Annotated in this window: 51 protein-coding genes and 4 pseudogenes (2 of these 55 cut by a window edge); 32 read left to right on the top strand and 23 right to left on the bottom strand. The window is 47.5% G+C overall.

Annotated elements, in window-relative coordinates; all coding sequences use genetic code 11:
* Positions 1-757, bottom strand: partial view of a YdiU family protein gene (locus MJO57_RS29200; RefSeq protein WP_252020797.1) — the 5' portion only. Its footprint begins 737 nt before the window's first position; only the first 757 of its 1,494 coding nucleotides appear in the window; its start codon is at positions 755-757; its stop codon lies beyond the left edge, outside the window.
* On the opposite strand from MJO57_RS29200, the gene MJO57_RS29195 reads away from it, so the two are divergent.
* On the top strand, positions 726-2,555 hold the full coding sequence (locus MJO57_RS29195) for a hypothetical protein (RefSeq protein ID WP_252020795.1): 1,830 nt from the start codon (positions 726-728) through the stop codon (positions 2,553-2,555). The genes MJO57_RS29200 and MJO57_RS29195 overlap by 32 nt on opposite strands.
* Here MJO57_RS29195 and MJO57_RS29190 read toward each other — a convergent pair.
* A complete protein-coding gene (locus MJO57_RS29190) occupies positions 2,552-3,568 on the bottom strand; it encodes an autotransporter outer membrane beta-barrel domain-containing protein (protein WP_252020793.1) in 1,017 nt (338 codons plus the stop codon). The genes MJO57_RS29195 and MJO57_RS29190 overlap by 4 nt on opposite strands.
* 149 nt (positions 3,569-3,717) lie before the next feature.
* On the opposite strand from MJO57_RS29190, the pseudogene MJO57_RS29185 reads away from it, so the two are divergent.
* From MJO57_RS29185 to MJO57_RS29175, 3 genes and pseudogenes are all read left to right on the top strand, one after another.
* Positions 3,718-4,756, top strand: a pseudogene (locus MJO57_RS29185) (IS1595 family transposase).
* A gap of 13 nt (positions 4,757-4,769) precedes the next feature.
* Positions 4,770-5,876 carry an IS66 family transposase gene (locus MJO57_RS29180; protein ID WP_252020791.1) on the top strand — a complete coding sequence of 369 codons (1,107 nt, stop codon included), beginning with the start codon at positions 4,770-4,772 and terminating at the stop codon, positions 5,874-5,876.
* A gap of 51 nt (positions 5,877-5,927) precedes the next feature.
* A complete protein-coding gene (locus tag MJO57_RS29175; protein WP_252020789.1) occupies positions 5,928-6,428 on the top strand; it encodes a hypothetical protein in 501 nt (166 codons plus the stop codon).
* 56 nt (positions 6,429-6,484) lie between these two features.
* On the opposite strand, the pseudogene MJO57_RS29170 reads toward MJO57_RS29175, so the two are convergent.
* The 3 genes and pseudogenes from MJO57_RS29170 to MJO57_RS29160 form a co-directional block, all read right to left on the bottom strand.
* Positions 6,485-6,850, bottom strand: a pseudogene (locus MJO57_RS29170) (transposase); the annotation flags it as partial.
* Between the two features lie 90 nt (positions 6,851-6,940).
* Positions 6,941-7,423, bottom strand: a complete 483-nt coding sequence (locus tag MJO57_RS29165) for an IS1595 family transposase (RefSeq protein ID WP_252026893.1) — start codon at positions 7,421-7,423, stop codon at positions 6,941-6,943.
* The gene (locus MJO57_RS29160) at positions 7,392-7,880 is read right to left on the bottom strand and encodes a transposase (protein ID WP_252018524.1); all 489 of its coding nucleotides are present in this window, start codon (positions 7,878-7,880) and stop codon (positions 7,392-7,394) included. Before MJO57_RS29160 ends, MJO57_RS29165 begins: the two co-directional genes overlap by 32 nt.
* Positions 7,881-7,917: 37 nt before the next feature.
* Here MJO57_RS29160 and MJO57_RS29155 point away from each other — a divergent pair, with 37 nt between their 5' ends.
* The 4 genes from MJO57_RS29155 (at position 7,918) to MJO57_RS29140 (ending at position 10,199) form a co-directional block, all read left to right on the top strand.
* Positions 7,918-8,694 carry an ISL3 family transposase gene (locus MJO57_RS29155; RefSeq protein WP_371924927.1) on the top strand — a complete coding sequence of 259 codons (777 nt, stop codon included), beginning with the start codon at positions 7,918-7,920 and terminating at the stop codon, positions 8,692-8,694.
* A gap of 22 nt (positions 8,695-8,716) precedes the next feature.
* Positions 8,717-9,205, top strand: coding sequence for a transposase (locus MJO57_RS29150; protein WP_252018121.1), 489 nt, complete (start codon positions 8,717-8,719; stop codon positions 9,203-9,205).
* Positions 9,174-9,656, top strand: a complete 483-nt coding sequence (locus MJO57_RS29145; RefSeq protein ID WP_252026893.1) for an IS1595 family transposase — start codon at positions 9,174-9,176, stop codon at positions 9,654-9,656. The genes MJO57_RS29150 and MJO57_RS29145 overlap by 32 nt, the downstream gene beginning before the upstream one ends.
* Positions 9,657-9,782: 126 nt before the next feature.
* A complete protein-coding gene (locus MJO57_RS29140; RefSeq protein ID WP_252017803.1) occupies positions 9,783-10,199 on the top strand; it encodes a transposase in 417 nt (138 codons plus the stop codon).
* On the opposite strand, the gene MJO57_RS29135 is transcribed toward MJO57_RS29140, so the two are convergent.
* The 4 genes from MJO57_RS29135 to MJO57_RS29120 form a co-directional block, all read right to left on the bottom strand.
* Positions 10,200-12,776 (bottom strand): hypothetical protein, encoded by a 2,577-nt coding sequence (locus MJO57_RS29135; protein ID WP_252020785.1) that lies wholly within the window; start codon positions 12,774-12,776, stop codon positions 10,200-10,202.
* A gap of 368 nt (positions 12,777-13,144) precedes the next feature.
* Positions 13,145-13,909 (bottom strand): transposase, encoded by a 765-nt coding sequence (locus MJO57_RS29130; RefSeq protein ID WP_252020783.1) that lies wholly within the window; start codon positions 13,907-13,909, stop codon positions 13,145-13,147.
* Positions 13,870-14,505, bottom strand: a complete 636-nt coding sequence (locus MJO57_RS29125; protein WP_252020781.1) for a hypothetical protein — start codon at positions 14,503-14,505, stop codon at positions 13,870-13,872. Before MJO57_RS29125 ends, MJO57_RS29130 begins: the two co-directional genes overlap by 40 nt.
* Before the next feature lie 136 nt (positions 14,506-14,641).
* Positions 14,642-15,178 (bottom strand): hypothetical protein, encoded by a 537-nt coding sequence (locus MJO57_RS29120; RefSeq protein ID WP_252020779.1) that lies wholly within the window; start codon positions 15,176-15,178, stop codon positions 14,642-14,644.
* Positions 15,179-15,222: 44 nt separating this feature from the next.
* On the opposite strand from MJO57_RS29120, the gene MJO57_RS29115 reads away from it, so the two are divergent.
* Positions 15,223-15,873 carry an IS4 family transposase gene (locus MJO57_RS29115; protein ID WP_252020777.1) on the top strand — a complete coding sequence of 217 codons (651 nt, stop codon included), beginning with the start codon at positions 15,223-15,225 and terminating at the stop codon, positions 15,871-15,873.
* Between the two features lie 126 nt (positions 15,874-15,999).
* Positions 16,000-16,818 carry an IS4 family transposase gene (locus MJO57_RS29110; RefSeq protein WP_252020775.1) on the top strand — a complete coding sequence of 273 codons (819 nt, stop codon included), beginning with the start codon at positions 16,000-16,002 and terminating at the stop codon, positions 16,816-16,818.
* A 1,491-nt stretch (positions 16,819-18,309) separates the two neighbouring features.
* Here MJO57_RS29110 and MJO57_RS32955 read toward each other — a convergent pair.
* Positions 18,310-18,435 carry a hypothetical protein gene (locus MJO57_RS32955; protein WP_256492740.1) on the bottom strand — a complete coding sequence of 42 codons (126 nt, stop codon included), beginning with the start codon at positions 18,433-18,435 and terminating at the stop codon, positions 18,310-18,312.
* Between MJO57_RS32955 and MJO57_RS29105 the strand changes: the two genes are divergently transcribed.
* Positions 18,434-19,948 carry an IS66 family transposase gene (locus MJO57_RS29105; RefSeq protein WP_252017330.1) on the top strand — a complete coding sequence of 505 codons (1,515 nt, stop codon included), beginning with the start codon at positions 18,434-18,436 and terminating at the stop codon, positions 19,946-19,948. The genes MJO57_RS32955 and MJO57_RS29105 overlap by 2 nt on opposite strands.
* 288 nt (positions 19,949-20,236) lie before the next feature.
* Here MJO57_RS29105 and MJO57_RS29100 read toward each other — a convergent pair whose 3' ends face one another.
* The 4 genes from MJO57_RS29100 to MJO57_RS29085 form a co-directional block, all read right to left on the bottom strand.
* On the bottom strand, positions 20,237-21,574 hold the full coding sequence (locus MJO57_RS29100; protein WP_252017304.1) for a transposase: 1,338 nt from the start codon (positions 21,572-21,574) through the stop codon (positions 20,237-20,239).
* Positions 21,575-21,690: 116 nt separating this feature from the next.
* Entirely contained in the window at positions 21,691-22,860 is a 1,170-nt protein-coding gene (gene mutY, locus MJO57_RS29095; protein WP_371924709.1) for an A/G-specific adenine glycosylase, read from the bottom strand.
* Positions 22,861-22,883: 23 nt separating this feature from the next.
* Complete coding sequence (locus MJO57_RS29090) at positions 22,884-24,917, bottom strand: AsmA family protein (protein ID WP_252020773.1); 2,034 nt, start codon at positions 24,915-24,917, stop codon at positions 22,884-22,886.
* Positions 24,918-25,073: 156 nt separating this feature from the next.
* Positions 25,074-27,095 carry an SPOR domain-containing protein gene (locus tag MJO57_RS29085; RefSeq protein WP_252020771.1) on the bottom strand — a complete coding sequence of 674 codons (2,022 nt, stop codon included), beginning with the start codon at positions 27,093-27,095 and terminating at the stop codon, positions 25,074-25,076.
* A gap of 275 nt (positions 27,096-27,370) precedes the next feature.
* On the opposite strand from MJO57_RS29085, the gene MJO57_RS29080 reads away from it, so the two are divergent.
* The 8 genes from MJO57_RS29080 to hisF all read left to right on the top strand — a co-directional run bounded on the left by MJO57_RS29080 (position 27,371) and on the right by hisF (position 33,160).
* Positions 27,371-28,165 carry a hypothetical protein gene (locus tag MJO57_RS29080; protein ID WP_252020769.1) on the top strand — a complete coding sequence of 265 codons (795 nt, stop codon included), beginning with the start codon at positions 27,371-27,373 and terminating at the stop codon, positions 28,163-28,165.
* 92 nt (positions 28,166-28,257) lie between these two features.
* A complete protein-coding gene (locus MJO57_RS29075; RefSeq protein WP_252017335.1) occupies positions 28,258-29,298 on the top strand; it encodes an IS1595 family transposase in 1,041 nt (346 codons plus the stop codon).
* A 121-nt stretch (positions 29,299-29,419) separates the two neighbouring features.
* A complete protein-coding gene (locus MJO57_RS29070; RefSeq protein ID WP_252020766.1) occupies positions 29,420-29,869 on the top strand; it encodes a hypothetical protein in 450 nt (149 codons plus the stop codon).
* A gap of 89 nt (positions 29,870-29,958) precedes the next feature.
* Positions 29,959-30,552: an imidazoleglycerol-phosphate dehydratase HisB gene (gene hisB / locus MJO57_RS29065; protein ID WP_252020764.1), complete on the top strand. Its 594-nt coding sequence runs from the start codon at positions 29,959-29,961 to the stop codon at positions 30,550-30,552.
* A 2-nt stretch (positions 30,553-30,554) separates the two neighbouring features.
* A complete protein-coding gene (gene hisH / locus MJO57_RS29060) occupies positions 30,555-31,199 on the top strand; it encodes an imidazole glycerol phosphate synthase subunit HisH (RefSeq protein WP_252020762.1) in 645 nt (214 codons plus the stop codon).
* A 16-nt stretch (positions 31,200-31,215) separates the two neighbouring features.
* Positions 31,216-31,950: a 1-(5-phosphoribosyl)-5-[(5-phosphoribosylamino)methylideneamino]imidazole-4-carboxamide isomerase gene (hisA, locus tag MJO57_RS29055; RefSeq protein ID WP_252020760.1), complete on the top strand. Its 735-nt coding sequence runs from the start codon at positions 31,216-31,218 to the stop codon at positions 31,948-31,950.
* Between the two features lie 49 nt (positions 31,951-31,999).
* Complete coding sequence (locus MJO57_RS29050; RefSeq protein WP_252020758.1) at positions 32,000-32,362, top strand: DUF4870 domain-containing protein; 363 nt, start codon at positions 32,000-32,002, stop codon at positions 32,360-32,362.
* A 24-nt stretch (positions 32,363-32,386) separates the two neighbouring features.
* A complete protein-coding gene (hisF, locus tag MJO57_RS29045) occupies positions 32,387-33,160 on the top strand; it encodes an imidazole glycerol phosphate synthase subunit HisF (protein WP_252020756.1) in 774 nt (257 codons plus the stop codon).
* 395 nt (positions 33,161-33,555) lie between these two features.
* Here the strand turns inward: hisF and MJO57_RS29040 are convergent, their stop codons facing one another.
* Complete coding sequence (locus tag MJO57_RS29040; protein WP_252020754.1) at positions 33,556-34,797, bottom strand: AhpA/YtjB family protein; 1,242 nt, start codon at positions 34,795-34,797, stop codon at positions 33,556-33,558.
* A 219-nt stretch (positions 34,798-35,016) separates the two neighbouring features.
* Between MJO57_RS29040 and serB the strand changes: the two genes are divergently transcribed.
* Genes serB through MJO57_RS29025 form a run of 3 tightly spaced genes read left to right on the top strand, consistent with a single transcriptional unit; the run spans position 35,017 to position 37,640 of the window.
* On the top strand, positions 35,017-36,285 hold the full coding sequence (gene serB, locus MJO57_RS29035; protein WP_252020752.1) for a phosphoserine phosphatase SerB: 1,269 nt from the start codon (positions 35,017-35,019) through the stop codon (positions 36,283-36,285).
* A gap of 52 nt (positions 36,286-36,337) precedes the next feature.
* On the top strand, positions 36,338-36,544 hold the full coding sequence (locus MJO57_RS29030) for a CPXCG motif-containing cysteine-rich protein (RefSeq protein ID WP_252020749.1): 207 nt from the start codon (positions 36,338-36,340) through the stop codon (positions 36,542-36,544).
* 1 nt (position 36,545) lies between these two features.
* Positions 36,546-37,640, top strand: a complete 1,095-nt coding sequence (locus tag MJO57_RS29025) for an ABC transporter substrate-binding protein (RefSeq protein ID WP_252020747.1) — start codon at positions 36,546-36,548, stop codon at positions 37,638-37,640.
* Positions 37,641-37,923: 283 nt separating this feature from the next.
* Here MJO57_RS29025 and MJO57_RS29020 read toward each other — a convergent pair whose 3' ends face one another.
* Entirely contained in the window at positions 37,924-39,285 is a 1,362-nt protein-coding gene (locus MJO57_RS29020; protein ID WP_252017318.1) for an ISNCY family transposase, read from the bottom strand.
* A gap of 352 nt (positions 39,286-39,637) precedes the next feature.
* Between MJO57_RS29020 and MJO57_RS29015 the strand changes: the two genes are divergently transcribed.
* From MJO57_RS29015 to MJO57_RS32950, 4 genes are all read left to right on the top strand, one after another.
* Complete coding sequence (locus MJO57_RS29015) at positions 39,638-41,092, top strand: hypothetical protein (protein WP_252020745.1); 1,455 nt, start codon at positions 39,638-39,640, stop codon at positions 41,090-41,092.
* A 406-nt stretch (positions 41,093-41,498) separates the two neighbouring features.
* Complete coding sequence (locus MJO57_RS29010; protein ID WP_252020739.1) at positions 41,499-42,836, top strand: ABC transporter permease; 1,338 nt, start codon at positions 41,499-41,501, stop codon at positions 42,834-42,836.
* Between the two features lie 88 nt (positions 42,837-42,924).
* Positions 42,925-44,439 carry an IS66 family transposase gene (locus MJO57_RS29005; RefSeq protein ID WP_252017330.1) on the top strand — a complete coding sequence of 505 codons (1,515 nt, stop codon included), beginning with the start codon at positions 42,925-42,927 and terminating at the stop codon, positions 44,437-44,439.
* A gap of 36 nt (positions 44,440-44,475) precedes the next feature.
* A complete protein-coding gene (locus tag MJO57_RS32950; protein WP_371924708.1) occupies positions 44,476-44,742 on the top strand; it encodes an ATP-binding cassette domain-containing protein in 267 nt (88 codons plus the stop codon).
* A 137-nt stretch (positions 44,743-44,879) separates the two neighbouring features.
* On the opposite strand, the gene MJO57_RS28995 is transcribed toward MJO57_RS32950, so the two are convergent.
* On the bottom strand, positions 44,880-46,241 hold the full coding sequence (locus MJO57_RS28995; protein WP_252017318.1) for an ISNCY family transposase: 1,362 nt from the start codon (positions 46,239-46,241) through the stop codon (positions 44,880-44,882).
* A 166-nt stretch (positions 46,242-46,407) separates the two neighbouring features.
* On the opposite strand from MJO57_RS28995, the gene MJO57_RS28990 reads away from it, so the two are divergent.
* Positions 46,408-46,848, top strand: coding sequence for an ATP-binding cassette domain-containing protein (locus tag MJO57_RS28990; RefSeq protein ID WP_252020737.1), 441 nt, complete (start codon positions 46,408-46,410; stop codon positions 46,846-46,848).
* 250 nt (positions 46,849-47,098) lie between these two features.
* Here the strand turns inward: MJO57_RS28990 and MJO57_RS28985 are convergent, their stop codons facing one another.
* Positions 47,099-48,292 carry an EAL domain-containing protein gene (locus MJO57_RS28985; RefSeq protein WP_252020735.1) on the bottom strand — a complete coding sequence of 398 codons (1,194 nt, stop codon included), beginning with the start codon at positions 48,290-48,292 and terminating at the stop codon, positions 47,099-47,101.
* Between the two features lie 117 nt (positions 48,293-48,409).
* Here MJO57_RS28985 and MJO57_RS28980 point away from each other — a divergent pair.
* The 3 genes and pseudogenes from MJO57_RS28980 to MJO57_RS28970 form a co-directional block, all read left to right on the top strand.
* A pseudogene (locus MJO57_RS28980) lies at positions 48,410-48,658 on the top strand (transposase); the annotation flags it as partial.
* A gap of 171 nt (positions 48,659-48,829) precedes the next feature.
* The gene (locus MJO57_RS28975) at positions 48,830-50,161 is read left to right on the top strand and encodes an ISNCY family transposase (RefSeq protein WP_252020733.1); all 1,332 of its coding nucleotides are present in this window, start codon (positions 48,830-48,832) and stop codon (positions 50,159-50,161) included.
* A gap of 210 nt (positions 50,162-50,371) precedes the next feature.
* A pseudogene (locus MJO57_RS28970) lies at positions 50,372-51,073 on the top strand (IS1595 family transposase); the annotation flags it as partial.
* A gap of 179 nt (positions 51,074-51,252) precedes the next feature.
* Here the strand turns inward: MJO57_RS28970 and MJO57_RS28965 are convergent.
* From MJO57_RS28965 to epmB, 5 genes are all read right to left on the bottom strand, one after another.
* Positions 51,253-52,767 carry an IS66 family transposase gene (locus tag MJO57_RS28965; protein ID WP_252017330.1) on the bottom strand — a complete coding sequence of 505 codons (1,515 nt, stop codon included), beginning with the start codon at positions 52,765-52,767 and terminating at the stop codon, positions 51,253-51,255.
* A 173-nt stretch (positions 52,768-52,940) separates the two neighbouring features.
* Positions 52,941-53,591 (bottom strand): hypothetical protein, encoded by a 651-nt coding sequence (locus tag MJO57_RS28960; RefSeq protein ID WP_252020731.1) that lies wholly within the window; start codon positions 53,589-53,591, stop codon positions 52,941-52,943.
* On the bottom strand, positions 53,584-53,814 hold the full coding sequence (locus MJO57_RS28955) for a hypothetical protein (protein WP_252020729.1): 231 nt from the start codon (positions 53,812-53,814) through the stop codon (positions 53,584-53,586). The genes MJO57_RS28960 and MJO57_RS28955 overlap by 8 nt, the downstream gene beginning before the upstream one ends.
* Positions 53,815-53,951: 137 nt before the next feature.
* Positions 53,952-54,794 (bottom strand): hypothetical protein, encoded by an 843-nt coding sequence (locus MJO57_RS28950; RefSeq protein WP_252020728.1) that lies wholly within the window; start codon positions 54,792-54,794, stop codon positions 53,952-53,954.
* A 692-nt stretch (positions 54,795-55,486) separates the two neighbouring features.
* Positions 55,487-56,506 carry an EF-P beta-lysylation protein EpmB gene (epmB, locus tag MJO57_RS28945; protein ID WP_252020726.1) on the bottom strand — a complete coding sequence of 340 codons (1,020 nt, stop codon included), beginning with the start codon at positions 56,504-56,506 and terminating at the stop codon, positions 55,487-55,489.
* An 89-nt stretch (positions 56,507-56,595) separates the two neighbouring features.
* Here epmB and efp point away from each other — a divergent pair, with 89 nt between their 5' ends.
* Positions 56,596-57,165: an elongation factor P gene (gene efp / locus MJO57_RS28940; RefSeq protein WP_252020724.1), complete on the top strand. Its 570-nt coding sequence runs from the start codon at positions 56,596-56,598 to the stop codon at positions 57,163-57,165.
* A gap of 6 nt (positions 57,166-57,171) precedes the next feature.
* Positions 57,172-57,671, top strand: partial view of an EF-P lysine aminoacylase EpmA gene (gene epmA, locus MJO57_RS28935; protein ID WP_252020722.1) — the 5' portion only. 490 nt of this gene lie beyond the right edge of the window; the window shows 500 of its 990 coding nt (coding positions 1-500); its start codon is at positions 57,172-57,174; its stop codon lies off the right edge, out of view.

Here is a 57,671-nt window from a genome sequence, read left to right as displayed (position 1 = left end):
CAGCCTGCCACTGGGCAATTAACGTTGCTGTACGACGAACGACTTCTGAATAAAACCGTTGGTATCCCCTGTCACTGCCAGCGATTGCTGCCATCCCTTCCAGATCATGAAAGTGCTGTTCAATGGTGTAATCAGCCAGCTCTTTCAGGGCCTTATATCGCTTCTTTCCGCTTGGGGCTGAGTAATAGAAGTATTCAAAGTGACCAAAGCGGATATGGCTTCTGGCCAGTCTCAGCAATGTTGAGCCAGCTTCCGTGGTTTCCCGATAAACCGGCGTGTCACTGGTCACTACGAACAAGGCACGGGTCGTGGGAATACCCAGATGGTGGAGCGCTTCTGAGGCGAGATATTCCCGGATACAGGAGCGCAGAACGGCCCTGCCATCACCAAACCGGGAGTAGGGGGTCTGTCCGGCACCTTTCAGATGCAGGTCCCACTTTTCTCCCCGGGTATTGACCAGCTCGCCCAGCAACAACCCCCTGCCATCACCCAATTGAGGGTTATAGGCACCAAACTGATGGCCGGAATACACCATGGCGAGTGGTTCTGAGCCAGGCCATGCACGGTTTCCGGAACCGATCAGTGTCAGCTCTTCCCGGGTTTTCCATGAGTCTTCAAGGTCAAGCAGCTGGCCGGCTGATGCGCTAAAGGCTACGAGTCGCGGGTTTTCCAGAGGAGTTGGGTCCAGCTTTGTATAAAAGTAGTCTGGCAAACATGAGTAGGTATTGTTGAAGTGTCCGCCATCAAGGTTATTCATCCCTGTGGTGCTCCCGAATGATTTACCGTTGTACAGTTTACCCGGTCTTTGTGCGTTATACATGTATTCTCACAAAAGGCTTATTGTTGAACTTATAGCCAGTTTTTCTGTCAGAAATATTGAGCTGTTCAAAAAATTATGGCTCTTTTCGGGTTACAGACTGCTCTGCAATGAAAATTGGCCAAAGGCCTTGATATACAATGCCTTCAGGAAACTGCTGGCTAAATATTGCCAAGCCCTGCCACAGGAGGATTCCAGCCTGATTTATGAAATCAGCAGTCTGCAATACGAAAAGAGCCAAAATTATAAAGGAGGTTTTGCGATGAGTTCAGTGGAACTGGGCGTTTTGGACGCCATGTCTTACTGTTGGAACAAGCATGAGGACAGCTTCATCCTTGCTCGTTCGGTAAGAGCCATTGCCGGGGCGGTGAAAGCAACTTTTACCACATACACCGTCTCCTTGAGTGATGCTGTGGCGGTGTTGAGGCTTAACCCCGAGGCCCGGTTTGCTGAACCCGTCAGACGGGCATTGGCTGCGTACAGAGTATCCCACGCAGCTGACACTTCCAGTCAACTTCGCTCCCCCTTAATAGCCCAACCAGCCCGGGTGCCGGTGAATTCGCCATTCTCATTTTCGTTAGCAGCAACGGATACAACCCGGGTTCAATTGATAAGCGGAAACCTGACATTATCAGCAGTAAATGACGCTTATAAAAAGATGAGATCTGCCGCAGGGGAAGTGTGGATTGCAAACGCCGGGGTTAAAAGTCGCGCAGTGGCAGTGGATGCTGTAGACAGCATGGTATTTGGTAATAAAAACCATGATGTTCTATCGAAATATCTGTTAACTATTACCCACCCAACCCATGGAGGGTGCTCGATTGAAGAAATGCTTCAGGTGAGAGACAGGGTGACTGGCCAGCTGAAGCTGGTGCGTATTGGCTCATTCAGCGAAGCGGTTGACGGATCAACAACCGGAGGGGGCGGTTTCCCCGGATATTCAGCGGTAAGCGCTACCAAGGCTGGTTATTATTTGAAAAATCTCGTGGTTAAGGACAAATATGGCAATGATTACCAGCCCTACAGGCAGACCAGGTTTGGTTTAGGCCACCATGACAGGAACAATGTAGGCACTATGTGGAGCTGCGGTTTTGATGTACTGAGATTGGAGCTTTTCCATGCCACCGGCTATAAATTTTCATTTCAGGTCCTGGTCGCTTTTTTAGAAGAAATGATCAGCGCCAGTGAGTATGCAGACGATTTGAGAAGGTCTATGGCCAGAGACCATTATCCTATGACCAGGACGGTCATGAAGTTGTTTCTTTCCAACATCGGGGCATCACCAGAGTACCCGGATTTACTGGTGGAAGAGGGGGCTGTTGATGAGCGAAGAGTCTCGGCAGAGGACAGAAACGGTGATGGCCGTGTCAGGGTTTGCAAGCGTCGGGAGATATTGGACAGCACAAACTGGGACTACTCATCAACAGCCATGCTTTGCCAGCCAGCCCACGCTTTTGGCCTCTGCCGAAACAAGAAAACGGATGGCACTTACGAATATATGGTCTATGACCCTCACAACTTCAGCAGAAGTCCCGACTTTTACGCCTCACCTAATGGTATGGGGCGAAAGATTTTTACCTCCGCCGAGCAGGCCATTCACTATGTAACGACAGAGAAAGGGGGTCACAATGGCAAGCTTGACGGCTTCTATCGACTCCCGGATGCCGCACTTTGCTTCCTGCGGGACAAGATGATGAAAACCAAAGGCCGACTGGAAGCTGAAGGCATCGGTTTCTAGAAGTCATGGCGAACCCTGGCAATAAATCCATCTACTGTAAAATTATCTGCCCAATGGTGTGAGTAATTGAAGGTAATGGTGGTATTGCTCTGAATTTCCATAGTCATGCTGGCATCAAATTGGTAGCGGTTGGCATCTCTGTCAGCACCATTGATCAGGAAGTTTTCACCCCCAGCTGCAAAGTGCGCAGTGATGGCAATCGGATCTTTCTTGAAATCGTGAAAGCCCATCAGCCGGACCTCTGGCTTGATGACCATAGCGTCGGTAGTGATCTCTCCTGCCAACTTCAGACCGGCACCCAGTTCCATGATGTCATATTTTCCATTATTGACCTGATCATAAGATAAGTAAGCCTGGGCAGGGTCTCTGGCTGACTCGGAATAATCGTCGGTTTTGATGGTGTAATAATCAAAGGCTACCTGAGGCTGCCAGCTCCACTCATCACCCAGGGGATAGGTGTAGCCTGCTATCATGCCTACCCCCCAGCTCCGGGTATGGTATTTTGCATCATGCAGGCTGTCACCAACGAAGCGATGCCCGGTATTTTTGCCAAAGGAGTAGCTCATTCGCCCGTCAAAGAAAAAATCATCTTCTATGTAGGATGAGTAAAGACTGAAGATATTCGTATCAGTATCAATTTTGTTTCTTGAGCCATCGCTTCCTTCTACTTTGCCATTGGCATAGGTGTAAGCAATACCGACTTCAATATCCTGATCCTCTTTCAGAGGGTTATCCGTGCCAATTGAAAAACCATTGGTTTTGGCATGATAACCCGGAACATTATCCTTAATATCTTGCGTTGCCTTACTGTAGGAGTATTGAACCCATGCGCTGCCAGTAGAGAAAATATCCCCGGTGTTGATACCGGTTCGTTTGCCGGACATTCGGTCATCAAGGGTTTTACCTGCAGCTTTCAGTGCCAGGTTGGCATTGTGGATAGCATGGGGAGAGATGGCCGGGGCAAGCTCTGCCGTTTTCGTATTGTCTTTACCGACATTGTAACTGTTCAGCACCCCCACATAAATCTGGAATTTTCTGATTTTTATACCATCCTCTTAAGCACCATTTTTCCACAATATTCGCCAGCATGATTCCAGGCTAAGTTACCGTTAATGGTTGAATCAGCTAAACTCCCATAAAATCTACGTTGTAGGGGAGTGATATGCAATCTGAACTCTTCCAGAATTTTATTGATTCCATTTCAACATTAACCAGTGAACAGCGAGACATTCTTAACAACTCGCTCCTTAGTACTCAAATAGAGGTTACCGAGGTAGTAGAAACCACTGACTCTGAACCTGTTTACAGTGAATCTATACCCAATAACGATAATGCAACACCTGACGTAGAAAAGAGCATACTTGCCCAATTTGCCGAAAACCCCAGGTGCCCCAAATGCAAAAGCCATAGCGTTGGTCGCTGGGGCATACGAAATGGCCGACAGCGCTACCACTGCAAGACTTGCGACTCAACGTTTAACGCCTTTAGTGGAACGCCTTTGGCAAGGCTCAGGCACCCTGAAAAATGGAACAAGTACCTCGCAGGTATGACTCACTCTATGGTCTTGCGACCAGCTGCTGCTGAGAATGCCATTGACTTGAAAACTGCGTTCCGCTGGCGTCACCGCTTTCTTGAAGTGATTAATAATGATCAAGCAGAAGAGCTTTGTGGCATTACTGAGCTTGATGAAACATTTTTCCGTGAATCCTTCAAAGGGCAAAGAGAAGGCCTTCCACGGCCAACCCGAAAGCGGGGTAATGATCCCAACAAAGCCCGAAAAGTCCCGGTAATGGTGGCTCGGGACCGTAATCGAAATACCGTTGACGGTGTATTAGAAAACGAAAGTGCTAATGAATTGTGCAGGCATTTAAATGGCCGCATATCGATACAGGCCACGGTCTGTGCGGATGCACACCTCGCTCACGAAAAACTTGCTGACAAAGCTTGGATTTGTCTTCAAGGAGCTGGTGACATCAGCAGGTCAACATGTTGTTGAAGGCATCTACCACATCCAGACTGTAAATTCTTATCACAGTCATTTAAAACGCTGGATTGGCGGCGTATTCCAAGGGGTTGCAACTCGTTACCTTCCCCATTATCTGGCCTGGAGGCGAGAACTGACGGCAGCAAAAAAATTAACTGTTGGCCGGTTGATCAGCAGAATTACTGAACATTGGTGCTTCGGTGCTTCCAACCATTAACGGTAACTTAGCCATGATTCCAGAACTACCCGCAACTATGTCGGCTGAGATTCTCTTGAAAGAGAATGCAGAGCTGCGGATGAGAGTTGCCTGTCTGGAAGAGCGATGTCGAGAATTGGAAGAAAAGGTTGGCAAGAACAGTCAAAACAGCAGCAAGCCGCCATCGTCTGATGGTTATCAAAAACCTTGTAAAAACAGTAATTCTCCAGATCATTCTGACGACCTTTCCGCAGATAAAGGTACCGATCCATCGGATGAAAAACCCAATCCTAAAAGTCTGAGACAGTCTTCTGGTAATAAAGCCGGTGGAAAGAAAGGGCATCAGGGCACTTGTCTTAAACAGGTCGATATCCCTGACTATATTGAGTACCTTCCGGTTAAAGAATGCAATAAATGTCAGGCGTCTCTTCTTGATAGTGAGCCGGTCAAATATATTGAACGACAGGTGTTTGAACCAGGGAGACCGGGTGAATTTGAAGTAACGGCCCATAGAGCTGAAGTAAAAATCTGCACTTGTGGTTGTCGGAATCAGGCTGAATTCCCGGAAGGTGTTACCGCTGCCGCACAATATGGCTCAGCCACACAGGCTATGGCCGTCTATCTTAACCAATACCATTTCCTGCCTTTTAAGCGCGTGTCAGAGTATTTTAATACTCTCTATAAAATGAGTGTAAGTGCAGGCACTGTCGCCAATTTTGTGGCCAGAACCTATGAAAATCTGGCTTCTACTGAAGAGGTTATTCGTGACGCCTTGCGGGAATCGTCTGTTGCCGGAGCCGATGAAACGGGTATGCGGGCCGAGGGCTCTTTGCACTGGCTACACGTTATGCGGGATGAACAATGGACGCTCTACTACTTGTCTGAAAAGCGAGGTCGTGAGGCCATGGACACGATGGGCATACTGCTAACATTTGCAGGCGTTCTGGTTCATGATCATTGGAAATCCTATTTTGCATATGCGGCAACTCACGTACTTTGCAATGCCCATCACCTGAGGGAGCTTTTGGGTGTTGTTGATAGGGACAGCAATCAACTGGCGTTGCGATTGATGAAGCTACTGAGGCTTTCCGGGGCTTTTACAGGTTGGCGGATGAAAAGTGAGGGGTTGCAACAGAAATAGCCTTCAGAGGAAGATTGATTTGTAAGGATCAAAACTTCTGAAGGATCAGACATGTCTGCAACCCCATCACTTCGTCCTATGTTCGCATTTCCTGGCTGGGTAATCGAGCGAATTGATATTGACTGGAATATCAAACATGCCTTTGTCCATCTCCGTCGGGATGGCCGTATACAACACGTCAGATGTAGTAAGTGCGAAACACCTATGGGGCAGATGAAGACAAACGATCGAAGCGTTCAGGATCTGCCACTGGGGACTCTTCAGGTAAATCTTCTCTTCACTGCATTTCAAGGGCGTTGCTCTCGTTGCGGTAATATAGAAACAGTCACGCCTCCGGGGCTTGCACCTAAAGCTCAAGCAACAGAGCGACTTAAAAGGCATGTCAGCCATCTATGCCGCTATATGCCATGTGACAAGGTTCCTGAATTCATTGCTATCTCTGGCGGCACCGCTCGTCGCTGGGATAAAGAGATGCTCATGAAGATGCTGCCTGCACCCAAGCGGGATGGTATTCGCGCTCTTCTTATCGATGAAAAATCCAGGCTCTTGTAGGATTTCAGACTGCTACTGGGTTGAACATTGCTGAAGCCCTTTATCTACAAAGGTTGTCAGCATATTGTCCGGTAATGTTGCTCAATCCTTGTTTTTCGTGACCTACAGTCAGTTTTCACTGTAGAGCAGTTCGTAATCAAAATAGAGCCTTTCGCCTTATGGGCAGAGTGCCCGTCAGCCACAACCAATACCGGCCGGTCATGAGTGCGCACCAGCTGTTTCAGGAAACGAATAAACTGATCAGCATTGAAGCGACCATTGATGGTCATGTAGCGCATGGTGCCTTCGCCACTGACAGCAGAAATCAGATTGATACCGAACCGCGCCCCTGTTGCTTCTACGACAGGTGTTCGGCCTTTCTTTCCCCAGGTTGTGCCGCTGTGGTAGTCAGAACGTGCGCTGCTCTCATCAGCAAAGTAGATAGTTCTCGTCCAAAAACGCATCAGGCAATCATAATTAGATTGTACGTTCGTTTTGATATTTCCTGAAGGCTCTTTTCCAATTCCAGACTGCTATGTAACCAGCAAGTTGACTAAGGGCTGAAGAAGACTTTTGCCTCTTCGGCCAATATTATGCAAAAACTCAAAAAAGCCAAGGTAAAGGGGTAAAGCCTCTTGGGATATTCCCCTGTGAGGCCTTAGCCACGAGCGTAGAAGTGACCAAAACCCCTCCATAGTATTAACATGCACCTCGTAAATACCGTCTTTGTCATCATCACGAGCATACTCACCTTTGCCGTGACAGACCGTTTTATGTCTGAAGCCCCAGCTTTCAAGGTCATCATAGATGTTGTATTCATCGGTATAAATCTGGCTCTGTGGGGCTACGTGTTTCTTGATAAATGGTTCGATTGTCGCCTTCTTAACGTTCGACAGCATGTTGATAATGACCTGACCTCCCCTTTGAATCATTCCCAATACCGGCGGTTTGTCTTTTTCAAGAGTCCCACGGCCCGGAGCGCCTTTAAGCCTTCTTTTTCTCGGTGGACGATCCAGATTTTTTTAATGCTTCAGGGTGTCCCTTGTGACCAGCTACAATGTAGACCTCGTCGAATTCAACTTCGCCATCAAGAATCACTTCAGGCTTTCGGTCAACAACACCATTTCGTAAGACTGTGGTCATATGGTGTGCATCACTGACACACAGATCAAGTTCCTGAGCTATCTGGCTGTTGGAGACGTTCAGCCCCATTAAATAGAGACAGGCAATCCAGACTTTGAGTGGTCGGTGGTGTCCTGCGAAAACCGTATTTGTCAGGTCATCGAAGTAGCGCTTACAGGACTTACAGTAATAGTGCTGGCACTCTACCTGCACATTGTCGTGTCCATTCTTTTTGACATTCTCAGAATCACAGTGCGGACAGAGAACAGTGCCATCTGGCCAGCGGTTCTCACGGATCATCTCAAAGCAGGTGTCATTACTGATGATATCTGAGATTCGGCCTATATTCATGGTCAATGCTGGCGATGGCTAATTATATCCACCAAGGATAGTTCAGCAGTTCGGAATTCGAAAAGAGCCAAAATCCATTGGTAAGGGGCATCATTTTTTAACCGTTGCTCTGAATGCTGATACCGGTGAAACGCTGTTCCTTGGTGAAGGAAAAAAGAAAGAAGTTCTGGATCGGTTCCTTTCCAGTCTGACAGAAGAACAAAAAGCAAGCATTGAATGCGTTGGTATTGACCGTGGTGGAAGCTATCAGGCTTCAGTGAGAGAGCATCTGCCAAACGCCGATATTGTATACGACAAGTTTCATATTATTGCCAATTACAACGATGTGATTGACCAAATCAGGCGCAGGGAGTGGCGACAGGCAGAAGAAGAGGACAAGCCGTTTATCAAAGGGCAACGCTTTAACCTGTTCAGAAATCCTGAGAATTTAACACCAAAAGGGCAAAGTAATCTGAAGGAGTTGTTAGCCATGAATGAGGATCTCAATCAGGCATATATCCTGAAAGATATGCTAAAACAGCTATGGACGTACAAATATAAAGCCTGTGCCAGAAAGTGCCTGGACAACTGGATAGCACTTGCCAAAGAAACAGGGATATCCGAGTTAAAGAAGTTCGCCAAGGGGTTAGACAGAGCTAGAGAAGGGTTACTGTCATACTGCCAGCATCGTATAACCAGCGCGAAAATCGAAGCCTTCAATGGGGTTATCAAACGGATCATCTATAAAGCATGCGGTTACAATGACCTTGATTACCTATATTTGAAAAGGCTCTTTTCGAATTCCGAACTGCTGAACTATCCTTGGTGGATATAATTAGCCATCGCCAGCATTGACCATGAATATAGGCCGAATCTCAGATCTCATCAGTAATGACACCTGCTTTGAGATGATCCGTGAGAACCGCTGGCCAGATGGCACTGTTCTCTGTCCGCACTGTGATTCTGAGAATGTCAAAAAGAATGGACACGACAATGTGCAGGTAGAGTGCCAGCACTATTACTGTAAGTCCTGTAAGCGCTACTTCGATGACCTGACAAATACGGTTTTCGCAGGACACCACCGACCACTCAAAGTCTGGATTGCCTGTCTCTATTTAATGGGGCTGAACGTCTCCAACAGCCAGATAGCTCAGGAACTTGATCTGTGTGTCAGTGATGCACACCATATGACCACAGTCTTACGAAATGGTGTTGTTGACCGAAAGCCTGAAGTGATTCTTGATGGCGAAGTTGAATTCGACGAGGTCTACATTGTAGCTGGTCACAAGGGACACCCTGAAGCATTAAAAAAATCTGGATCGTCCACCGAGAAAAAGAAGGCTTAAAGGCGCTCCGGGCCGTGGGACTCTTGAAAAAGACAAACCGCCGGTATTGGGAATGATTCAAAGGGGAGGTCAGGTCATTATCAACATGCTGTCGAACGTTAAGAAGGCGACAATCGAACCATTTATCAAGAAACACGTAGCCCCACAGAGCCAGATTTATACCGATGAATACAACATCTATGATGACCTTGAAAGCTGGGGCTTCAGACATAAAACGGTCTGTCACGGCAAAGGTGAGTATGCTCGTGATGATGACAAAGACGGTATTTACGAGGTGCATGTTAATACTATGGAGGGGTTTTGGTCACTTCTACGCTCGTGGCTAAGGCCTCACAGGGGAATATCCCAAGAGGCTTTACCCCTTTACCTTGGCTTTTTTGAGTTTTTGCATAATATTGGCCGAAGAGGCAAAAGTCTTCTTCAGCCCTTAGTCAACTTGCTGGTTACATAGCAGTCTGGAATTGGAAAAGAGCCTTTGAAAATTAGACAGGAGGCTCTGAAATGATCAGCCAACCTGTAAAAGCCCCGGCTTTCCTGGCATTACTGCAAGGGCTTTAAGACCATAGGTATGCTACAGATGCCAAGTGTTGTCTGTGAACGAATCGAGAAGATTTATGACCGGTTGCTTCAGCGGGCTCTAATGAAAGAAGTCGTCTATATGGAGAAGCAACGAGAGGAGCTTAAGCGCAAGAAAGTCAAGAATACTAAAGCTTACAATCTCTTCAAACGACTCACTGAGTTCAAGGCTGAGACACTGCGCTTCATGTCAGATTTTACCATTCCCTTCGATAACAATGGCAGTGAGCGGGATGTTCGAATGGCCAAGTTAAAGCAGAAAATCTCAGGCTGCTTCAGGAGTGCAGACGGTGGTTCTATGTTTGCACGGATTCGCAGCTATTTGTCGTCTGCCAGAAAACAGGGAATGGACATATATCAATCACTTCATAGAGCTGTTCGGAATTACTGTAATATGCCTTTGCTCAGTGCTGAATAGTTACCCGACATTTATGTTTTTTACTACATATCGGGTTAATTGTGCGCTGTTACTATTGGCTTTGGGGTGTGTAGCTTCTTCTTTATCGGAAGGCTTTGTGGCAGCCAGCATCATGGATCGATATCGACCGGGAACCCTGCTGGCCCGGTATTCAGCCTGATTGGTGCTTGTCAGTAGCATTCTCTTTGCGTTATCCGGATCAATAATCGCGTCATAGTGAACATACAGCTCATTGTCTGCAGCCACATTAACGGGCCGGTTGATATTGGCATCCCCTGCTTCCATCAACAGATAGTGTTTGCCAATTGCCGGATCCTGAATGATTGTACTGTCAAAGATAAAGTCGGCGGCAGTGCCAATGTTGATATTATTGGCACTGACCACGGGTGCTTGCTGTGTTGTTCCGTCAGCTAATGGTTGGAGTCTTGCCGAGTCCGGGTCCTGTTCTGTCAGCATCAGGCGACCATCCTGCTGATAGTTGCCGTGAATCATAAGTTCAGATGGTATGGTAACGGCTGCTCCCTGACGAATATGGAATACCGGTGATGATTCAGACGACTCTGTATGACTACTGTCTGACGAGCCCGGAACGATTGCCATACGGTCTGCTGAAAAATGAAGATGACCATTAACCCCAATCAGCCCGTTGGACTGAAGCAGGTTGTCTTCATAGCTGTTGGTGCCGTTAAAGGTAACGGTATCAATATCGGATAACTGGCCTGTCACTGTGGTATTGGTGGCAATGAAATGATCATCTTTACCTCTGGCTCCTGTTATTGAACCAATCGCGCCACTGGTCTGCTCGATGGTAAATGATGGACGACCTTGTCCGGGTAACAGGTTGACCTCACCCAGTGTTCCTCTGGAGTTGACGTACACTCTTTCATGGTCATCAGTAAAGTGGGTAGCCAGCTCGCCTTTGCCTTCTGGTGCCACGTCAGACACAAGGATCTTGGCGGCACTGGCAGCTTCATGGATGTTGATGTTTTCAGGATTAGTCGCCTGAATGCTGCTCCAGTCAGAACCCAAAATATCGATAGTAGCGAATCCCGAAGCATCTTTTAGGCGACCATTCACCAGGGCCAGAGTGTCCTGTTTGTCCTGTCGGCCTTTTACCTGATCGGTATTTCCACCATATTGAACAAAGTACAGCGAGGGGCGCTGGGTATTTGCCGAGAAATCCAGTAATTTCAGGTTGCCCCGTTGATCAGGAAATTCATCAGAGCCCCTCTCTCCAAGGTTGGTGACGACAAATGTCTTATTTTTGTCATCCTGCGGATCATGTGAAAAATCAAGATGAAGCGACTGTCTTTCAGCGGCGCTCTGTTCACTGGGCAGCGTTCCATCAGCAGCAATGAGGTCCGCAGCGCCGCCGGGTGCAATAGTCAGTGTTTCCGGGTTGTTAACCAGCCCCTGGTTGCTCCAGCCTGCACCGTGAATCCAGATGTGTTTTACAGAATCAATATTACCAATATTGGCTCCATCATTAATGTTGACCCGTTGTACCTGATGAGCAGGCTGGTTGCTTTTAATAGTCAAAGGACGATCTGGTGATGTCTGTATGTTCAGCCTGGCAGGGGTATCCTGGACATTTGATATGGGTATGCTTTGGGAGTGGCCAGAAACATTGACTTCTGTAACAGGCGCATCAGCAACTAAATCAACAGCACTGATCCAGCCTTCAGATACAAAGTCAGAGGTAGGTACAAACAGTCGCTCTACTGCCGGTGTTTCACCTGTAAGCCTGGCGCCTTCCGTTAGTTGCAGATTATCAATTTTTTTGCTGAATACCCTGGTTGGCCGACTTTCCGACGTGTTGATAACCAGGTTGTTACCCACAGGGCAGAGCTGCGGGTCGCTACCAACCAGTACATTGTCAAACCCGGTTTCCGGAGCGTAGACACCATCAGCATTACTAATTCTGCCCAGCTCCAGAGTGTTGGTTTCACTGGGCATAATGAGCACCACACCACCGTGCAACGATAGATCGCCAAGGCTGGCCTGATCATGTATTTCCAGCAGACCAAGGTTTCCACCTTCTGTTACCTCGATTGGCATTCTCTGTCCGGAAGCGGTTTTTACCTGAAGGGTCAGATCATCCTCTGTCGTATGATAAGGCTCCTGTGGCCCATAAACCTTCAGAGACTTCAGAGTACCATGCTCATCAATAAGCACTTCTCCGGTGTTATTCAGCATTCCATGAGAGCCCCAGTCATCACCGGCAACGGTAACAGAATGGAGGTTGTCAATATCACCCTTAATGTGACCTCCGTGAATCACCAGCTGGTCAGCTTTTTCAGGGTTACCTGTCAGCACACCGATTTCACCATTAACAATCTCAAAGCGCATGTCGGGACGTTCTTTAATGTTGAAATGTAGCCCCGGAGTAATCAGGTCAGTTGTTAATGTTGCACTTTCAGGCTTCCTGACTGAATACGGCATAAAAGTCGGGTTCGGTATCTCCCCGGCTTTGTCTGTGCCCTCTGTCTCCGGGTGATCAACACTGACAGCATAAATATGCCCAATGGGCAGAGTGCTGGTTAGTTTCAAAGACTCAATATCGGCAGGAAGCTCCACCGGAGCTGCCACACCATGAAGATTCAGGCAGGAAAATCCATTGCGCAGCGCTGAGCTTGAGACTGTCTGTACGGTTTCTGGTGAACCTGCTTTGATGGTCTATTCGTCATTTCTGGCTTTGCTTCCCCTGAGATTTACCGGCGTGTCACTGTGGTGGACATAGTTAGTTCTCGTCCAAAAACGCATCAGGCAATCATAATTAGATTGTACGTTCGTTTTGATATTTCCTGAAATTCCAGAGAGCCGCAAAAACTCTTCCCTTTTTTTCTCTAATCTGGGACGGATATTGGAGAAAAACGCGAAAAGCAGGCAGAAAACATCCTCCCACCATGCTGGAAAGGTACTTTCATGTAGCGTGGAGGTGGCTATCAGGATGGTGCCGGGTGTCTGGCCAGAATCACCAGGTTGTAACAGACCACCGATAACCAGCAATGAGAATCAAAACGCTCAGAACCCTTGCAGTGGCAACGTGATAGCCCAAAACATCTCTTTAGCCACGAAATTCCCGCTTCAATACCTGCCCGGAAGCGAAAGAGCGTTTTATACACATACTGACTTTTAGTCATCTCTTCGACTTCAAGTCCGCGCTTCTTATTAAAAGCTACATCGCTGATTCCCATGGCCTTGGCTTTTTCCAAATTAGCGCGACACGCGTATCCGCCGTCACCGCTTGTCTGGCGAGGTACACGACCATAAATTTCTTTTTGTCTTTCCATCATCGGAATGAATTGGTCCGAATCCGCTGGGTTACCTTCCTCAATAACCAGGTCCAGGATCAATCGACTTTTTCCCTGAACCAGGTTCAGTTTATGGCCATACTGTACTTGCCGCCTGTCTTTTACGATGATATCCGTATGGGGTTCATACAGGCTAACCACTTTTTCCTGGGCTGGCACCTTTTCACCCTTAAAGACCCTGCGCTCTGTCTGGGAGACTATTGCATCCACCAGGGGTAACAGGTGATCCACATCGGCCTGCCACTTGTCGGCATCATCAGCCAGGAGACACTGCCCCTGCTGACGGGCGTTTGCTAGCGTGACAGTAGCTTCGATAAGTACCTTCCGGGATTTTCGGGTCAACTGCAGCAGTTTTTTTAATGCTGATGCCGCTCTTCTTTGCCAGCGTAGATGCATTTTCTGGCCGCATCTTTTACGGCTCGGTTGTGATGGGTATATTCATAAAGCGGTGTCGCTGTCAGTGTTTGTCCCCGTTCCAGCAGCCGACAAATTTCTTTAACGGAACTGGCTAAAAGATCACTGTCGCAAGGAGGTTTGATATCCGATTCGGTGACTGTGCTGTCAATAGCCACAGTGCGCCCTTTTTCAATACCCTGATCTTTAGCGGTCATTAGCTGACAGTTATTAATCCGTTCCCATGTAGATGCAGTAAGAAGGCTGATGAGCCCATGCAAACTGGAGCGACTGGGGCGCTGGTTTGGTTCGAGGCGACAAAAGTCTCGAAAGAGCATGGAGTCCATCAAAACAAACGACAAGTAGTCATAATCACAATTCAAATACTGTTTCAGGAGTGCCGCACGAAGAACGGATTCTGCTGATAGTCCGTTCCGCCCAGTGTTCTGTTTATCACCAGAACTTAAGTCCTCATAAATCCAGTCATTGAACTGTGGATGGGCGTCAAGCCATTGCGAGATACCGGAAAGCTGGGAGCAGATTTCATGAGGTACGTAATGGAGTTCCATACTACACTGCGGGTTGCGTTTTTTGCGCATTTGGAGTCCTCTGTTTTTGGCAATCCCTTATGTTTCTTGCTCTTGGGAAGTTTAGTCGCCAGATAGCAGTAGGGCTCCACTTAATTTTTCAGGATAAAATCTACAGTTTTCAATTGGTTGTGTTTTTGGACGAGAACTAGTTAAGGTCAGGGCGCTGGTGGTCATTGGTAGCATCAATCTCATCAATATTGCCGTAATTGGTGATTCTGATAGGGGCGCCGGATTCAGTATCACTAAAAAGAAATCCCAGGTTTCCATCGGTAGCTGTTGGCGGGGCTCCCAGTGTAATCCCCTGCACATGTGCCGATGGTGAAACCTCAAGATGCCTGGCATCACGAACGGGTCCGTAAGCATGAAAAGGCTGGTCAGCGGAGGCCGTTACCATAAGTTTCTGTGGTGCGATCAGTTGGCCAAAACGTGCCCCATTGGCAATGGTGACTTCTGCTTTACCCTCTGACCCATCGAACTCCGGAACCGGTTGCCCCGTGCTGAGGTGAAACTCTGAAGGCGTAGCAACCACCAGGGTATTGACTTTTTCTGTCGGGGAGTTGTCTTGTGAGGAGAATGCCGAGTCCCTGAGGATAATTGATGTTTGTTCAAAAGCAGGAGTGTCTCTATCACCAGTGTATTCAGTGACCAGGTGTTTTACCCCACGGACCTGTCTCTTGATCACAAATAGCTACCTTGTTCTATCATTTCTCACTGATAAAACAGGTCATGCTTCCACTTTCTCCTAAACCATGGTCAGAACTAACTTTTGGATGTGCTGATTTGGGTGATACTCGACGTACAAAACGACTTGTCAAAGTTGCTGCCGAGCTTTCAGCTCATACCGGTAATTCTTTGTCATCTTCATGCGAAGGTTATACCGCACTGGTAACTGGAGCTTACCGGCTGATTGAGAATGAGGCCGTAAAGCCTGAAGCAATAGCTGAGGCAGGCTTTCAGGCAACTGCCAAAATAGCGAGACAGTCTCGCCTACTTCTGGCTCTCGAAGATACAACAACCCTGGGTTATAAACATGCTGTCAGATCCGAGCTTGGTGATCTTGGAGGTCCTGAAGGCTCTAAAACCAGAGGATTCCACGTCCACTCTGTCTTCTTGGTTGATGCGGATACAGAGCGAAGCATTGGGCTTATTGATCAAGAACGATGGGTTAGAGAGGACGTTCAGCGGGGGAAAAAGAACCAACGTCGTCAGCTACCTTACGAGGGAAAGGAAAGCTTTAAGTGGCAAAGAGCCTCTGAAAACACAGAACAAAGGATGGGGGGTAAAATGCCTGACATCATCAGTGTTTGCGACCGGGAGGCGGATATATACGAAGGCTCTTATTGGATTACAGACTGTTCCCAGATTGAACCTGGCTGAAGCACTTATCATTAAAGGCTCTCAGAGCTTTGCTCGGCAATTTGCCCTCAAGCCTTACATTGCGTGGTCCACATCCAATTTTCACTGCAGAGCAGTTCGGAAATCAAATAGAGCCTATACGAATATATGCACTACAAACTGGATAACCGACAGCGGTTTGTTGTAAGAGCTACACAAAACAGAATCCTGGTGGATGGCGAACTCTTATTATTTGATTCCTTAGCTCAGACTGAAGTGTTGGGGAAATATACGATAGTGGTTCCTCAAAAAGGAGGTAGAAAGAAGCGAAAGGCAACGCTGCAGGTCAAAAGAAAGAAGATGACAATACAGGCGCCGCAAAGGCCAGGCGGCAGGCCGGAACCGGTAACTATGAATATTGTGTCGGCTGAAGAGATTGGCAATGACTCCGAAGACCGTTTGCACTGGGTACTATTGACAACTGAAGATATTGAAACATTCGAAGACTGTCGCTCTATCATTCGATTTTACGAGCTCCGATGGCGAATAGAAGAGTTCCATAAGGCTTGGAAATCGGGAGCAGGAGTAGAAAGGCTTCGTCTGCAATCTCCGGATAACATTGAACGACTTGCGGTCATATTAATGTTTGTCGCTGTCAGACTAATGCAAATCCGTGAAGCATTAATGTTACCGAATGACAGGCAGCACAAAGACAGAAAGCTTTGGAGTGAAAAAACACTCGCGAATGAGGTGGTCAGTGATGATGAATGGCAGGTTCTCTGGCTAACCTATGAAAAAAAAGCGTTGCCCGATAAGCCGCCAACAGTCACTTGGCTGCTTCAAACGATTGCTCGGCTTGGTGGTTGGGGTGATTCAAAGCATACAGGGCAGCCCGGCTGGTTAGTGGTATGGGAAGGCTGGGCGAAATTGCAGGATCGGGTAAAAACCTGGCAGATAGCCCGGCAGTTCAGCGCTGGAGAGATGTGATCAAGAGTCAGCCCACGGACCGGGGCTTTTACCTGCCAGTCGCCATCGGTTTGAGCCCTGATTCGATGGACATCTTCAATGATGTTGATGGTTCCGCTGTCCAGAAATAACTCATCACTGCCGTTCAGATGGCCTGTCATCCGGCTCATGCTACCACCCTCCAGCGATATTCTGGCAGCAGGACGGTTATCGGTAGCGGATAAATCAATGTTGGCTATTCCCGATTCATTGACCCTGATATCAAAACCGTTTGCTGATGGAAACTGATCGGTAAAACTGAGCTGCAGAGTTTGCTCCTGATCCTCACCGATATCACTCAAGGTAAAATTTACCGTGCCGCCGGCAATCAGTGATTGTGGATTGATAACTGGCCGGGATACTGCCCACTGGTCACCGGCAATATAAATGAACTCAAAATCCCTGACTTCACCATTGACTATGATCTTTTGGTTAATGTCTTCAGTCATGCCTTTTGCCGGATTGATGTGCAGGATATCCATCGGGCTGTTACCGATCAGGTTTCCCTGTACTGTTCCGCCACGAAGTTCAATCAGATTGATGTCATTACCCGATCCTTCAAGAAGAACGGCGGCATGTTTTCCGTTTATGTGGCTACCGGGAGTGAGGATGGCGATATTAAAAGGACCTGTTCCCCGGATAGCGGCATGATCACTGATGACGGTTCCTGAATTCTTAAGTCCACCTTTATGCAGGTGAATGCCAGTGGCACCATCAATAGCGGTTATTGTGCCAGTGTTAGCGATAAGTCCGGCATAGACACCCGGATTGTCCGGGTCATTGGATTGTGCCATGGCTCCGGTTGAGTGCGAACCCGATATCTCTATACTGCCGTGGTTTTTGATTAGACCGCTGTCGTATGACAGTAGCCCTGTTCCCTGACCTTTAATGGCGCCATGGGTATCATTTATAGCGCCTGCTTTGTAGTCATTACTGTATTCATTCCAGTCTTTGGTTCCGAACCACTCAATGTTCAGTCCATTGCTGACCATTCCTGTACTTTCAGGGTGATTTAGATAGATGGTACCGTGATTGGTAACCGTCGTTTGACTGTCGGTACCGTCAGAGCTGGCTGTTGCCCTGATACCGGTACCTTGCACATTGACTTCAATATTGCCGTTGTTCAGGATGGTTCCACCTTCAGCCTCCATTCCCGTCATCCCTTTTGTCGAGATATAGATAGTGCCGGGATCTATATTGATCGCTGAGGTATTCGACTCCGTTCGTATGTCTGTGGCATGATTGTCTAACCCTTGAGATAGACCATTTAAGTGAATGGAACCCTCATTAAGAAGGTGATTATTTTCATCTGCTATGGATGCCGCCGTTTCAGGGTTTTCAGTGTTAATTCCAGCATAACCACTTTGAATTACTGAAGAAATTGCAATTACCAGTATTTTTTTATGGAATGTCTCAAAGTCGAAACCAATCATTATTCAGGTTCCTCAACCAATGGGATATGCTATCAGTGGGTTAAACTTTCGGGCTGAAATTTCCATACATTAATGGTAACTGTTCAGCACCCCCACATAAATCTGGAATTTTCTGATTTTTATACCATCCTCTTAAGCACCATTTTTCCACAATATTCGCCAGCATGATTCCAGAACTACCCGCAACTATGTCGGCTGAGATTCTCTTGAAAGAGAATGCAGAGCTGCGGATGAGAGTTGCCTGTCTGGAAGAGCGATGTCGAGAATTGGAAGAAAAGGTTGGCAAGAACAGTCAAAACAGCAGCAAGCCGCCATCGTCTGATGGTTATCAAAAACCTTGTAAAAACAGTAATTCTCCAGATCATTCTGACGACCTTTCCGCAGATAAAGGTACCGATCCATCGGATGAAAAACCCAATCCTAAAAGTCTGAGACAGTCTTCTGGTAATAAAGCCGGTGGAAAGAAAGGGCATCAGGGCACTTGTCTTAAACAGGTCGATATCCCTGACTATATTGAGTACCTTCCGGTTAAAGAATGCAATAAATGTCAGGCGTCTCTTCTTGATAGTGAGCCGGTCAAATATATTGAACGACAGGTGTTTGAACCAGGGAGACCGGGTGAATTTGAAGTAACGGCCCATAGAGCTGAAGTAAAAATCTGCACTTGTGGTTGTCGGAATCAGGCTGAATTCCCGGAAGGTGTTACCGCTGCCGCACAATATGGCTCAGCCACACAGGCTATGGCCGTCTATCTTAACCAATACCATTTCCTGCCTTTTAAGCGCGTGTCAGAGTATTTTAATACTCTCTATAAAATGAGTGTAAGTGCAGGCACTGTCGCCAATTTTGTGGCCAGAACCTATGAAAATCTGGCTTCTACTGAAGAGGTTATTCGTGACGCCTTGCGGGAATCGTCTGTTGCCGGAGCCGATGAAACGGGTATGCGGGCCGAGGGCTCTTTGCACTGGCTACACGTTATGCGGGATGAACAATGGACGCTCTACTACTTGTCTGAAAAGCGAGGTCGTGAGGCCATGGACACGATGGGCATACTGCTAACATTTGCAGGCGTTCTGGTTCATGATCATTGGAAATCCTATTTTGCATATGCGGCAACTCACGTACTTTGCAATGCCCATCACCTGAGGGAGCTTTTGGGTGTTGTTGATAGGGACAGCAATCAACTGGCGTTGCGATTGATGAAGCTACTGAGGCTTTCCTGGCATTACTGCAAGGGCTTTAAGACCATAGGTATGCTACAGATGCCAAGTGTTGTCTGTGAACGAATCGAGAAGATTTATGACCGGTTGCTTCAGCGGGCTCTAATGAAAGAAGTCGTCTATATGGAGAAGCAACGAGAGGAGCTTAAGCGCAAGAAAGTCAAGAATACTAAAGCTTACAATCTCTTCAAACGACTCACTGAGTTCAAGGCTGAGACACTGCGCTTCATGTCAGATTTTACCATTCCCTTCGATAACAATGGCAGTGAGCGGGATGTTCGAATGGCCAAGTTAAAGCAGAAAATCTCAGGCTGCTTCAGGAGTGCAGACGGTGGTTCTATGTTTGCACGGATTCGCAGCTATTTGTCGTCTGCCAGAAAACAGGGAATGGACATATATCAATCACTTCATAGAGCTGTTCGGAATTACTGTAATATGCCTTTGCTCAGTGCTGAATAGTTACCATTAATGTATAAAAATAACCTCAGAGCTATTGTGAACTCTGAGGTTATTTGCCCGGATAAGATTGGACGGTGTATGGCAATCAGGCCAATGGTTATTTGAAATAAAGATGGTATGGAAAAGGATTTTTCATACAAATTATCATTCTAGTTTTAAAATAATCTCGACTTTAGAGTCTGTATAAAACGATAATTCGGTCAGCTTTTTATAGTGAAGCAAGCCGAAATCAGTGAACTGTTTTTCCAAGTTCGTTATTACTTCCGTTTTTTGCCTAAAAGCCTTTAGTTATGCTGCTTCTGAATTATCCGGTATTAACTGGTCGATCAGATCGCGAAAATTGAACTCATATTTTTGCTTATATCTGTTCCAGCCCTTGCGAATAGAGAACCTCGGAATAATTCCTGAAAGAGCAATTTTCATCATGCCTGCAGTGGTTGTATCCGGGCTTCTCCAGGGTATCCGAGAAATATTCAGACATGCCTGATTTTTACAAACGGTTAATAACTGCAATAATGCATAGCCTGCCATTTTCAAATGCATCCATCGAAGCAGTGTTCGCAATTTCTGCTGCCATAAATGGCAACAGCCAAAAGCATGTTTGAGTTGGTGAAACATTGGCTCTACCGGCCATCTCCGGGAATAGGCACGAAGCACCTCCAGTCCCTCAAGTTCCGGATTGGTCGAGATGAATATTCTGCTTTCGGTCAGACCTTTGTCATTTTCAAAGCGACTCCAGACGACGCGTACTTCACGACCTTTAAGGAATCTGGCGCGACAGATCAGGGTACGATAACGTATTTTGCGAAATTTGCCGTACATCCATACTGTTGCTTTTTCTTCCGGCAGTTTCTTAACCTGTTCTGTCGTCATCTTGATGCCGTACTTTTTTGGGCGCCCTCGCTTCTTTACGGTGGGTGCTGGCGGCAAAGCATAGAGGGCCCGATTTGAAGGTATCTGACCAACAACTTCTATGTTCATTTCCAGAGCTGGCTTTATCAGTGTCCAGTTCATATACCAGCAATCGGTTAGCAGGCGTAGCACTCGATCCTTCACTTCATTGCGTACCACCCTGAGCATGGCCACGGCAATTTTCAGTTTGCTGGTGTTACCTGAAGCTGGTGTCGGAAATGAGATCACCGGTATGGCGGTAAATACTTCATCTGCAGCCCGCTCAAATATGATGGCCAGGGAAACCCAACACTGCCCCCAGATGTACGTCGGCCGATTGCGTTTCTTGCTGTGTTGATGATGTGTACGACAAGCAGGGGCTTTGTCGGAAAACCGTTCGATTACCCAGTCATCAAGCCCCAGGACCACAGGTTGATTCTCAGGAGCTTTGGAGCAGACCAGACGGATCAAGTGGCGTGCCAAGTTCTTCCATTGCCACTTGCCCTGAGATAGCCAGTGGTGGTAGCTGCTCCACACACAATGAAAATCAATTGTTAACAACGCCTGTGTAACAAAGCCGTCGGCTGAAAGCATGCAACCGAACAGCAGTTCGCAGAACGTTGGTACTGCAGTTGATGATAGCGCTCCAGCAAGAAAGGTTGTATATGAAGCGAGCTCCCTGAGGATTACTTGATGATCTGAAGTGAGCATGGCAACCATCTCGAATTTCGTCATTGGGGATGGTTGCTTTTAGCAGATTATGCGCCGGAACTATTGTGCTCTTAAAACTCTAAAGTCGAGAAAATAATATTTTTTGCCTTATTTTTTATAAAACTGAATAGCTGAGAGGCTCATAATGTACTCTCAACTTTTTGTAAAAGTTTCTTTACCGGTGCCGCCAACCCCAACTCAGGTGATTGATTCAGGGCAAACCAGTAATAGTTGTCGTGATCTTTTATTACCATATTGGTCGTTTGTCCCGGGTACTCAACAAAACCCAGTGCTGGAGTAATGTCCAGATGGTAGTGGCTGAAGGTATGCCGAAAAGACGGCCATGTGTCGAATTTTTTTAGTAACAGGCCTGTTTTCTCCAGAGCCTGCTCAATAATCTGGTCAGGATCTGAAATTTCAGGAAAGCTCCAGAGTCCTCCCCAAATGCCAGACGGTGGACGTCTTTCCAGTAGAACCTCACCGTACTGATTTACTGCCATAAGCATAACTACCGACTTTTCCGGTTTTTTCTGTTTTGGCTTTGATTCCGGATACAGGCTCTGCTGGCCTGTTTTGCCAGCTAGACAGCCAACTTCCAGAGGACAAATCTGACAGGCGGGTTTGCTTCTTTTGCAAACCGTTGCCCCCAGATCCATCATTACCTGGGTGTAATCACCTGCTCGATGCTCAGGTGTCAGCTTTTCAGCAATCTCCCATAGCTTACTGGCGACCCGTGCCTGTCCGGGCCAGCCGGGAATAGCAAAGTAGCGGGTAAGCACCCTTTTTACATTGCCATCCATGATCGGAGCCCTGATCCCCATGCTTATGGAGGCAATGGCTCCGGCTGTGGATCGACCAATACCCGGAAGTTCCATAAGCTGTTCAACAGAGTGGGGAAATGCTCCTGAGAACTCACTCATCACTTTTTTTGCAGCTTTATGCAGGTTTCTTGCGCGACTGTAATAACCAAGGCCACTCCAGAAATGGAGTACTTCGTCTTCACTCGCTGCAGCAAGTTCAGAGACGTCCGGAAATCGCTCCATAAACTTCTGGTAGTAAGGAATGACAGTTGTTACCTGAGTCTGCTGCAGCATGATCTCGCTGATCCAGACGCGATAAGGCGTTTTATTTTGTTGCCATGGCAGGTGTTTACGTCCATGGGTATCGAACCAGTCCAGAAGCCTTTGGCTGAACGTAGTGTCTGTATAGGGGGCTTTTTGAGTCATTAAATTACAAAAATCGGGTTTGCGATCAGCCTGCTGGCCGATCGCGGTAAAGCACTGCCGTGAGCAGAATAAATAGCCGAGCAAAATAATAGCCGTGAGCAGAAAGACTAGTTAAAGAAGCCCTTGAGCAGATCTTTTACAGGTCCCTGCACCTTGTCTTCTATCTTCTGCTTAAGGCGATTTTCTGCAAGCTCTGCCATGGTTTCAGTCAGTCGTTTGACATCAATGCCACATTTCAGGTCATCAAGATCGCCATAGCAACGGACAGGCCAGGTGACATTGACATACTCCTTGTTGATCTGACAGGCCGGATCGCTGCCGGGCGTTTCTTCTCCACGGATGTTGAGGCCAATATGATAGTCCATCTGGCGATCAACAAGGTTTACGTATCCATAACCTTTCAGGTTCATATAGGCGAGTGCTGCGATCAGATTGTCGTTGGTAGCAACGCCGTTTTTGATGACGAAGGAACCGCTGAGGTCAGTAAAGTCGGTGGAAGAGCCCCAATCAGTTGTCCTTAACTCTTTCTTGCGGATGAAGGCTATACCTTCGCACAGCATTTTGTCGAAATTGGCCTTGGTGAATACGCCCTTATCGATATTGAACTCCATATTGCCATTCAGGTTTCTGGTGAGAACACTGGCGTATTGACCATGGGTATCCACCGTCATACTGGCATTTACCTCGCCTTGCAGTGATGCAAGATCAGGAATGGGGGTTGATAGCGCTGCAAGACTAATATTTTCCAGTTCAGCGGATGCTGCCATTTCCGGGTTACCGGCCTGGCGTACATCCAGGCTGGAAGTCATATTAATAGTGCCCTGATAAAAGCGGGAACCGATTTTTGCTTCCAGATTACCCCGGGCTGATTTTATATCCACCGATGGCTGTTCAAAAACGAATTTGGCAACGGTGAGAGAGGCCAGCTTCATTGAGCCGTCAAGATTCAGGTCGCGAAGCATTGTTTCGGGAATCAGAGGGTGTTCTTTGCCTGGTGTCGGGTGTGATTGAGCGGGTTGCTCTTCGTCAGAAGCTGCTGGTTTATCAGTAGCAGGAGGGAGATAATTATCCAGATTAAGGTCGTTACCGGTAAAGCTGAATTGCATATCGCCCTGGTCAATACTGCTCATCCTGAAATTGCCATCCAGGGTAAAGCTATCCAGCTGGAGCTGCAGCTTATCGGTGGTCAGGCTTTCACCATTGGTACTGAAATGACCGTCAAAAGATAGTTTGTTCAACGCGGTTGGGTCAGCCATGGGAGGAAGCTGGATCTTGATCTGGCTCAGCAGATTGGCAAGGTTGAACTCTGCCACGCCCAGGTTGCCTTTAACCAGCATGGGCGTCTGCTGATATTGAACATTGCCGATGATACTCAGGCTCTCCCCTTTTTCTACATCAGGAGTAGCACTGATTTTCAGGTTTTGAATGTCATAACGACCCGCTTCCAGATTAAACGTCATCTTGCCACTGATCAGTGCTTTCAGGACGAGATCGGGAATGGTGATGTGAGCTTTCAATTGAAAATCAAAAGGCTGCTGATTGCGGATGGCTCCAGTGGTTAAACTGGCCTGATCAATAACGTACTTCTGCCCGGAAACCTGGTCATCGTAACTGATCATCAGTCCACTGACATTGACGCTGGCAATGTCCAGTTTGAGTGAAGACGAGCCAGATTCAGCCTCGGGAGTGGAGGCCGGGGATGGCGCTTGCCCTTTGGGTGTCTGTTGTTCAGAAGGCTTTGGCGCACTGACCTGCCAGTTTCCCTTGCCTTTGGTATTCTTCACCAGCGTTAATTCAAGCCCTTTCAGCTCAAGGGTCTGCATTTCAATCCGTTTACTTAACAACGGAATTAACTTTACGCTGACATCAGCGGAGCCCAGTTGAGCCAGTTGGGAGCTGTTTGCCCCTTTGACATAGATATCCTCAAGAGAAAGGCCAACCCATGGGAATATTGACCAGCCAATGGGCCCGTTAATGCGGACTTTCAGTCCCGAATGATCATAGACAAGCCGGGTGATTTCATCGCGATACTGGTTGGGATCGATAACACGTGGCAGGAGTGTTGCAGCGATAATACCCAGTAAAACCACCGCCGCCAGCAGAACGGCAATGAACTTGAGAATGCGGTTCATGGGAAGCATCAGCCTCTGAAGTGTGGAAGAGTGATAATAACAGGAACCTATCTTACCCTGATAGTTAACGCCATCAAGGGTAAAACAGGTTTATTGTTGCAATGGGAAGTTGCAATGGGAAGTTGCAATGGGAAGTTGCAATGGGAAGTTGCAATGGGAACAGAGTCAGAGGCTGGCGATTTGCAGTTTTTTCAGTGATTTCACCGGACGGGTCCATGGATGAAGGATCAGGGCAACGTTTTTCATTGCCGGGGACTTCAGAGCCCTTATGGCTTCCTGACTGTTGCTGTATTGTCCCTGAACCAGAACATACCAGTCCTTCTGGTTGCGCTGAACATGCACAGTAACTGCTGAAGCGAGTTCAGGGAAACGCTGTTTCAGTTTTTCAATGGTTTCCGGGTTACTGGCTGCGAACCACTGGATTGTATAACTGTCTTCAGGGCTGTTCAGCAGTGCATTTACATACTGGTGATTGTCAGGCTGCTCATAGTTGTTGTCCGGCTGATAGCTCGGGTTAACCCTGAGAGGCTGAGCTCTGTTGGACGTCTTATGAACAACCGGTTGTTGATGTGTTGCCGGTGTATCGACTTCGGTTGAGCGCCTTAAGCTTGCTTCTGCTGGCAGTTGGTTAAATTCTTCACGGTGGACGAAATAGGTCTTTTCAACGGAGGAATCCTGACCGATCCACTGACGTTTATTGATAGAGGGTTCTATCCCGGGTTTGGCCCATGCATGAGTGGCTTGTGGGGTGGTTTTGACCAGGGATTGCAAATAAGCAATCTGTCTGACTTTTGGCGAGAAGCGTGCCGACACTCTTGATAGCGAGGGAGTGAGCAAAGCGTCCAGAGCCGCTGAGCGATTCACAAAAAGCATACTCACCAGGGCATAGCGGTTCCTGTTGTTGCTCTGGTAATGGATGATTTGAGTATTTTTTAATTCGCTGTAACGAAGTTTTGCTCTTTCAAGCGATGCTTTTCTACTGGCATTCATCCATTCAATGGTGTAGCTCTCTGGATTGGCTGCCAGAACATTGATTGAAGGCAGGATTGGTTCCGGCTTTTCATAACCCCGCTGTTCTCTGTATTCAGGAACAGGTGAAGCAGGCTTATTCGCAATGTTATAGTCAACACTCCCCGGGCTATGTTGCTGAGAAATTTTAGTGCTATAGGCCGGAGTGATGCTGACGTACATTTCTTGTGGGTTGGCCTGCTCTGGCAGAATCCGATATTTTTGATCGCTGGACAAGCCAGAGTATGCTTTGCCGTCGAATTCGCTGCCATAAGGCACGGTATTCATATCAGCAGATTGGCTTTGGTTATATGCTGCCTGAGCAGTTGCATAGCTGTTATTACCACGATTTAACGACATTTCCACTTGCGGTTGCTGAGAATACGGTTGCTGAGCAAAATAGGGTTGCTGTTGATATTGTGAAAGTTGATTGTTTTGTTCCGTACTATAGGAAATGTCATAGTTAATAGGATTATTATTGCTGTCGCGCATGGACAGCTCTGGAGGATAATCTGGCTGGTTGTTTTCAACCAGCCTTTCAACCGGATATTTCGGTCTGGTAATATCCAGCTTATGGATACTGGCCAGCGATCTTGTCCAGGGATAAAGTTCCTTGGCCATATGGGATCTGGGAGGTGAATCCAATGCGGCCATTGCCGCAATATGGCTTGGGTATGGGCCATCAAGAAGCACATACCAGACTTTGCCTGATCTTTTGTATTCAGCAATGGTTGCGTCGTTTAATACCGGGTGGCGCTGTTTAAGCAATTCCAGCTGTTCACGCTCTTTTGCTGCCATCCATTGAAGCACGTAATGATCTCTCGGAGCATCCAGAATGGTTACTAAAGACTCTGTATTGCGTGCTTCAATGGATAATGAATGATAGGACTCAGCATAAAGCTGTTTTTCATCAGGCTTATTTTGCTTGGAGTTTCCGGCATGTTGTGGTGCAGATACGGATTTATAAAGCTGCCCGCGTATGCCGTTGCATAGCCAGTCATTATTAATGCCTGACTGACAGTTCCAGGAAATATTCGAAGCCAGAGGTTTTGGCGGCAATACAAGACTTTCTGCTACAGGAGCAGCAATTGACGTCAGAACGGCCACGACACAAAGCCTGAGTTGTTTTTCCTTAAACAACAATTGACCGGACATGGTATCAGATCCTTCTTTATTCAATTCAACATTACCTGACTTGTAAACAAAATCAACCCTGATTAAAAAATATTTTTTTATTAAATATTTATTGTGAGTATTTCGGTTCTTATAAAGAGAGCTATTATGTTATCGGCAGAAGCGCTTTTTTCGGAAATCAAAGAATACAGGTTTATTGGTTTTTTTAATCCGAAAAAACGGGCTATTGATTGTTATTTTATCTATAAAGTCAGCCTTTAATAGTGTAAACAAAGGTTGGTTGCCCCCTCAGGTTTGATTTTAAGTGGTTGCGGGAAGTTGTGAAAAGTCGCGAAAAGGTGCGGAAAGTTGAGGAAAAAATAATGTCGAGAGTGAATTACCCTGCATCCAAATTACATGCCAATGTAATTTGGATCGCAGGGCTGCTTAACATTTTATGCTTAACGCCGGTCACCAGCATGGCAAATGAGTGCTTCCCGGCGTTGGATAAGGCAAAGTCTCAGTATATCGTCGGTTATGGGAACCTGCTTTATGAACAGTCCGGGAAATCTACAGAGGTTGGGTTTCAGTCCGAAGTTCCGGTATGGGTTGATGGATTCAGAAGAGGGTGGCAGACCAGAACCCGTCAGGAAAACAATGTAAAGGTAACTGAACTGGGGGTTATTCCGTTGGTTGGTGGGCGGTTTAATGGGGTGTTGATCTCCCTGCCCGTCAACAAGATAAAGTCGATAGATCGCCAGCAGAAACTGACCTGTCGTGTCCCGGTAAACCCGGCGCAATTAACGTCTATGAATAACGAGAAGATTCCAGGCAATAGTCAGTTCTGGCTTTATCAGACGCAGAATAAATACTGCAATAAACCCGCAGGTAGCTATCCGATTCTAATGTCGGACGTGGATGAATTTCTCACGGGGTGTATTGAGCAGGCTGATCGGTTTGGCCTTAAGTCCTTTGCCCGGGAATGTGTGGCTACCACTTGGGACTGGTCATCCCATTGGGTAAATGATCGTCAGCACCCGTTAAAAACAAAGCCGGCGCAAATTCGGAGGCAGCAAGTTGATCAGCTTCTGGAGACCCTCGAAGGCAATCTTTATGAGCAGGTTCAGTCTGAATAGCTGACCTGCTGACAAGCACAATGTTCGGCTAAGTTACCGTTAATGGTTGAATCAGCTAAACTCCCATAAAATCTACGTTGTAGGGGAGTGATATGCAATCTGAACTCTTCCAGAATTTTATTGATTCCATTTCAACATTAACCAGTGAACAGCGAGACATTCTTAACAACTCGCTCCTTAGTACTCAAATAGAGGTTACCGAGGTAGTAGAAACCACTGACTCTGAACCTGTTTACAGTGAATCTATACCCAATAACGATAATGCAACACCTGACGTAGAAAAGAGCATACTTGCCCAATTTGCCGAAAACCCCAGGTGCCCCAAATGCAAAAGCCATAGCGTTGGTCGCTGGGGCATACGAAATGGCCGACAGCGCTACCACTGCAAGACTTGCGACTCAACGTTTAACGCCTTTAGTGGAACGCCTTTGGCAAGGCTCAGGCACCCTGAAAAATGGAACAAGTACCTCGCAGGTATGACTCACTCTATGGTCTTGCGACCAGCTGCTGCTGAGAATGCCATTGACTTGAAAACTGCGTTCCGCTGGCGTCACCGCTTTCTTGAAGTGATTAATAATGATCAAGCAGAAGAGCTTTGTGGCATTACTGAGCTTGATGAAACATTTTTCCGTGAATCCTTCAAAGGGCAAAGAGAAGGCCTTCCACGGCCAACCCGAAAGCGGGGTAATGATCCCAACAAAGCCCGAAAAGTCCCGGTAATGGTGGCTCGGGACCGTAATCGAAATACCGTTGACGGTGTATTAGAAAACGAAAGTGCTAATGAATTGTGCAGGCATTTAAATGGCCGCATATCGATACAGGCCACGGTCTGTGCGGATGCACACCTCGCTCACGAAAAACTTGCTGACAAGCTTGGATTTGTCTTCAAGGAGCTGGTGACATCAGCAGGTCAACATGTTGTTGAAGGCATCTACCACATCCAGACTGTAAATTCTTATCACAGTCATTTAAAACGCTGGATTGGCGGCGTATTCCAAGGGGTTGCAACTCGTTACCTTCCCCATTATCTGGCCTGGAGGCGAGAACTGACGGCAGCAAAAAAATTAACTGTTGGCCGGTTGATCAGCAGAATTACTGAACATTGGTGCTTCCAACCATTAACGGTAACTTAGCCACAATGTTCTGTCAGGCATAGATTAACACCCGTGATTGGGTTGAAGCGCGGCAGACAGCAGCCCTTCTTTACTATTAAAAAAGTGCAGAATGACAAAAACAGGCAAGAAAGAGGTTTAAATGATGTTTGCAAACACGAGTACCTTTTCAAACACACTGGCTGAATCATACCGCGATGAAGTGTGTTTAGCTGCTATCCAGTGCAAGGATGCTCCTACCCATGCAGTGCAGGGAACGGTATACTTTTCTACGATTGTGAACAGCGAAAAATTTGAATGGGCACTTGTACCACTTGAGAGCAGGGATGTGAAACTGTATGCGTCCCCTCCTGGTGTTACCCACGCAGTCTGTGCAGAAAATCGTGATGTTCTCTGCGCCGGGGAAGGTAGCTATAAAGGTGGAAAGCTGACAATTAACAATCGATCAGGGCATTATAAACCTTCCTGTGATAGCCTCGAGCCGGCTAAAAAGTACTGGATTGCTGCAGGTTTTCTACCCGAAAATATAATAGTGAAAAAGCACAGCCACGAACTGGTCCACGAATTGGTTTATGATGGTTTTTTTGGATAAATGGTTCTTTTGGCTAAATAGTTACTTCACTAATGGTTTCCTGCTAACCCCGGCAAACAGAATAGATGACAACCCAACCGGAGAAGTTCATGGCTGAGCGCAAGGCCAGTGTTGAAAGAAACACCCTGGAAACCCAAATTTGTGTGGCCATCAATCTGGATGGAACTGGTAAGGCATCTTTTGATACAGGAGTACCTTTTCTTGATCACATGATGGATCAAATTGCCCGCCATGGCCTCATTGATCTCGACATCAAGGCTGTTGGCGATCATGAAATTGATGATCACCATACGGTTGAGGATATTGGTATCACGTTGGGACAGGCCGTTGCCCGGGCTATTGGTGATAAAAAAGGGTTATATCGTTATGGGCATGCTTATGTGCCACTGGATGAGGCACTTTCCAGAGTCGTTATCGATTTTTCCGGCCGACCCGGTCTGGAGTTTAACGTTGAATTTACCCGCGCAATGATCGGTCGCTTTGACGTTGACCTGTTCCATGAATTCTTCCAGGGTTTTGTTAATCACGCCGGAGTTACCCTGCATATTGACAACCTGCGGGGACGCAACGCTCACCACCAAATTGAAACCGTCTTTAAAGCCTTTGGCCGTGCCTTGCGTATGGCGGTTGCCCCGGATCCGCGAATGGCGGGACAGATGCCGTCCACGAAAGGGTCGTTGTAATCATGAAAACGGTTGCTGTAATTGATTATGGGATGGGCAACCTTCACTCCGTCAGTAAAGCGCTGGAACAGGTTGCTGATGAGAATACCCGAATCATCGTTACCTCCGATCCTGACCAGATACTGGCTGCTGATAAAACGGTACTTCCCGGAGTGGGTGCAATCCGTGACTGCATGATGGAAATACAACGTCATGGCATTGATGAAGTGGTTCGGGAAGTGGTCGCTACCCGCCCATTGCTTGGTATTTGTGTCGGTATGCAAATACTGCTAGATCATAGCGAAGAGAATGGTGGTGTTGAGTGCCTTGGCTTGCTGTCAGGTGATGTGAAGTTCTTTGGCAAAGATCTTCGGGATAATGAAGGTTCTCGATTGAAAGTCCCCCATATGGGCTGGAGCCCGGTTAGTCAGGTTGAGCCATCCCATCATCTTTGGCAGGGCATTGAGGACAATGCCCGGTTCTATTTCGTGCACAGTTACTACGCCCATGTTGCCAGTGAAGCTGTAGTGGTGGGTAGAAGTGAATATGGCCCTGGTTTTGATGTTGCCCTTGGCCATGAAAATATTGTTGCTGTGCAGTTTCACCCTGAAAAAAGTGCCGCCAATGGACTGCAGTTGCTTGAAAACTTTTTAAAATGGAAGTCCTGAACTGGAAGTCACAACCATGTTAATAATTCCCGCAATCGATTTGAAAGATGGTGCCTGTGTCCGGCTGCGCCAGGGGGAAATGAGTGATGCCACGGTCTTTGGTGAGGATCCGGTTGCCATGGCCAGCCGCTGGGTTGATGCCGGTTGTCGCAGGCTTCACCTGGTTGACCTGAATGGAGCGTTTGCCGGCAAGCCGCTGAATGCTGATGCGGTTCGGGGGATTACCGCAGAGTACCCTGATTTGCCCGTGCAGATTGGCGGGGGAATTCGTGATCTGGCCACAATAGAAGCCTACCTGGACTCGGGTGTTTCCTGGGTGATTGTTGGTACCAAGGCGGTAACTGACCCTGACTTTGTTAGAGTAGCCTGCCAGAAGTTTCCTGGTCATGTGATCGTCGGTATTGATGCACGCGGGGGGCTGGTGGCGACGGATGGCTGGGCAAAAATCACCGATACCCGGACTACTGAGCTGGCAAGTCGGTTTGAGCAGGACGGTGTATCCGCCATCATCTATACCGATATTGCCAGGGATGGCATGATGCAGGGTGTGAATGTTGAAGCAACCCGGCAACTGGCAAACAGCATGTCGATCCCGGTGATTGCTTCCGGCGGTATCACCAATATGGATGATATCAGGGCTCTGAAAGCAGTCGCCCACGAAGGAATTGAAGGTGCGATCACCGGTCGTGCCATTTATGAAGGGACTCTCAGTTTGTCTGAGGCTCAGCGTTACTGTTTACAGGAGGAATAAGACCTCATGGCTCAAGGTTGTTACGATGAATGATTCCGGTATTCCTCCCATGAATACGTCCGATATTCAACGGGATGATAAAAATATGGCCGCGCTGGCGCACCTTCTGCCTTTGTTCGGCTTTATGGTTCCTGGATTGAATATTGCCATACCGCTGGTGATCTGGCTGATGAAGCGGGATAAGTCGCTTTATATTGAACACCATGCCAGAGAGTCTCTGAACTTTCAGATCACCGTCACACTACTGGCAATTCTCTGGGTTATCCTCAAGTTGATGTTGGTAGGACTTCTGTTATTGCCACTGGTTCCGGTGATTATCATTGTGGCGCTAGTATTCATGGTCAGGGCAGCCATGAAAGCCGGTAGTGGTGAGTTTTACCGCTATCCAGTGTCGCTGCGCCTGGTCAATTAAAAAGATTTCAGGAAGGTTAAGTTCATGGGGCTGGCTAAAAGAATAATTCCCTGTCTCGATGTTGAAAATGGGCGGGTGGTTAAAGGCGTTCAGTTTGTCAACATTCGGGACGCTGGCGACCCGGTAGAAGTTGCCCGTCGTTATAATGAAGCGGGGGCTGATGAGATAACTTTTCTCGATATTACTGCCAGCCATGAGGGGCGGGACACAATGGTGCATACGGTTGAGCGTATGGCCAGCGAAGTATTTATCCCACTGACGGTGGGTGGCGGGATTCGCAAAGTAGAAGATATTCGCACCATGCTCAATGCGGGTGCCGATAAAGTCAGCATTAACACAGCGGCTGTTTTCCATCCTGAATTTGTTCAGGAAGCGGCTGACCGGTTCGGCTCACAGTGTATTGTGGTGGCTATTGACGCCAGGAAAGTCAGCCAGCCCAGTGAGCCTGATCACTGGGAGATCTTCACCCATGGTGGACGAAAACCTACCGGCCTTGATGCTGTAGAGTGGGCTCTGCAAATGGAACACCATGGTGCCGGTGAGATTTTGTTGACCAGTATGGATCAGGATGGTGTCAAAAATGGTTATGATCTTGGCTTAACCAAAGCGGTTTCTGAATCCGTAAGTATTCCGGTTATCGCCTCTGGTGGCGTTGGAAACCTTGATCATCTGGTGGATGGAATCAAGTTGGGTAAGGCTGATGCGGTACTGGCCGCCAGTATTTTTCATTTTGGTCAGTATTCTATTCCGGAAGCCAAACACTATATGGCCGATCAGGGTATTGAGATGAGGCTCTGAAACATCTTTCCGTATTCATACTTTTCATACCCCCTGTTGGCTGGTGTCATCGTTAGTAACGGTAACCTTTGGTGATAAAGGTTGAGTGGCAGGCTGGATACCTTCCGGGTGACCGCTGCTGCCATGGTGAAAATGGGTATACTTCGGTGATGAGGGTTGAATAGAAATGGGGACTGTGGTTGCTTTGTACACAGGACTTTCAAAGAGTGCCTTTTTGTTCGAACATAAACCGCACATTGATGATAAGGCTCTCACCGTCCTTCCACAAAAAGAGGTACCAGGGAGAGAGGGGGAATCGAGTAAATCGTCACCGCTGTCGTATCGTTGACGAACGCTACCAGTGCCAGATAAGTATTCCACAAATTAACCCGCCATTTTCAGTTTGAACAGGGCGATCATTCCAGCTTCAGTAATTCTGAAATAGCCTTGATTTGCTGGTTGAGTTGATCAGCCATTGGGTAGCTGATTCCTTTCATGTTTATGACAACGTCATCATAGGATTCAAAATCCGGAAGTTCTGCGGGAAACCAGCTAACCTCTGAGCGTAGCATATAAATACCATCCATATCAGGCAGGTTTGCCAGAGTCAGGGCCTGGCTTGCCGCACTGTCACCCAGAGCAGGGTGCTGTTCTTCAGGAAATTCCGACTGCCGGTCGCTGACACTGAGGCCAATACCAATATGTGCTTTGGCAATATTGATGATTCCGGCTTTTTCAGCCAGTGCTTCGATCATCAGGCAGCAGGATAATGCATCGGAGGTAAATGTCGGGCTCTCTTTGCTGGAAAAACGCAGATAGGCATTACCTTCCGGCGTATAGGTAACCTCTCCACCGTAATAACCTGCGGCTTCACTGATGATCTGGCTGTGAGTGCGCAGAATATCCTGCAAATCCCTGGGTGCCAGCAACTGTTGCAGCCTACCCAGGTTTTTCACTTTGATGGCTGCAATCATCGCCGTTTGCTGCTTCTCTTCGACTTTATCTTCAGGCTCGGCCAAGTTCTTTTCGAGTAGCTGCTGTTCGACATAGGTGGAAAGTCTGGTGATTTCTCCAGTCACCGGAGGGGCTGGATTGCCTGCCGGCAGAATGGAGCGTAGCTGTCGTTCAATAAGGTTGAGCCGGGTCGCTATGCTGGAGGCAAAGAGTTGCAGAACAGTCAGCCCGGCAAGAAGCAGTAACAGGCTGATGGCAATAATAACCAGCAGAGCTTCCTTGGGCTTTTTGCTTAAGATGTCTTCGTTCAGTGATAAGCGGGCGTAACCGGCAATGACATCCTGGTAATGAATGGGAGATGAATAAACGGGATGCCTTGTTGCTTCATCGGCTGTTTTGGAAACGGCCTTGGCAATTCTCTGGTTGTCGATACTGTAGATACTGGCTTCAGCAACATAAGGGTTCTGTACTAGCTGACTGAGCAGAACATTGAGGCTAAGCCTGTCTCCAGTGACCAGCATGTCAGTAGCCGCACTGGCCGTCTGCTCACTCAATAACTGACCGATACTGTCAGCCTGGTGCTGGCCCGATGAGTCTATCTCATTGCTGATGACCAGCGACATACCAATGGTCAATGTCACCATCAGAAGACCATAGATGAACATTAACTGCGTACGGATGGAGAAGCGGGATGTGAACCGCATAAAAAGATCTGGCATGAAAATACGCTGCTGCAAAAGTTAAGCTCCTGAGGGGAAAGCCAGTGATCGCGATAAATTATCAATAGCGCTTACTGTCCATGAGTAAGAGCCAGGCTAAAAAATAAGTGGACGTTATATCCTATCAGAACTCTTTCTGCTTTCCGTAAAATCCCTGTGATAGACTATCGAACGCCTGCAACGACCTGAGAGTTAGATTACCCAGTGAGCGATATAATACTGATTAATGTTACTGGCCGGGACCAGCCGGGACTCACCTCATCCATTACCTCCATTATGGCCGACTACGATCTGGAAATTCTGGATTTTGGTCAGTCGGTGATTCATGATACCCTGACCTCGGGAATTGTAATTCGTCTTCCGGATCAGGCTTCAGGTGATTCTGCTCTTGCCAGCAGAATGCTGAAAGATCTTCTTTTTCATTGTCATGAAAGTGATTTGCAGTTCAGTTATCAACCGGTATCCGGGGATGACTATGAACACTGGGTATCTGAGCAGGGCAAGAACCGTTATATATTGACGCTGTTATCACGTAACGTCACAGCGGAGCAAATCGCCAGGGTTTCTGGTATCACTGCTGCCCACGGTTTGAATATTGATCATATTTCTCCCCTTTCCGGTCGGCGATCACTGCGCAATGATAACAATCACAGTCACCGTTCATCATGTCTGGAGTTTTCGCTCCGGGGCACGGCCCCTGACCAGGAAAAGCTGAGGTCTGATTTTCTCAATCTTACCACTGAACTGGATGCTGATGTGGCATTTCAGGAAGACAGCATTTATCGCCGTAATCGTCGGCTGGTTGTCTTTGATATGGATTCCACCCTGATTGAAGCGGAAGTGATTGACCTTCTTGCAGAGGCAGCAGGTGTGGGTGATCAGGTGGCAAAGATCACTGAGAGTGCCATGCAGGGGGAACTGGATTTTAATGAAAGCTTCCGTGAACGCCTGGCGATGCTAAGGGGACTGGATGAGTCTGTGCTTGCCGGTATTGCCAGACAGCTGCCTTTAACTGAAGGTGCAGAACGGTTGATTCATACCCTCCGCTCGCTGGGGTACCGCACAGCCATTCTGTCAGGAGGGTTTACCTATTTTGCCAGGTACCTTCAGGAAAAACTGGGCATTGACTGTATCCATGCCAACGAACTGGAAATCGTTGATAGCAAGGTGACCGGTCAGGCGAAGGGTGACATTATCAATGGTGAGCGTAAAGCAGAACTGCTCAAGCAGATTGCTGCCGAAGAGGACATTCCTCTTAATCAGGTGATCGCTGTGGGCGATGGTGCCAATGACTTGCCAATGCTCAGTGTGGCCGGACTTGGCATTGCATTTCGGGCCAAACCCATGGTGAAACAAAGTGCACGGCAGTCAATTTCCATCCTCGGGTTAGACAGCATTCTTTATCTGTTGGGCTTTAGTGATAAAGACCTTGAGTCCCTTAATACCACAACGCCTGAAACCGGCGGCTTTTGATATTGACAAGAAGATACTGACAAGAAAATGCTGTCAAGAAAAGGTGTTTGCGATGGATGAGTGGATAAGCTGGCAGGACTATTGCCCGTATTGCGCAGAGCGGCTTGAGTTGCTATTGGATGCCGGTTTTACTGAGACTGATGAATCTTTGGTGTATACAGAAGACTGTCAGGTATGCTGCCGTCCAATTGTGGTAACACTCTCCATTGATGAAGAAGGTAACCGCTACTGCCAACTCAAGACGGAGTCTGACTCTTGATATGAACAGCAACATGAGAAGCCTGAGGATATGGGGCAAAACAATTACATCCGTTGCTTTTATGGTGGTATTGGCCCTTGTGATCAGTGTCACTGATGCTGAAGCGAACACCATACCCTGGCAGGAGACGGTTAAGCAGTCGAAAGGCCAGACGGTTTATTTCAATGCCTGGGGAGGCAGTGAACAGATCAATGATTACATTGACTGGACCACGGATCAGGTGGCAAAACGCTACGGAATTGCCCTGAAACATGTCAAAGTCAGTGATACATCCGGTGTCGTCAGCCGTGTGCTGGCAGAAAAAGTCGCAGGACGGAAGCGTAACGGAACCGTTGACCTGGTATGGATCAATGGTGAAAACTTCCGATCCATGAAGCAAAATGGATTGTTGTTTGGCCCTTTTGCTGAAGGGTTGCCTTCATTTCAGGGAGTAGACCCGCAGGAAAAGCCTACGACAGTGATTGACTTTGGGGAGCCTGTTGAGGGTTTCGAAGCACCATGGGGAATGGCGCAGCTGGTGTTTATCTATGACACCGATCAATTTTCCCAAGGCACTACGCCCCCGGTCAATGCCTCAGAACTGCTTGAGTTTGCCAGAAAGCATAAAGGGCGTGTGACTTATCCTTTACCACCGGATTTTGTTGGTACGACATTTCTGAAACAGTTGCTGAGTGAGTTGACACCAGATCCTGATGCGTTGTTAAAGCCGGTTTCAGATGCGGATTTCGATACTGTTACATCCCCTTTATGGGGATATCTTGATGAGCTTCACCCTTTGCTGTGGAGAGAAGGAGAGACGTTTCCTGCTAATAATCTGGCGCTGACACCCATGCTGGATGATGGTGAAATATTACTCTCAATGACGTTCAATCCGGCTTATGCCAGCTCTGCCATAGCCAGTGGAGAGTTATCAAAAACGGTCAGAACCTATGTTCATGATACGGGCACACTGGGGAATACTCACTTTCTGGCGATTCCTTTTAATAGCGACTCGACGGCAGCAGCGCAGGTTGTCATTAATTTTCTGTTATCCCCGGAGGCCCAGGCTCACAAAGCTAATCCGGATGTCTGGGGGATCCTACTGTTCTTAGCATGAGCCAGTTAACGGGTATTGAACGACAACGCTTTTCGGATTTGCCCCTGGGACCGGCAACCTTATCGCCTGAAGCCTTAGGTAGTTCTCGTCCAAAAACGCATCAGGCAATCATAATTAGATTGTACGTGCGTTTTGATATTTCCTGAAATTCCAGAGAGCCGCAAAAACTCTTCCCTTTTTTTCTCTAATCTGGGACGGATATTGGAGAAAAACGCGAAAAGCAGGCAGAAAACATCCTCCCACCATGCTGGAAAGGTACTTTCATGTAGCGTGGAGGTGGCTATCAGGATGGTGCCGGGTGTCTGGCCAGAATCACCAGGTTGTAACAGACCACCGATAACCAGCAATGAGAATCAAAACGCTCAGAACCCTTGCAGTGGCAACGTGATAGCCCAAAACATCTCTTTAGCCACGAAATTCCCGCTTCAATACCTGCCCGGAAGCGAAAGAGCGTTTTATACACATACTGACTTTTAGTCATCTCTTCGACTTCAAGTCCGCGCTTCTTATTAAAAGCTACATCGCTGATTCCCATGGCCTTGGCTTTTTCCAAATTAGCGCGACACGCGTATCCGCCGTCACCGCTTGTCTGGCGAGGTACACGACCATAAATTTCTTTTTGTCTTTCCATCATCGGAATGAATTGGTCCGAATCCGCTGGGTTACCTTCCTCAATAACCAGGTCCAGGATCAATCGACTTTTTCCCTGAACCAGGTTCAGTTTATGGCCATACTGTACTTGCCGCCTGTCTTTTACGATGATATCCGTATGGGGTTCATACAGGCTAACCACTTTTTCCTGGGCTGGCACCTTTTCACCCTTAAAGACCCTGCGCTCTGTCTGGGAGACTATTGCATCCACCAGGGGTAACAGGTGATCCACATCGGCCTGCCACTTGTCGGCATCATCAGCCAGGAGACACTGCCCCTGCTGACGGGCGTTTGCTAGCGTGACAGTAGCTTCGATAAGTACCTTCCGGGATTTTCGGGTCAACTGCAGCAGTTTTTTATAATGCTGATGCCGCTCTTCTTTGCCAGCGTAGATGCATTTTCTGGCCGCATCTTTTACGGCTCGGTTGTGATGGGTATATTCATAAAGCGGTGTCGCTGTCAGTGTTTGTCCCCGTTCCAGCAGCCGACAAATTTCTTTAACGGAACTGGCTAAAAGGTCACTGTCGCAAGGAGGTTTGATATCCGATTCGGTGACTGTGCTGTCAATAGCCACAGTGCGCCCTTTTTCAATACCCTGATCTTTAGCGGTCATTAGCTGACAGTTATTAATCCGTTCCCATGTAGATGCAGTAAGAAGGCTGATGAGCCCATGCAAACTGGAGCGACTGGGGCGCTGGTTTGGTTCGAGGCGACAAAAGTCTCGAAAGAGCATGGAGTCCATCAAAACAAACGACAAGTAGTCATAATCACAATTCAAATACTGTTTCAGGAGTGCCGCACGAAGAACGGATTCTGCTGATAGTCCGTTCCGCCCAGTGTTCTGTTTATCACCAGAACTTAAGTCCTCATAAATCCAGTCATTGAACTGTGGATGGGCGTCAAGCCATTGCGAGATACCGGAAAGCTGGGAGCAGATTTCATGAGGTACGTAATGGAGTTCCATACTACACTGCGGGTTGCGTTTTTTGCGCATTTGGAGTCCTCTGTTTTTGGCAATCCCTTATGTTTCTTGCTCTTGGGAAGTTTAGTCGCCAGATAGCAGTAGGGCTCCACTTAATTTTTCAGGATAAAATCTACAGTTTTCAATTGGTTGTGTTTTTGGACGAGAACTAGGTAAAGTGCTTCCAGAACCTCACAGCTCCTGGGTTGCTGCTCTGGAAAGAGGCTGGTTGGCCAGATATCGATGAATGTGTCTGACTTGTTGTATTCCAGCCCGTCAGTCCGGGCTGTTCAAATCAACGGAGGCGGTTGTCAATCGTAAAAATGAACTATTACCTGATTGATCGATCTATCTTGATGTGAAAATCAATAGGAGTAGGTTTAGTATGTTACCAGAAACGAGTGGCTATCAAAGTAGACTTGTACAGAATTTTGTAGCCAGAAAGACGAACAGTGTTTCGGAGACCTGGGAAAAAGGACTTGCGTTTGGATACAAGGATTGCCAACTATGGTTTGGTGTTAAATTAGTCCGCTCGCCTATACCCACAGGGGAAACACGCAAACATCCCAGATACGATTATTACGTTAACACTGTGCAAGCCACAACCAAGCTGATGAATATGGAAAAACGAAAACTGGAGGCAACCTTTAAATCAGACTTCGAGGACATGAGACGAACCGATAATCTGACGTCGTCTACCATTATTAACCGGATGTTAGAGTATGACCAGTTTATGCATCTGGCTTTACAAGATTTTCCTGTTGATAAAACGATTCCTGAATTTATTTTCAAATGTCTTCCCGACATGAAAAAGCCGTGGCTCAAAGATCAGGAGTTGATCCGCAACACACTGCGATGGGTTGCCAGCAAAATGATGGATCGGGACAAGTGTCAAGAAGGTTCGCTGACTTTGCTGTTGGCGATGTGGATTGAATTAACAAATGCTGTCGCCATCAACAAAGCATTTTGCACACTTCCCAAAGGTGAATCATATTTCGATTGGGAAGAGGTGTTTTCCCAAGTCAAACAGTATAACCCTCCACTCCCTCCACCCGAAATTGTCGAGTCAGCTAATACGGCTGTTGGCAATGCAGAGTCAGCTAATGCAGCTGTTGGCAGTGTAGAGTCAGCTAATGCGGCTGTTGGCAGTGCAGAGTCAGCTAATACGGCTGTTGGCAGTGCAGAGTCAGCTAATACGGCTGTTGGCAGTGCAGAGTCAGCTAATACGGCTGTTGGCAGTGCAGAGTCAGCTAATACGGCTGTTGGCAATGCAGAGTCAGCTAATACGGCTGTTGGCAGTGCAGAGTCAGCTAATGCGGCTGTTGGCAGTGCAGAGTCAGCTAATACGGCTGCTGGCAATGCAGAGTTGGCAAATCCGCAGGTAAATGCTTTTACTGAATCAAGGGTTACCACTCGCTCTGTTACAAGAGGTAGTGGAATTATCAATGCTCGAAAAACAGCAGCTTCTGATGATTCCGTTACGAAGGTCATCCCCAAAAAGCAGGCAAAGAAAAAGCTGGGTGATCACGTAAACAGAACCTGTACTTTTGCTGGTTGTGCTGATGCTGGAAATGAAACTCTGAAGCCTAATAAGACGGTGGATAAAAGAACCACTGCTTCAAATGATATCAATCAGGGTGCTAACCAGGATGAACTGATAAAGCGTAATTCAAAAATAACCAAAAAAATCAGCAACAGGGTCTCAAAGCTGAGTGATTGTATTGGAGAAGTCGGGGATAGACCCGGCTACAGGATGGAACCACAAGATCAGGCGCTGTTAATCAGAGCCATGGAGGGAGTGATTGATCAGTTGGGTGACACCATGGTTTATCAGGAATAACCGTTCTTATTTATTAACAGCTTATGGTAAGCGCTATGATGGTTTGAAATAATGGCTCAATGAGAGTCTGAAATGGATTTTCTCCACTTGAAATTTTGCTACTTGAGATGGTTATTTCCCGTCATCTATACAGTGTTAATGGCACTTTTTTCTGTCACCAGTACTGGCTGGAGTAGTCAGTATTTTGTTATCGGCATTCAACTATATACCTGCCCTTGGCTTTAATTCGTTGAGTCTCGGTTCCTGGAAGACTTTGCTGGAAACACCAGCGTTGCCAGAGATGCTGTTGCTCAGTCTCTCGACTTCTGTGGTATCCACCTTGTTGTCAATATTCCTGGCGTTCAGTGTCATCTGTTTCGCCTGGGGTACACCGTTCTGGCATAAGGTTCAGCGGTGGTTGGCTCCATTGATGGCAGTGCCCCATGTGGCACTGGCTTTTGGCATCATCTTTGTGTTGATGCCAAGTGGTTTACTGGCTCGACTCGTCGCTATTTTTGCAGGATGGAGCTTTCCCCCGGACTGGCAGATGGTTCAGGACCCATATGGCATTAGTCTTGTACTGCTTCTGGTTATTAAAGAAACACCTTTTTTGATTGTTATGATGGCTGCGTCAGTGGTTCAGTTACCGGTGGCGGAGACATTGAGACTTGGAGGAACCCTGGGGTATCAGTCAGGTGTTATCTGGCTGAAGCTGATAGGTCCGCAGCTTTATCCGATGATTCGCTTACCAGTGTATACAGTACTGGCATTCTCAGTCTCTGTCGTCGATATTGCACTGGTGATTGGACCGGCAAATCCACCGACATTTGCTGTGCAGATCCTGCAATGGATATATGACCCGGATTTATCCAAAAGTCTGCTCGCTGCATCGGGTAGTGTACTTTTATTACTGCTGGTGGTTTCTGTTATTGGGGGCTTTTACCTGATGGAACGGGGCATGGGCAAGCTGCTCAGAAACTGGTTGATCAATGGGCATCGTGGTCGCTTCAGTGGTCTCTGGCTTTTATTCAGCAGAAAAGCCTGGCAGTCATTGCTTATGCTTTTTTTGGCAGGGGGAAGCGCTCTGTTTATATGGTCTTTTGTCTGGCGCTGGCGATTCCCCTCTATCTGGCCAGACTGGTCTTTACGAAGCTGGGAGAGAGCCTGGGATGGCATGAGAGAGCCCATTGTTAATTCCCTGCTGATCGGCTTGACCGCTACCTTGGCTGCCAACATTATTGCGGTAATTTTGCTTGAACTGAATGATCTTAAGCAGCAAAAGAGTCAGTCGTCCGGACAGTGGCTATCCCTGCTGACCAGAGGTGCAATGTATATTCCGTTGCTTTTGCCGCAAATGACCTTTTTGTTTGGTGTTCAGCTGCTTCTGCTGCAATGGGGGGCTGAGGGTCACTGGTTGACGGTGACCGGACTGCATTTGCTGTTCGTATTGCCCTACTGCTTTCTGAGTTTGTCAGGCCCATGGCAGCACTATGATCAGCGTCATAGTCTTCAGGGACTGTTATTATCCGGGTCCTGGCTGAAGACCTTTGTTCAGGTGAAGCTGGGCGTACTCTGGCGCCCGGTAATGGCCAGCCTCGCATTGGGCTTTGCGGTCAGTATCGCCCAATATCTGCCAACCCTGTTTGCCAGTGCCGGACGGGTGGAGACGGTAACAACCGAAGCCGTGAGTCTGGTTTCCGGAGGAAATCGTCGTTTGATTGGCGTTTACGGGCTTGTTCAGATGTTCCTGCCTTTTATTGTTTAGTAACTGTTCAGCACCCCCACATAAATCTGGAATTTTCTGATTTTTATACCATCCTCTTAAGCACCATTTTTCCACAATATTCGCCAGCATGATTCCAGAACTACCCGCAACTATGTCGGCTGAGATTCTCTTGAAAGAGAATGCAGAGCTGCGGATGAGAGTTGCCTGTCTGGAAGAGCGATGTCGAGAATTGGAAGAAAAGGTTGGCAAGAACAGTCAAAACAGCAGCAAGCCGCCATCGTCTGATGGTTATCAAAAACCTTGTAAAAACAGTAATTCTCCAGATCATTCTGACGACCTTTCCGCAGATAAAGGTACCGATCCATCGGATGAAAAACCCAATCCTAAAAGTCTGAGACAGTCTTCTGGTAATAAAGCCGGTGGAAAGAAAGGGCATCAGGGCACTTGTCTTAAACAGGTCGATATCCCTGACTATATTGAGTACCTTCCGGTTAAAGAATGCAATAAATGTCAGGCGTCTCTTCTTGATAGTGAGCCGGTCAAATATATTGAACGACAGGTGTTTGAACCAGGGAGACCGGGTGAATTTGAAGTAACGGCCCATAGAGCTGAAGTAAAAATCTGCACTTGTGGTTGTCGGAATCAGGCTGAATTCCCGGAAGGTGTTACCGCTGCCGCACAATATGGCTCAGCCACACAGGCTATGGCCGTCTATCTTAACCAATACCATTTCCTGCCTTTTAAGCGCGTGTCAGAGTATTTTAATACTCTCTATAAAATGAGTGTAAGTGCAGGCACTGTCGCCAATTTTGTGGCCAGAACCTATGAAAATCTGGCTTCTACTGAAGAGGTTATTCGTGACGCCTTGCGGGAATCGTCTGTTGCCGGAGCCGATGAAACGGGTATGCGGGCCGAGGGCTCTTTGCACTGGCTACACGTTATGCGGGATGAACAATGGACGCTCTACTACTTGTCTGAAAAGCGAGGTCGTGAGGCCATGGACACGATGGGCATACTGCTAACATTTGCAGGCGTTCTGGTTCATGATCATTGGAAATCCTATTTTGCATATGCGGCAACTCACGTACTTTGCAATGCCCATCACCTGAGGGAGCTTTTGGGTGTTGTTGATAGGGACAGCAATCAACTGGCGTTGCGATTGATGAAGCTACTGAGGCTTTCCTGGCATTACTGCAAGGGCTTTAAGACCATAGGTATGCTACAGATGCCAAGTGTTGTCTGTGAACGAATCGAGAAGATTTATGACCGGTTGCTTCAGCGGGCTCTAATGAAAGAAGTCGTCTATATGGAGAAGCAACGAGAGGAGCTTAAGCGCAAGAAAGTCAAGAATACTAAAGCTTACAATCTCTTCAAACGACTCACTGAGTTCAAGGCTGAGACACTGCGCTTCATGTCAGATTTTACCATTCCCTTCGATAACAATGGCAGTGAGCGGGATGTTCGAATGGCCAAGTTAAAGCAGAAAATCTCAGGCTGCTTCAGGAGTGCAGACGGTGGTTCTATGTTTGCACGGATTCGCAGCTATTTGTCGTCTGCCAGAAAACAGGGAATGGACATATATCAATCACTTCATAGAGCTGTTCGGAATTACTGTAATATGCCTTTGCTCAGTGCTGAATAGTTACATTGTTTATATCATGGCTTTTTTTCTGAGCTATTGGACCATCAGAAATGGATACTTTGCCAGGAGACTGAATTCTTGACTCTGATTCTTGATCAAATTGCTATCAGTCTGAATGGCCAGAGGCTTCTGGATAAGATCAGCTGCCGTGTGGAAGGTGGTGAAGTGGTCTCGGTATTGGGTCCCAGCGGTTGCGGCAAAAGCAGTTTGTTAAATTTGATTTGCGGGACGTTACCTAGTTCTCGTCCAAAAACGCATCAGGCAATCATAATTAGATTGTACGTGCGTTTTGATATTTCCTGAAATTCCAGAGAGCCGCAAAAACTCTTCCCTTTTTTTCTCTAATCTGGGACGGATATTGGAGAAAAACGCGAAAAGCAGGCAGAAAACATCCTCCCACCATGCTGGAAAGGTACTTTCATGTAGCGTGGAGGTGGCTATCAGGATGGTGCCGGGTGTCTGGCCAGAATCACCAGGTTGTAACAGACCACCGATAACCAGCAATGAGAATCAAAACGCTCAGAACCCTTGCAGTGGCAACGTGATAGCCCAAAACATCTCTTTAGCCACGAAATTCCCGCTTCAATACCTGCCCGGAAGCGAAAGAGCGTTTTATACACATACTGACTTTTAGTCATCTCTTCGACTTCAAGTCCGCGCTTCTTATTAAAAGCTACATCGCTGATTCCCATGGCCTTGGCTTTTTCCAAATTAGCGCGACACGCGTATCCGCCGTCACCGCTTGTCTGGCGAGGTACACGACCATAAATTTCTTTTTGTCTTTCCATCATCGGAATGAATTGGTCCGAATCCGCTGGGTTACCTTCCTCAATAACCAGGTCCAGGATCAATCGACTTTTTCCCTGAACCAGGTTCAGTTTATGGCCATACTGTACTTGCCGCCTGTCTTTTACGATGATATCCGTATGGGGTTCATACAGGCTAACCACTTTTTCCTGGGCTGGCACCTTTTCACCCTTAAAGACCCTGCGCTCTGTCTGGGAGACTATTGCATCCACCAGGGGTAACAGGTGATCCACATCGGCCTGCCACTTGTCGGCATCATCAGCCAGGAGACACTGCCCCTGCTGACGGGCGTTTGCTAGCGTGACAGTAGCTTCGATAAGTACCTTCCGGGATTTTCGGGTCAACTGCAGCAGTTTTTTATAATGCTGATGCCGCTCTTCTTTGCCAGCGTAGATGCATTTTCTGGCCGCATCTTTTACGGCTCGGTTGTGATGGGTATATTCATAAAGCGGTGTCGCTGTCAGTGTTTGTCCCCGTTCCAGCAGCCGACAAATTTCTTTAACGGAACTGGCTAAAAGATCACTGTCGCAAGGAGGTTTGATATCCGATTCGGTGACTGTGCTGTCAATAGCCACAGTGCGCCCTTTTTCAATACCCTGATCTTTAGCGGTCATTAGCTGACAGTTATTAATCCGTTCCCATGTAGATGCAGTAAGAAGGCTGATGAGCCCATGCAAACTGGAGCGACTGGGGCGCTGGTTTGGTTCGAGGCGACAAAAGTCTCGAAAGAGCATGGAGTCCATCAAAACAAACGACAAGTAGTCATAATCACAATTCAAATACTGTTTCAGGAGTGCCGCACGAAGAACGGATTCTGCTGATAGTCCGTTCCGCCCAGTGTTCTGTTTATCACCAGAACTTAAGTCCTCATAAATCCAGTCATTGAACTGTGGATGGGCGTCAAGCCATTGCGAGATACCGGAAAGCTGGGAGCAGATTTCATGAGGTACGTAATGGAGTTCCATACTACACTGCGGGTTGCGTTTTTTGCGCATTTGGAGTCCTCTGTTTTTGGCAATCCCTTATGTTTCTTGCTCTTGGGAAGTTTAGTCGCCAGATAGCAGTAGGGCTCCACTTAATTTTTCAGGATAAAATCTACAGTTTTCAATTGGTTGTGTTTTTGGACGAGAACTACCTAACAGCTTTGCTTCCTCAGGACAAGTGATTTTAGACGGGCTGGTTCTTAACAACCTGCCTCCGTATAAACGACAGGTAGGCTTACAGTTTCAAGATCATTTATTGTTTCCCAATATGACAGTTGGTGAGAATCTGGCCTTTGCGTTACCTGTGAGCTACAAGAAATCTGAGCGCCGGGAAAGGGTAGAGCAAGCGTTGTCGGACTGCAAGCTGTCAGGCTTTTTCGAGCAGGATCCATCCATGTTGTCTGGTGGACAAAAGGCAAGAATCAGCCTGATGCGAACCTTGTTGTCGGAACCAAAAGCCCTGCTGCTGGATGAGCCTTTTTCCCGGTTGGATACAACACTTAGAAGCAGCTTTCGGCGTTTTGTCCTTCAACAGGTACAGAGCCGAAGGATTCCTGCTCTTATGGTAACCCATGATGAGCAGGATATTCCGGATAAAGGCTTATTGCTGAAGCTCTGATGATTGATTTTGACGCAGGTAAAAATATATCGGTATTGACAAAGAAAGCAGAGGTATCAGAACCCCGGGGAAGCTCAGGGTAAGGTGATCGGAGAATCAGAGCCTTACCCTTATCTACATGCTAGCCAAGACAGTGATTTGACTGTGGCAGGGAGTTATTTTCAGGGCTTTCAGATTGGTGACAATAAAAATTGATAGAAGTCAGGCACAGGGTATTTTCAGCCGTGTTGGGCGTTATCAGTTTTTTCTCTCAGCCAAAGTCCATGGTTTCCATTGGTCCTTGAATATAATACCCCTGCGCGTAATCAACGCCCATTCTCCACAGGTGAGCCAGTGTCCGGGTACTTTCTACCTTGGGAATAATACTGCGAATATTGTGTTCTTTGAGGATATCCAGCATTTTGATGATTTCTTCCTCGTCCTTTCCATCAAGAGAATTATCCAGCTTGCTGGTGAAGCTACCATCAAGTCGGACAAACTGAATATCAAGATGTTTCAGTATCTTCATGGAACGTGAGTCACCCTGAAATTGGGTAATGGCAAGCTGGCAGCCAATATTGTGGATAGCTTCAGCAAACTCCACAATTCGTTTCAGCTGTTGTAACACCATGGACTCAGTCAATTGCAGGACAATACAGTCAGGCGGTAGCTCTGTGACTTCCAACAGGTCGGAAAGATAGGTGGCTATCTCGGTTCCCTGGATGGACAGGTGACTCAGGTGAATCAGCAACCGAACGGTTTGTCCCTGTTTATGGAGCTGTGCCAATTGGTACACACATTGACGAAGAACCCAGCGATCAATATGCGGCATCAGGCTTGATGATTCTGCTGCGGCCATGAATGAGCTGGCATCAATCACCTCGCCCTGGTGAGAGTGGAGACGCAGGAATACTTCATACTGCTTCTCTTCGGAACCGGTAATGTTAATGACCGGCTGGAACAGCAGATGGAATGAATCCTCTGCGAGCGCCTGAAGGATCATGGCCTGGACATCGCCACCTCTGGCTTTCTCATCGAGTTCTACCGTTTTGGAATAGCGGCAGACACGAGCTGCATTTTTGATAGCTAGCTGGCATGCACTCTCAGCATTATTCAAGAGCAATGTGAAGTCTTGCTTATGCTCTTTAATCGCAAAACCGATGGTTACGGTTGCTGTGAGCGTTTCTTCTTCACTACCGAACAGGTGCTCATCAATGGCGCTTTGTAAGATTGTCAGGCGTTCATAGATGCTTTCCGGATCATCTTCTGTTGCAACCAGCAAAAAACTGTCATCGGTATAATGGCAGATAGGTGAGGCCGGGAAGTGTTCCTCAACCATCTGCATAATGGATTGCTGTATGGAGAGAATACCGTCAATACTGGCTTCTTGCCGTATATTCTGAAAGTCATCCAGCTGTATCCAGGCCAGTGTTGCCCCCGTTGCTTCCCTGACCACAGATGCCACTCTCTCGAACAGTTGTTCTTTCGTTTCTGAAAAGCTTTCCTGATTACCACCGACCCTACGTCGTGAGCCAGCTGCTATAATAAACGTCGATAGTCATGTGTTTTGGAGGTAAAACTGATGTGTAAAAACACCATTCAGTTCCAAAAAGGCCTTGGCATTATGCAATTTCTGGCTAATTACGGCAGTGAAGAGCAGTGTGAGAACGCGCTGTCCTCTTGGCGCTGGCCAGATGGCTTCCAATGCCCGAAGTGTGGCTCCCGCAGTTTCTGCAAGCTTCACCGGAAAGCTGAATTCCAGTGCAATTGCTGCCGTTGCCAAACCTCGCTTACCAGTAACACTATCTTTGACTCAACAAAGCTGCCTCTAGCTAGTTCTCGTCCAAAAACACAACCAATTGAAAACTGTAGATTTTATCCTGAAAAATTAAGTGGAGCCCTACTGCTATCTGGCGACTAAACTTCCCAAGAGCAAGAAACATAAGGGATTGCCAAAAACAGAGGACTCCAAATGCGCAAAAAACGCAACCCGTAGTGTAGTATGGAACTCCATTACGTACCTCATGAAATCTGCTCCCAGCTTTCCGGTATCTCGCAATGGCTTGACGCCCATCCACAGTTCAATGACTGGATTTATGAGGACTTAAGTTCTGGTGATAAACAGAACACTGGGCGGAACGGACTATCAGCAGAATCCGTTCTTCGTGCGGCACTCCTGAAACAGTATTTGAATTGTGATTATGACTACTTGTCGTTTGTTTTGATGGACTCCATGCTCTTTCGAGACTTTTGTCGCCTCGAACCAAACCAGCGCCCCAGTCGCTCCAGTTTGCATGGGCTCATCAGCCTTCTTACTGCATCTACATGGGAACGGATTAATAACTGTCAGCTAATGACCGCTAAAGATCAGGGTATTGAAAAAGGGCGCACTGTGGCTATTGACAGCACAGTCACCGAATCGGATATCAAACCTCCTTGCGACAGTGATCTTTTAGCCAGTTCCGTTAAAGAAATTTGTCGGCTGCTGGAACGGGGACAAACACTGACAGCGACACCGCTTTATGAATATACCCATCACAACCGAGCCGTAAAAGATGCGGCCAGAAAATGCATCTACGCTGGCAAAGAAGAGCGGCATCAGCATTATAAAAAACTGCTGCAGTTGACCCGAAAATCCCGGAAGGTACTTATCGAAGCTACTGTCACGCTAGCAAACGCCCGTCAGCAGGGGCAGTGTCTCCTGGCTGATGATGCCGACAAGTGGCAGGCCGATGTGGATCACCTGTTACCCCTGGTGGATGCAATAGTCTCCCAGACAGAGCGCAGGGTCTTTAAGGGTGAAAAGGTGCCAGCCCAGGAAAAAGTGGTTAGCCTGTATGAACCCCATACGGATATCATCGTAAAAGACAGGCGGCAAGTACAGTATGGCCATAAACTGAACCTGGTTCAGGGAAAAAGTCGATTGATCCTGGACCTGGTTATTGAGGAAGGTAACCCAGCGGATTCGGACCAATTCATTCCGATGATGGAAAGACAAAAAGAAATTTATGGTCGTGTACCTCGCCAGACAAGCGGTGACGGCGGATACGCGTGTCGCGCTAATTTGGAAAAAGCCAAGGCCATGGGAATCAGCGATGTAGCTTTTAATAAGAAGCGCGGACTTGAAGTCGAAGAGATGACTAAAAGTCAGTATGTGTATAAAACGCTCTTTCGCTTCCGGGCAGGTATTGAAGCGGGAATTTCGTGGCTAAAGAGATGTTTTGGGCTATCACGTTGCCACTGCAAGGGTTCTGAGCGTTTTGATTCTCATTGCTGGTTATCGGTGGTCTGTTACAACCTGGTGATTCTGGCCAGACACCCGGCACCATCCTGATAGCCACCTCCACGCTACATGAAAGTACCTTTCCAGCATGGTGGGAGGATGTTTTCTGCCTGCTTTTCGCGTTTTTCTCCAATATCCGTCCCAGATTAGAGAAAAAAAGGGAAGAGTTTTTGCGGCTCTCTGGAATTTCAGGAAATATCAAAACGCACGTACAATCTAATTATGATTGCCTGATGCGTTTTTGGACGAGAACTAGCTACCTGGTTTCTGGGTATCTATCTCGTCACCCAGAATAAAGCGGGGATTTCTTGCCTGACGCTTCATCGACAACTTGGCATTTCCTACAATGCCGCATTGCGCATGAAACACAAACTCATGCAGGTCATGATGGAAAGAGATAACAGCTGGCAGTTGAGTGGTTTTGTTCAGATTGATGACGCCTATTGGGGCGGAGAGCGCCACGGAGGCCGCCGGGGCAGAGGCTCAGAGAACAAAGCCCCCTTCGTGGCCGCAGTTCAGACAGATGCTGATAACCACCCTATCTACATGAAGTTCAATGCCGTTGATAACTTCCGGCGAAAAACCATTCAGGAGTGGGCAGAACATGCCCTGAAAAAGGGTGTCCGGGCCGTCAGCGATGGCTTGTCCTGTTTCCGGGGTATTGAAGATGCCGGATGCCAGCACACAGCCATCATTACCGGTGGTGGGCATGCATCCATGGAGAATGAGTTGTTCACCTGGGTAAATACCATGCTGGGAAACGTGAAAACAGCGATTACCGGTACTTACCATAAGCTCGACCCCAAGCATCTGGGCCGTTATCTATCAGAGTTCAACTATCGGTTTAACCGGCGTTTTGATATGCCTTCAATGATCTCAAGGCTAGGTCGGGCTGCAGTCAATACAGCACCGATGCCGGATCGACTTCTCAAACTGCCAGACGTCCAGTGGAAACCGGGTTAGCCATCAACCGATAATTGAAAGTCAGTTGACGTATTAATATCATTATTTCGAATGATGATGTGGGTCTTTGCTTGTTCGGAGCGGTTATGAAACCGAATTTAGTTGATAATCTGGAGAACAAGCCGTCATGATGCCTGCTCCACCGGTAATACTGGAGAGGTTCTATTATTTCTTTGTAACTATTCAGCACTGAGCAAAGGCATATTACAGTAATTCCGAACAGCTCTATGAAGTGATTGATATATGTCCATTCCCTGTTTTCTGGCAGACGACAAATAGCTGCGAATCCGTGCAAACATAGAACCACCGTCTGCACTCCTGAAGCAGCCTGAGATTTTCTGCTTTAACTTGGCCATTCGAACATCCCGTTCACTGCCATTGTTATCGAAGGGAATGGTAAAATCTGACATGAAGCGCAGTGTCTCAGCCTTGAACTCAGTGAGTCGTTTGAAGAGATTGTAAGCTTTAGTATTCTTGACTTTCTTGCGCTTAAGCTCCTCTCGTTGCTTCTCCATATAGACGACTTCTTTCATTAGAGCCCGCTGAAGCAACCGGTCATAAATCTTCTCGATTCGTTCACAGACAACACTTGGCATCTGTAGCATACCTATGGTCTTAAAGCCCTTGCAGTAATGCCAGGAAAGCCTCAGTAGCTTCATCAATCGCAACGCCAGTTGATTGCTGTCCCTATCAACAACACCCAAAAGCTCCCTCAGGTGATGGGCATTGCAAAGTACGTGAGTTGCCGCATATGCAAAATAGGATTTCCAATGATCATGAACCAGAACGCCTGCAAATGTTAGCAGTATGCCCATCGTGTCCATGGCCTCACGACCTCGCTTTTCAGACAAGTAGTAGAGCGTCCATTGTTCATCCCGCATAACGTGTAGCCAGTGCAAAGAGCCCTCGGCCCGCATACCCGTTTCATCGGCTCCGGCAACAGACGATTCCCGCAAGGCGTCACGAATAACCTCTTCAGTAGAAGCCAGATTTTCATAGGTTCTGGCCACAAAATTGGCGACAGTGCCTGCACTTACACTCATTTTATAGAGAGTATTAAAATACTCTGACACGCGCTTAAAAGGCAGGAAATGGTATTGGTTAAGATAGACGGCCATAGCCTGTGTGGCTGAGCCATATTGTGCGGCAGCGGTAACACCTTCCGGGAATTCAGCCTGATTCCGACAACCACAAGTGCAGATTTTTACTTCAGCTCTATGGGCCGTTACTTCAAATTCACCCGGTCTCCCTGGTTCAAACACCTGTCGTTCAATATATTTGACCGGCTCACTATCAAGAAGAGACGCCTGACATTTATTGCATTCTTTAACCGGAAGGTACTCAATATAGTCAGGGATATCGACCTGTTTAAGACAAGTGCCCTGATGCCCTTTCTTTCCACCGGCTTTATTACCAGAAGACTGTCTCAGACTTTTAGGATTGGGTTTTTCATCCGATGGATCGGTACCTTTATCTGCGGAAAGGTCGTCAGAATGATCTGGAGAATTACTGTTTTTACAAGGTTTTTGATAACCATCAGACGATGGCGGCTTGCTGCTGTTTTGACTGTTCTTGCCAACCTTTTCTTCCAATTCTCGACATCGCTCTTCCAGACAGGCAACTCTCATCCGCAGCTCTGCATTCTCTTTCAAGAGAATCTCAGCCGACATAGTTGCGGGTAGTTCTGGAATCATGCTGGCGAATATTGTGGAAAAATGGTGCTTAAGAGGATGGTATAAAAATCAGAAAATTCCAGATTTATGTGGGGGTGCTGAACAGTTACATTTCTTTACCGGGTTATAGACATAAAGAATGAAAAGCTGCACGTATATTCTTAAATTATCTTTCCCTGTGTCATGACGTACGATCAGTGGTAATCAGGAAAGCTTTTATAGTCCACTGGTTTATTGAGTATGGGAACCATAACCGGCAACAGCGTCAGCTGAATGCAAGATTCATGATCATATTGTGCTTCAGATAAACGAAGGCTGACCAGCTTACTGTGTCCGTCAGTATGAACCAGCTCACATTCAATCGGGTCAATAGGCTGGTTGGCCCGAAACTGTTTCAACATCTTTTTGATCTCTGCCTGGTGTTGTGCAGCGATCATATCGATTAATGGTATGCCTGCCAGATCATCAACATGATTATGGCCTGTGAGTTGAAGATAAGCCGTATTGGCATCTACATGCATGCCGTCGTGGATATAGGCGATGGCTTCAGAGGCATCGGCCAGCAGGAGTTGGCAGCGTTTGTTGGACTCGTTCAGCTCCTGACGGGTACGGCTAAGGTTTCTCCGGTCATCCAGGTTTGTGAGCTCACGGAGAACGGCATGCAGTATATGTGCCTCATCAGCTCCGGGTATAGCGTCTCTGGCGCCAGCAGATAGCCAGGTAGAAGTACGCTGAGGGTCGTATTCTGGCAGGATGACAATGACCGGAATATCCTTCTGGTGCTTGCCAATGATGGAGAGTACCTGCTGCGCATTAAGCCTGGATGTCTCTTCAGCGCTAAGCACGACATCCCATGGCTGTTTTAGCAGGGCTGCCTCCATGGTTTCGATGGAAAGAGATATGTTGCACCCGGGGAGCCACACCTGCATTGCGAAATAATTTCACCCAGCGTTCGACATCGTTCGGGGAGTCTTCCAGGGCCAGCAAGCGTATGGTTTTTCTGCGGTAATCCATTCGAGATTGATCATTTTTCTTGATGGAGAAAGCGGAAGGAGATAACTCTAGCATCAACAGAATGCCCCTGAAACGATATGAGCCGGTTTCAACATCATACGACAATGATAATTAAAAGGTACAGAGGGCCTGCACAGAATTGTGACAGGCACTGGGAACTTGATTTCAGGTATCAAGCAAATGGCAGTCGCTTATCCAAAAAGCTTGAATTGATACTGGCACCGGGTTGGGGTTGTATTAATGCAGCTCATGAGTTGACCTTTATAAAGGGTATCATTTTGAATCAACTCAAATTTGGCGCCCTCCTTGCCGGACAGACTTGGCATGATCAGCGAGGTCTCGTTGGGATCAGTTAACATAAGTGATCGTTGGAAGTGACTTGCTTCCTGAGTTTTGTGTATCACTGATGTGGCAACTGCCTCTACTGAAGTGGTGATGAAATTGACGCCAAAAGTCACTTCATTCTGAGCTGAAATGCCTAGCCAGCGCACATTGTAAAGGGCCCATGGGGATGTTTCATTTTGGCGGATTCCAATGAGTTCACCCGCATGAAAAGGCTGGGGTAATTTACTGGTGACTTTGAGGCAGAACCCGGTATGGCTGATATTGATGATCTCGGCTGGCAGTGCACAGAGGCGTTTATTATCCAGAAACGCTTCAGTATTAAACTTAATGATCTCACCAGCAGAAGGGTTGCTTTGAGTATCTTCATCTTTGATCGCAGCATCATGAGCCTGTGACCACACATCATCGGACCGCTCTGAGAAATTACTTTTGCCAGCCGCTTTAGAGTGAATGGCTGTAATGTCCTCAAAGCTCCGCTGACCTGAGAGATGATAATGAAGCCCGGTAAATCCAAGGCAGGTTTCACATTGGTCTGAAGAGGCCCGGCGTGGACTGGATCGCTTTTGGATCAGTCCCCAGCTTGATATGAGATGTTCGGTCAATTCGGCTGGCAACGCATTTGCGGCTTTGGGGTCTTTTTTTATTTTTTCCAGCTGTGTGGTAAGTGCTCTGATATTCAGGCTTATCATGCCCGAATGTGCCTTATCAGGCTCCGGTAATGCATACTCAAGACCATCGTCACGGTTGAGGTTTGCTGAAAAATAGGTTTTCAGGCCAGACTCGGGCTGGATTTTGCAGTGGTCGATCCATACGCTTAAAATTTGCCAGACCTGCTGGATTTCACTGGATGATAATTTATTGGTATCACTGCGTGACAGCAGGAGGGCTCATTTATAGAGGTTTTCCACAGATATGGGTCTGGTTTGGCTGTCATAAGGATCTTCCTGTTGGAAGTTCAGATGATTATGTCTTCTGGCAAGCTGATATAATGTATGCAGTTCAAGTCAGAGGGAGTGCTTTGAGCCATTGTTCCAGCTTGTTGCTGTTTGACTCTGCCCCATCAGGGCAAAATGAAAGCGAGCTGAGGCTTCGGCTGGGGAGTTCCAGTTGAAGAGTGTTTGAAGATTCCATTATTTAATCCTGATATCAGGGCACTGACATCCTGTCAGTAACGGTCCTTTATTAATCTTTTTATTCAAAAATGTCGCATTTCAAGATGATAACGTCGTTTATCCGTGAAATTTTTGTCTATTTTTTCCAATAGTGGGTCCTATCCATAATAAGTATGCTGATACTAATATACCAGTCTGGCCGTGCGTTTCAGCAAGCTTTCTCTCTTTTATCTAACGGTGCGATTAATGCCTGACTTTAGTGAAAAGTGTCAGGATATCCATGTTTTGCCCGGTTTGCCGGGAATTTCCCGAACCAGTCTGGGTACCAGGTAGCCCGGACAGTGAGCCATTACCTCTTTCAGAAGGCGGGTAGCTTTAACTTCCGGTATATCAAAATGCGCTGCGCCATGTACCGGGTCCAACAGGTGCAGGTAGTAAGGGAGAACCCCGGCCTTAAACAACGCTTCACCAAGCTCAATAAGAGCGGAAGCACTATCGTTAACGCCCTTAAGCAACACGGCCTGGTTCAATAGTGTCACGCCAGCCTGTTTGAGCCGGAACATGGCTTGACCAACACGGTCATCAATCTCGTTGGCATGGTTGGCATGAATCACCATCACCGGCTGCAGGCGCTGTCGGGCAAACCAGTTGATCAGTTCATCGGTTACCCGGTCAGGAATCACCACGGGCAAACGGGTATGGATGCGCAGTGTGGCAACATGATCAATGGCATTCAGCTCGGTAGCAATGTTCGCCAACCGACGGTCACTGTTGGCCAATGGGTCTCCACCACTGAGAATCACCTCCTTTATGCTGGTATCAGCGCGAATGTACTCTATAGCATTGCGCCAGCTGTCCCGGTCCAGCCGATTATCCTGATACGGAAAATGGCGGCGAAAGCAGAAGCGGCAGTTAACCGCACAGGCCCCGCTGACGATCAGCAACAGCCTGCCATGGTATTTATGGATGACACCATCAGTAGGGTTCTGTAACTGCTCAGCCAGTGGATCCAGGCCATAACCCTCAATGTGTTGGCACTCTTCGCCCACAGGCAGTACCTGTCTCAACAAAGGATCGTCGGGATTCCCCAGCTCCATTCGGTGGATATAGGCACGGGGTACTCTCAGTGGAAATTCCCGGGAAGCTTTTAATGCCGGTGATAATAGCTCCGGGCTCAGTTGCAGCATGGCCAGCAACTGCTCCGGGGAGGTGATGGCTCCTGCCAGTTGCTCCTGCCAGCAGCCGAAATTAGTGATTGTCTGCGTACTTATCTGCGTTCTCGACTGCACTCTTGACTGCACTCTTGACTGCACTCTTGACTGCACAAAGCCCTCCGAACGGGTTATCATAAGGGTTTTTGATCTCCTGGTAAGGTCCAATGGCTAGTTATAGTACCAATGAGTTTCGTTCAGGTCTTAAAGTAATGCTCGAGGGCGATCCCTGCTCGATCATTGAGAACGAATTTGTAAAACCCGGAAAAGGTCAGGCATTCAACCGGGTTAAATTCCGTAACCTGATATCCGGTCGCGTCTGGGAACGTACTTTCAAATCCGGTGAAAGCCTGGAAGCGGCAGACGTTATGGATCTGGATATGGAGTACCTCTACACCGACGGTGAATTCTGGCACTTCATGATGACTGATGGTTCCTACGAACAGCATGCAGCCAGCCGTGAAGCCGTGGGTGATACCATCGATTGGCTCAAAGAGCAGGGAGTATACTCGGTTACTCTTTATAATGGTTCCCCTCTTTCGGTTTCTGCACCTAACTTTGTGGAACTGCAGGTGGTGGAGACTGATCCTGGTCTGAAGGGTGATACTGCCCAGGGTGGCTCCAAGCCCGCCAAGCTCAGCACCGGTGCAACCGTTAAAGTACCTTTATTCATTGTTGAGGGTGAAGTCCTCAAAATTGATACTCGTACCGGCGAATATGTTGGCCGTGTGAAGTAAGCTTTAGTGACTAATGAACTCTGGCGCCCATCGGCTTCCATGCTGGCACTCAGGGAGCGAGCTCAACTACTGCGTAAGGCTCGAGCTTATCTTGATGCCCGGGGAGTAATGGAGGTGGAAACCCCAATGCTGTCCAGTAGCGCCACGGTTGATGTGTATATAGACAGCTTTGTAACCGAGTTCAGCCCCATTGGCCATGGCAAGTCACAGCTCTGTTATTTGCACACCTCCCCGGAATTCCCGATGAAGCGTTTGTTATCAGCAGGCAGTGGGGATATTTATTCGTTGGGACGGGTTTTCAGAAACGGTGAGGCAGGGGGGCGGCATAACCCGGAATTCACCATGCTGGAATGGTATCGCATAGGCATGAATGACCAGCGATTGATGGACGATATCGCCGACTTGTTAAGCAGTGTTTGTAATTTTAAAGAGATCAGGCGCTGCAGCTATGGGGAGTTGTTTGAGGAATACCTCGGAGTCAATCCATATATCGCGACTGATGAAAC

It is taken from the genome of Endozoicomonas sp. SCSIO W0465, assembly GCF_023716865.1.
Taxonomy (GTDB): Bacteria; Pseudomonadota; Gammaproteobacteria; order Pseudomonadales; family Endozoicomonadaceae; genus Endozoicomonas.
Note: the sequence above shows the minus strand (reverse complement) of the source record. Positions and strands in the feature narration are given on the sequence as shown.

What these genes read in the sequence shown, in the direction of transcription:
- MJO57_RS28955 (WP_252020729.1), bottom strand. Translation starts at nt 53,814, where the DNA reads ATGCTAGAGTTATCTCCTTCCGCTTTCTCCATCAAGAAAAATGATCAA.
- MJO57_RS29040 (WP_252020754.1), bottom strand. Translation starts at nt 34,797, where the DNA reads ATGCGGTTCACATCCCGCTTCTCCATCCGTACGCAGTTAATGTTCATC.
- MJO57_RS29070 (WP_252020766.1), top strand. Translation starts at nt 29,420, where the DNA reads ATGATGTTTGCAAACACGAGTACCTTTTCAAACACACTGGCTGAATCA.
- hisH (WP_252020762.1), top strand. Translation starts at nt 30,555, where the DNA reads ATGAAAACGGTTGCTGTAATTGATTATGGGATGGGCAACCTTCACTCC.
- MJO57_RS29110 (WP_252020775.1), top strand. Translation starts at nt 16,000, where the DNA reads ATGCACTACAAACTGGATAACCGACAGCGGTTTGTTGTAAGAGCTACA.
- efp (WP_252020724.1), top strand. Translation starts at nt 56,596, where the DNA reads ATGGCTAGTTATAGTACCAATGAGTTTCGTTCAGGTCTTAAAGTAATG.
- MJO57_RS29100 (WP_252017304.1), bottom strand. Translation starts at nt 21,574, where the DNA reads ATGACGAAATTCGAGATGGTTGCCATGCTCACTTCAGATCATCAAGTA.
- MJO57_RS29020 (WP_252017318.1), bottom strand. Translation starts at nt 39,285, where the DNA reads ATGCGCAAAAAACGCAACCCGCAGTGTAGTATGGAACTCCATTACGTA.
- hisA (WP_252020760.1), top strand. Translation starts at nt 31,216, where the DNA reads ATGTTAATAATTCCCGCAATCGATTTGAAAGATGGTGCCTGTGTCCGG.
- MJO57_RS29130 (WP_252020783.1), bottom strand. Translation starts at nt 13,909, where the DNA reads ATGCATCTACGCTGGCAAAGAAGAGCGGCATCAGCATTAAAAAAACTG.
- MJO57_RS28965 (WP_252017330.1), bottom strand. Translation starts at nt 52,767, where the DNA reads ATGATTCCAGAACTACCCGCAACTATGTCGGCTGAGATTCTCTTGAAA.
- MJO57_RS28975 (WP_252020733.1), top strand. Translation starts at nt 48,830, where the DNA reads ATGGAACTCCATTACGTACCTCATGAAATCTGCTCCCAGCTTTCCGGT.
- MJO57_RS29180 (WP_252020791.1), top strand. Translation starts at nt 4,770, where the DNA reads ATGATTCCAGAACTACCCGCAACTATGTCGGCTGAGATTCTCTTGAAA.
- MJO57_RS29175 (WP_252020789.1), top strand. Translation starts at nt 5,928, where the DNA reads ATGTCTGCAACCCCATCACTTCGTCCTATGTTCGCATTTCCTGGCTGG.
- MJO57_RS29005 (WP_252017330.1), top strand. Translation starts at nt 42,925, where the DNA reads ATGATTCCAGAACTACCCGCAACTATGTCGGCTGAGATTCTCTTGAAA.
- MJO57_RS29105 (WP_252017330.1), top strand. Translation starts at nt 18,434, where the DNA reads ATGATTCCAGAACTACCCGCAACTATGTCGGCTGAGATTCTCTTGAAA.
- MJO57_RS29050 (WP_252020758.1), top strand. Translation starts at nt 32,000, where the DNA reads ATGAATACGTCCGATATTCAACGGGATGATAAAAATATGGCCGCGCTG.
- MJO57_RS29030 (WP_252020749.1), top strand. Translation starts at nt 36,338, where the DNA reads ATGGATGAGTGGATAAGCTGGCAGGACTATTGCCCGTATTGCGCAGAG.
- MJO57_RS29015 (WP_252020745.1), top strand. Translation starts at nt 39,638, where the DNA reads ATGTTACCAGAAACGAGTGGCTATCAAAGTAGACTTGTACAGAATTTT.
- MJO57_RS29125 (WP_252020781.1), bottom strand. Translation starts at nt 14,505, where the DNA reads ATGCGCAAAAAACGCAACCCGCAGTGTAGTATGGAACTCCATTACGTA.
- MJO57_RS29150 (WP_252018121.1), top strand. Translation starts at nt 8,717, where the DNA reads ATGAATATAGGCCGAATCTCAGATCTCATCAGTAATGACACCTGCTTT.
- MJO57_RS28950 (WP_252020728.1), bottom strand. Translation starts at nt 54,794, where the DNA reads ATGATAAGCCTGAATATCAGAGCACTTACCACACAGCTGGAAAAAATA.
- MJO57_RS28995 (WP_252017318.1), bottom strand. Translation starts at nt 46,241, where the DNA reads ATGCGCAAAAAACGCAACCCGCAGTGTAGTATGGAACTCCATTACGTA.
- MJO57_RS29115 (WP_252020777.1), top strand. Translation starts at nt 15,223, where the DNA reads ATGCTTCCACTTTCTCCTAAACCATGGTCAGAACTAACTTTTGGATGT.
- hisF (WP_252020756.1), top strand. Translation starts at nt 32,387, where the DNA reads ATGGGGCTGGCTAAAAGAATAATTCCCTGTCTCGATGTTGAAAATGGG.
- MJO57_RS29160 (WP_252018524.1), bottom strand. Translation starts at nt 7,880, where the DNA reads ATGAATATAGGCCGAATCTCAGATATCATCAGTAATGACACCTGCTTT.
- MJO57_RS29025 (WP_252020747.1), top strand. Translation starts at nt 36,546, where the DNA reads ATGAACAGCAACATGAGAAGCCTGAGGATATGGGGCAAAACAATTACA.
- MJO57_RS32955 (WP_256492740.1), bottom strand. Translation starts at nt 18,435, where the DNA reads ATGCTGGCGAATATTGTGGAAAAATGGTGCTTAAGAGGATGGTATAAA.
- hisB (WP_252020764.1), top strand. Translation starts at nt 29,959, where the DNA reads ATGGCTGAGCGCAAGGCCAGTGTTGAAAGAAACACCCTGGAAACCCAA.
- MJO57_RS29140 (WP_252017803.1), top strand. Translation starts at nt 9,783, where the DNA reads ATGCCAAGTGTTGTCTGTGAACGAATCGAGAAGATTTATGACCGGTTG.
- MJO57_RS29075 (WP_252017335.1), top strand. Translation starts at nt 28,258, where the DNA reads ATGCAATCTGAACTCTTCCAGAATTTTATTGATTCCATTTCAACATTA.
- MJO57_RS29090 (WP_252020773.1), bottom strand. Translation starts at nt 24,917, where the DNA reads ATGCTTCCCATGAACCGCATTCTCAAGTTCATTGCCGTTCTGCTGGCG.